This is a genomic window from Niabella beijingensis (genome assembly GCF_020034665.1).
Taxonomy (GTDB): Bacteria; Bacteroidota; Bacteroidia; order Chitinophagales; family Chitinophagaceae; genus Niabella; species Niabella beijingensis.
Genome location: NZ_JAIQDI010000002.1, coordinates 2,076,175 through 2,133,845, shown reverse-complemented (window position 1 = coordinate 2,133,845; position 57,671 = coordinate 2,076,175). Strand labels below are relative to the sequence as shown.

At 47.6% G+C, this 57,671-nt stretch carries 47 protein-coding genes (2 of these 47 only partly in view); 31 read left to right on the top strand and 16 right to left on the bottom strand.

What is annotated here, in order from left to right:
• On the top strand, positions 1 to 1,255 hold the 3' portion of the coding sequence (locus K7B07_RS25005) for a RagB/SusD family nutrient uptake outer membrane protein (RefSeq protein WP_223713277.1). The gene continues 728 nt to the left of window position 1, outside the view; only the last 1,255 of its 1,983 coding nucleotides appear in the window; the start codon falls outside the window, past its left edge; its stop codon occupies positions 1,253 to 1,255.
• Between the two features lie 93 nt (positions 1,256 to 1,348).
• On the opposite strand, the gene K7B07_RS25000 is transcribed toward K7B07_RS25005, so the two are convergent.
• Positions 1,349 to 3,508, bottom strand: coding sequence for a hypothetical protein (locus K7B07_RS25000; protein ID WP_223713276.1), 2,160 nt, complete (start codon positions 3,506 to 3,508; stop codon positions 1,349 to 1,351).
• Positions 3,509 to 3,645: 137 nt separating this feature from the next.
• On the opposite strand from K7B07_RS25000, the gene K7B07_RS24995 reads away from it, so the two are divergent.
• Positions 3,646 to 4,782 (top strand): glycoside hydrolase family 88/105 protein, encoded by a 1,137-nt coding sequence (locus K7B07_RS24995; RefSeq protein WP_223713275.1) that lies wholly within the window; start codon positions 3,646 to 3,648, stop codon positions 4,780 to 4,782.
• A gap of 150 nt (positions 4,783 to 4,932) precedes the next feature.
• Here the strand turns inward: K7B07_RS24995 and K7B07_RS24990 are convergent, their stop codons facing one another.
• From K7B07_RS24990 to K7B07_RS24975, 4 genes are all read right to left on the bottom strand, one after another.
• Positions 4,933 to 6,045, bottom strand: a complete 1,113-nt coding sequence (locus tag K7B07_RS24990) for a DUF1266 domain-containing protein (protein WP_223713274.1) — start codon at positions 6,043 to 6,045, stop codon at positions 4,933 to 4,935.
• Between the two features lie 6 nt (positions 6,046 to 6,051).
• Entirely contained in the window at positions 6,052 to 6,717 is a 666-nt protein-coding gene (locus tag K7B07_RS24985) for a suppressor of fused domain protein (RefSeq protein ID WP_223713273.1), read from the bottom strand.
• A gap of 124 nt (positions 6,718 to 6,841) precedes the next feature.
• A complete protein-coding gene (locus K7B07_RS24980) occupies positions 6,842 to 7,276 on the bottom strand; it encodes a hypothetical protein (protein WP_223713272.1) in 435 nt (144 codons plus the stop codon).
• 144 nt (positions 7,277 to 7,420) lie between these two features.
• Positions 7,421 to 7,828, bottom strand: a complete 408-nt coding sequence (locus K7B07_RS24975) for a hypothetical protein (protein ID WP_223713271.1) — start codon at positions 7,826 to 7,828, stop codon at positions 7,421 to 7,423.
• Between the two features lie 58 nt (positions 7,829 to 7,886).
• Between K7B07_RS24975 and K7B07_RS27835 the strand changes: the two genes are divergently transcribed.
• The 4 genes from K7B07_RS27835 (at position 7,887) to K7B07_RS24955 (ending at position 12,757) form a co-directional block, all read left to right on the top strand.
• Positions 7,887 to 9,737 (top strand): helix-turn-helix transcriptional regulator, encoded by a 1,851-nt coding sequence (locus K7B07_RS27835; RefSeq protein WP_223713270.1) that lies wholly within the window; start codon positions 7,887 to 7,889, stop codon positions 9,735 to 9,737.
• An 894-nt stretch (positions 9,738 to 10,631) separates the two neighbouring features.
• A complete protein-coding gene (rhaM, locus tag K7B07_RS24965) occupies positions 10,632 to 10,946 on the top strand; it encodes an L-rhamnose mutarotase (protein ID WP_223713269.1) in 315 nt (104 codons plus the stop codon).
• Between the two features lie 30 nt (positions 10,947 to 10,976).
• Complete coding sequence (locus tag K7B07_RS24960; RefSeq protein ID WP_223713268.1) at positions 10,977 to 12,056, top strand: glycoside hydrolase family protein; 1,080 nt, start codon at positions 10,977 to 10,979, stop codon at positions 12,054 to 12,056.
• Positions 12,057 to 12,430: 374 nt separating this feature from the next.
• On the top strand, positions 12,431 to 12,757 hold the full coding sequence (locus K7B07_RS24955; RefSeq protein WP_223713267.1) for a hypothetical protein: 327 nt from the start codon (positions 12,431 to 12,433) through the stop codon (positions 12,755 to 12,757).
• A 59-nt stretch (positions 12,758 to 12,816) separates the two neighbouring features.
• Here the strand turns inward: K7B07_RS24955 and K7B07_RS24950 are convergent, their stop codons facing one another.
• The 3 genes from K7B07_RS24950 to K7B07_RS24940 all read right to left on the bottom strand — a co-directional run bounded on the left by K7B07_RS24950 (position 12,817) and on the right by K7B07_RS24940 (position 16,899).
• On the bottom strand, positions 12,817 to 13,344 hold the full coding sequence (locus K7B07_RS24950) for a hypothetical protein (RefSeq protein ID WP_223713266.1): 528 nt from the start codon (positions 13,342 to 13,344) through the stop codon (positions 12,817 to 12,819).
• 369 nt (positions 13,345 to 13,713) lie between these two features.
• Complete coding sequence (locus K7B07_RS24945) at positions 13,714 to 16,092, bottom strand: ABC transporter permease (RefSeq protein WP_223713265.1); 2,379 nt, start codon at positions 16,090 to 16,092, stop codon at positions 13,714 to 13,716.
• 237 nt (positions 16,093 to 16,329) lie between these two features.
• Positions 16,330 to 16,899: a hypothetical protein gene (locus K7B07_RS24940; protein ID WP_223713264.1), complete on the bottom strand. Its 570-nt coding sequence runs from the start codon at positions 16,897 to 16,899 to the stop codon at positions 16,330 to 16,332.
• A 366-nt stretch (positions 16,900 to 17,265) separates the two neighbouring features.
• Here K7B07_RS24940 and K7B07_RS24935 point away from each other — a divergent pair, with 366 nt between their 5' ends.
• From K7B07_RS24935 to K7B07_RS24925, 3 genes are all read left to right on the top strand, one after another.
• A complete protein-coding gene (locus tag K7B07_RS24935) occupies positions 17,266 to 17,973 on the top strand; it encodes a porin family protein (RefSeq protein ID WP_223713263.1) in 708 nt (235 codons plus the stop codon).
• A 198-nt stretch (positions 17,974 to 18,171) separates the two neighbouring features.
• Positions 18,172 to 18,945, top strand: a complete 774-nt coding sequence (gene xth, locus K7B07_RS24930) for an exodeoxyribonuclease III (protein WP_223713939.1) — start codon at positions 18,172 to 18,174, stop codon at positions 18,943 to 18,945.
• 3 nt (positions 18,946 to 18,948) lie between these two features.
• A complete protein-coding gene (locus K7B07_RS24925) occupies positions 18,949 to 19,350 on the top strand; it encodes a hypothetical protein (RefSeq protein WP_223713262.1) in 402 nt (133 codons plus the stop codon).
• 20 nt (positions 19,351 to 19,370) lie between these two features.
• Here the strand turns inward: K7B07_RS24925 and K7B07_RS24920 are convergent, their stop codons facing one another.
• Positions 19,371 to 20,702, bottom strand: a complete 1,332-nt coding sequence (locus tag K7B07_RS24920) for a hypothetical protein (protein ID WP_223713261.1) — start codon at positions 20,700 to 20,702, stop codon at positions 19,371 to 19,373.
• Positions 20,703 to 20,869: 167 nt separating this feature from the next.
• Between K7B07_RS24920 and K7B07_RS24915 the strand changes: the two genes are divergently transcribed.
• The 4 genes from K7B07_RS24915 to K7B07_RS24900 all read left to right on the top strand — a co-directional run bounded on the left by K7B07_RS24915 (position 20,870) and on the right by K7B07_RS24900 (position 28,702).
• Complete coding sequence (locus K7B07_RS24915) at positions 20,870 to 23,899, top strand: SusC/RagA family TonB-linked outer membrane protein (RefSeq protein WP_223713260.1); 3,030 nt, start codon at positions 20,870 to 20,872, stop codon at positions 23,897 to 23,899.
• Between the two features lie 22 nt (positions 23,900 to 23,921).
• Positions 23,922 to 25,604: a RagB/SusD family nutrient uptake outer membrane protein gene (locus K7B07_RS24910; RefSeq protein WP_223713259.1), complete on the top strand. Its 1,683-nt coding sequence runs from the start codon at positions 23,922 to 23,924 to the stop codon at positions 25,602 to 25,604.
• Positions 25,605 to 25,665: 61 nt separating this feature from the next.
• A complete protein-coding gene (locus tag K7B07_RS24905; RefSeq protein WP_223713258.1) occupies positions 25,666 to 26,160 on the top strand; it encodes a hypothetical protein in 495 nt (164 codons plus the stop codon).
• A gap of 124 nt (positions 26,161 to 26,284) precedes the next feature.
• A complete protein-coding gene (locus K7B07_RS24900; RefSeq protein WP_223713257.1) occupies positions 26,285 to 28,702 on the top strand; it encodes a hypothetical protein in 2,418 nt (805 codons plus the stop codon).
• Between the two features lie 87 nt (positions 28,703 to 28,789).
• Here the strand turns inward: K7B07_RS24900 and K7B07_RS24895 are convergent, their stop codons facing one another.
• Positions 28,790 to 29,101, bottom strand: coding sequence for a DUF6122 family protein (locus tag K7B07_RS24895; RefSeq protein ID WP_223713256.1), 312 nt, complete (start codon positions 29,099 to 29,101; stop codon positions 28,790 to 28,792).
• A 320-nt stretch (positions 29,102 to 29,421) separates the two neighbouring features.
• Between K7B07_RS24895 and K7B07_RS24890 the strand changes: the two genes are divergently transcribed.
• Together K7B07_RS24890 and K7B07_RS24885 are read left to right on the top strand one after the other, a co-directional pair.
• Positions 29,422 to 30,315 (top strand): alkaline phosphatase family protein, encoded by an 894-nt coding sequence (locus K7B07_RS24890; RefSeq protein ID WP_223713255.1) that lies wholly within the window; start codon positions 29,422 to 29,424, stop codon positions 30,313 to 30,315.
• A gap of 6 nt (positions 30,316 to 30,321) precedes the next feature.
• Positions 30,322 to 31,209: an SMP-30/gluconolactonase/LRE family protein gene (locus K7B07_RS24885; RefSeq protein WP_223713254.1), complete on the top strand. Its 888-nt coding sequence runs from the start codon at positions 30,322 to 30,324 to the stop codon at positions 31,207 to 31,209.
• Between the two features lie 353 nt (positions 31,210 to 31,562).
• On the opposite strand, the gene K7B07_RS24880 is transcribed toward K7B07_RS24885, so the two are convergent.
• Positions 31,563 to 32,243: a hypothetical protein gene (locus K7B07_RS24880; protein ID WP_223713253.1), complete on the bottom strand. Its 681-nt coding sequence runs from the start codon at positions 32,241 to 32,243 to the stop codon at positions 31,563 to 31,565.
• Between the two features lie 26 nt (positions 32,244 to 32,269).
• Positions 32,270 to 34,078, bottom strand: a complete 1,809-nt coding sequence (locus tag K7B07_RS24875) for a hypothetical protein (protein WP_223713252.1) — start codon at positions 34,076 to 34,078, stop codon at positions 32,270 to 32,272.
• A gap of 295 nt (positions 34,079 to 34,373) precedes the next feature.
• Between K7B07_RS24875 and K7B07_RS24870 the strand changes: the two genes are divergently transcribed.
• From K7B07_RS24870 to K7B07_RS24840, 7 genes are all read left to right on the top strand, one after another.
• The gene (locus K7B07_RS24870) at positions 34,374 to 34,589 is read left to right on the top strand and encodes a hypothetical protein (RefSeq protein ID WP_223713251.1); all 216 of its coding nucleotides are present in this window, start codon (positions 34,374 to 34,376) and stop codon (positions 34,587 to 34,589) included.
• 21 nt (positions 34,590 to 34,610) lie between these two features.
• Positions 34,611 to 35,168: a helix-turn-helix transcriptional regulator gene (locus K7B07_RS24865; RefSeq protein WP_223713250.1), complete on the top strand. Its 558-nt coding sequence runs from the start codon at positions 34,611 to 34,613 to the stop codon at positions 35,166 to 35,168.
• 79 nt (positions 35,169 to 35,247) lie between these two features.
• Positions 35,248 to 35,664 (top strand): hypothetical protein, encoded by a 417-nt coding sequence (locus K7B07_RS24860; protein ID WP_223713249.1) that lies wholly within the window; start codon positions 35,248 to 35,250, stop codon positions 35,662 to 35,664.
• Between the two features lie 256 nt (positions 35,665 to 35,920).
• Positions 35,921 to 36,484 carry a hypothetical protein gene (locus K7B07_RS24855; protein ID WP_223713248.1) on the top strand — a complete coding sequence of 188 codons (564 nt, stop codon included), beginning with the start codon at positions 35,921 to 35,923 and terminating at the stop codon, positions 36,482 to 36,484.
• A gap of 227 nt (positions 36,485 to 36,711) precedes the next feature.
• Entirely contained in the window at positions 36,712 to 38,067 is a 1,356-nt protein-coding gene (locus K7B07_RS24850; RefSeq protein WP_223713247.1) for an ApeA N-terminal domain 1-containing protein, read from the top strand.
• A 454-nt stretch (positions 38,068 to 38,521) separates the two neighbouring features.
• Positions 38,522 to 39,691 carry a hypothetical protein gene (locus K7B07_RS24845; protein WP_223713246.1) on the top strand — a complete coding sequence of 390 codons (1,170 nt, stop codon included), beginning with the start codon at positions 38,522 to 38,524 and terminating at the stop codon, positions 39,689 to 39,691.
• Between the two features lie 526 nt (positions 39,692 to 40,217).
• Positions 40,218 to 41,987: a hypothetical protein gene (locus K7B07_RS24840; RefSeq protein ID WP_223713245.1), complete on the top strand. Its 1,770-nt coding sequence runs from the start codon at positions 40,218 to 40,220 to the stop codon at positions 41,985 to 41,987.
• 341 nt (positions 41,988 to 42,328) lie between these two features.
• Here K7B07_RS24840 and K7B07_RS24835 read toward each other — a convergent pair whose 3' ends face one another.
• On the bottom strand, positions 42,329 to 42,715 hold the full coding sequence (locus K7B07_RS24835; protein WP_223713244.1) for a helix-turn-helix domain-containing protein: 387 nt from the start codon (positions 42,713 to 42,715) through the stop codon (positions 42,329 to 42,331).
• Between the two features lie 189 nt (positions 42,716 to 42,904).
• Here K7B07_RS24835 and K7B07_RS24830 point away from each other — a divergent pair, with 189 nt between their 5' ends.
• From K7B07_RS24830 to K7B07_RS24790, 9 genes are all read left to right on the top strand, one after another.
• Positions 42,905 to 43,468, top strand: coding sequence for a hypothetical protein (locus tag K7B07_RS24830; RefSeq protein WP_223713243.1), 564 nt, complete (start codon positions 42,905 to 42,907; stop codon positions 43,466 to 43,468).
• A gap of 611 nt (positions 43,469 to 44,079) precedes the next feature.
• The gene (locus tag K7B07_RS24825) at positions 44,080 to 44,331 is read left to right on the top strand and encodes a hypothetical protein (RefSeq protein WP_223713955.1); all 252 of its coding nucleotides are present in this window, start codon (positions 44,080 to 44,082) and stop codon (positions 44,329 to 44,331) included.
• Positions 44,234 to 44,458, top strand: coding sequence for a SymE family type I addiction module toxin (locus K7B07_RS27935; protein WP_223713938.1), 225 nt, complete (start codon positions 44,234 to 44,236; stop codon positions 44,456 to 44,458). The genes K7B07_RS24825 and K7B07_RS27935 overlap by 98 nt, the downstream gene beginning before the upstream one ends.
• Positions 44,394 to 44,594 (top strand): hypothetical protein, encoded by a 201-nt coding sequence (locus K7B07_RS24815; protein ID WP_223713242.1) that lies wholly within the window; start codon positions 44,394 to 44,396, stop codon positions 44,592 to 44,594. The genes K7B07_RS27935 and K7B07_RS24815 overlap by 65 nt, the downstream gene beginning before the upstream one ends.
• A gap of 165 nt (positions 44,595 to 44,759) precedes the next feature.
• On the top strand, positions 44,760 to 45,332 hold the full coding sequence (locus tag K7B07_RS24810) for an RNA polymerase sigma factor (protein ID WP_223713241.1): 573 nt from the start codon (positions 44,760 to 44,762) through the stop codon (positions 45,330 to 45,332).
• Positions 45,333 to 45,406: 74 nt separating this feature from the next.
• Complete coding sequence (locus K7B07_RS24805) at positions 45,407 to 46,510, top strand: FecR family protein (protein ID WP_223713240.1); 1,104 nt, start codon at positions 45,407 to 45,409, stop codon at positions 46,508 to 46,510.
• Between the two features lie 185 nt (positions 46,511 to 46,695).
• Positions 46,696 to 50,115 (top strand): SusC/RagA family TonB-linked outer membrane protein, encoded by a 3,420-nt coding sequence (locus tag K7B07_RS24800; protein WP_223713239.1) that lies wholly within the window; start codon positions 46,696 to 46,698, stop codon positions 50,113 to 50,115.
• A 41-nt stretch (positions 50,116 to 50,156) separates the two neighbouring features.
• Positions 50,157 to 51,968 carry a RagB/SusD family nutrient uptake outer membrane protein gene (locus tag K7B07_RS24795; protein ID WP_223713238.1) on the top strand — a complete coding sequence of 604 codons (1,812 nt, stop codon included), beginning with the start codon at positions 50,157 to 50,159 and terminating at the stop codon, positions 51,966 to 51,968.
• Between the two features lie 105 nt (positions 51,969 to 52,073).
• Complete coding sequence (locus K7B07_RS24790) at positions 52,074 to 53,579, top strand: alpha-L-fucosidase (protein WP_223713237.1); 1,506 nt, start codon at positions 52,074 to 52,076, stop codon at positions 53,577 to 53,579.
• A gap of 139 nt (positions 53,580 to 53,718) precedes the next feature.
• Here K7B07_RS24790 and lepB read toward each other — a convergent pair whose 3' ends face one another.
• The 3 genes from lepB to amaB form a co-directional block, all read right to left on the bottom strand.
• Complete coding sequence (lepB, locus tag K7B07_RS24785; protein WP_223713236.1) at positions 53,719 to 55,260, bottom strand: signal peptidase I; 1,542 nt, start codon at positions 55,258 to 55,260, stop codon at positions 53,719 to 53,721.
• Positions 55,261 to 55,405: 145 nt separating this feature from the next.
• The gene (locus tag K7B07_RS24780; RefSeq protein WP_223713235.1) at positions 55,406 to 57,082 is read right to left on the bottom strand and encodes a S8 family peptidase; all 1,677 of its coding nucleotides are present in this window, start codon (positions 57,080 to 57,082) and stop codon (positions 55,406 to 55,408) included.
• Positions 57,083 to 57,249: 167 nt separating this feature from the next.
• On the bottom strand, positions 57,250 to 57,671 hold the end of the coding sequence (gene amaB / locus K7B07_RS24775; RefSeq protein ID WP_223713234.1) for an L-piperidine-6-carboxylate dehydrogenase. 1,102 nt of this gene lie beyond the right edge of the window; 422 of the gene's 1,524 nt are visible here — the last part of the coding sequence; its start codon lies off the right edge, out of view — the gene reads right to left on this strand; it ends in the stop codon at positions 57,250 to 57,252.

Sequence of the window (57,671 nt, the reverse complement as noted above, 5' to 3'; positions counted from 1 at the left end):
GGATATGGATAGCGCAATATATTATGCCAACGATGTTATTGTCAACAGCGGGCATGTGCTGGAAACAGATTTCGGGAATCTTTTCAATGCTGCCTATCCCGATGGAACGATCGCTCCCCTGGGGCAGAACGGAACGGCGCCAGCGGGCAGTAAGGCAAAGATTGATGCCAACAATGCCAGTAATGAAATTATCTTTGCGGCCCAGTTCAGTGCGAACCTCAATCTTGCGGGGCTTAATAATACGACACACCTGTACTATCCCACGCAATATGATGCGGGTATGCCGGGAATGGTAAGGGATTTTTTTAATGGAAGACCTTACAGAAGGTTGCGCCCGAGCGACTATACGATTGAAATATTTGATAAAATAAACGACTCACGTTTTTTTAAAACATTTCAGACCGTCTTTTACAGGAATGTACCGGTAAAACCAGACGAGACATTCCCCCGCTTTACGGCAGCTAATGCGCCGGCCCCGGATCTGATCGGTCTGCCGCGGGTGATGCTGGGTGATACGGCTGCATTGTTTATTGTGAATCCGCCGGACCGCCCGCTGCTTACTTCACAGATCGCGGCGATGCGGTACTATGCCGTATTTGCGTGGAATAAGCAAACGACCCCCGGAGGCACCATTACTACAGATTTTAATGGCAACAAATACCTTTCGATGATCAAATTCTCGGACCCCATCCGTCTTACAAATACCAACAATGAGCCAAGGGGCATCAGGAACGGAACCTATGCACGTCTGGCAGAAACCTACCTGATCATTGCAGAAGCCTATGGCCGTAAAGGCGACTACGCTACCGCGCTGAATTATGTAAATGTGCTGCGCAGAAGAGCGGCTTATAAGGCAAATGAAACCAGAAGTCCCCAGATATGGCAATACATGGGCGGGCCCCATACGCTGGACAATACAGAAACTGCGAACCTGGCCACGACAGAGCTGTTTGCAACTAACACGCCCGGTGAAGGATACCCGGCGTCTGCGGGCTCAACAGCCGACCGCTTTATTCACTTTATGCTTAATGAAAGAACCCGGGAGCTTTGCGGCGAGTTTTACAGGTGGGAAGACCTCGTGCGCACGGAAACGCTCTTTGAGCGAACAAAACTTTATAACCCGGATATCAGCCCGTCGTTTGCCATTTATCACAAACGGCGGCCCATTCCTTATTTACAGATGATTGCACAGCAGATCAACGGGAAACCGATGACGGCGGAACAGATGGCGGTCTATCAGAACCCGGGATACTAAAGGTATTGAAGATGAAAAGTAGGACAGCCGGGTCCTGATGCTGATAGGTGCGGCGGGCCTGACAATACAGCATGTAAAAAGGGTTAAAAAAAATCAGGGCATTTTTTTTAACCCCTCCCATTTTACGTTCCATTTTCCATTATGCGGAATACCGGGAAGGGTAACATTGCTTTGGTCATAACCAGCACACATCAGGGCAATGGCGGCAAGCAATCCTCCGTTTCCGGGCAGGTAGATCGTGAGCCGCCCATCCTGATAATTGTGGCCATTGGGCAGGTAGGTATTGGTTGGTATGTTCATCAACAGAGCGTCAACGGCTTTATCCGGCATTCCCAGCCGTGTAGCGGTCATTGCGGTCATGGGAAAGTCCCACCCCCAGGTATCTTTCCAGCTCCAGTTATTCCAGATCCAGTTAAACGTGTTGGTCATAATGGTTTCGTCCAGACCCGGTGTTTTGGGAAGCATACCCAGCGCGCCCAGTACAGAGGGGTGATCTGTTTTGTATTCCGGATTGGAGTAGGAATCGGCAGCACTTTCTGTAAACAGGTATTTGCCGTTTTGTACAGGAAACGCAGATAACCGGCTGAGCACTTCATCCCATTTTTTTTCGCGGGGAAGCTTTAGCCGTTCGCGCCACCGTTGTGCGGTCTGCAACCCCCAGCGCCAGTAAGCCAGTTCATAGGTGGGGTTGAATGTATCCTCGGCTTTGAACCGTTCTTGTGCAGCAATGACTCCTTTACCAAGTATAAAACGGGCTTGTTGATTATCATAAAACGGAAAGGACGCCATGAAGGCGGCGGTTGCAAAAACCAGTTCTTTGTATTTATTTAATGTGGCGTCGTCGGGATGTGCCCGGTAGCACAACTCCGCAAAATAAATAAAATGCGGTTGTTGCCATATCAGGAAAGCGCCTACAGAGGAAGGACTTTCTCTGCCCTCATTATCCGTCATTTTTTGCCAGCGAATACCTTTGTAGCCCTGTCTTTTTGCGATCTGACGGGCACCAGCTGCGGCTCTTGCATACCAGGAAAGACTTTTTTCCAAAAGGCCGGTGCGGCCCCACAATGCAAAATGTACGCCATGCCACCAGTGCATTTCCATATGAGGCTTGCCATACCAGCTGTTGTAGGTGAGCCCGGTTTCCTGCGGTGGATTATTTCCGGCGCACTGGATCCTGGTAAGGTATTGGGAAAGAACGATACGCCGTTCCAGCTCAAATGCCCGGCTGTCGGTGCTGCCGGAAAAATCGATAGCGCCACCGCTGTTCCAGAATGCCTGCCACTGATCCCGGCTATTTTGGAGGGTTTCCATATAGGAAGGGGTAGGCGCCGGTTTTCCCGCTGAACTGAAACTGCCGGTAAAACGGAATTGATCCGCTTTGCCGGGTGTTAATAGATAATAGTGGTCCGTCTTCTTCGACAGGACCGCTTGCCCTGTCCACATAGCAGCGATGGTGTAACTGGTCGTGTCGATAATGTGCGTAATGTATGCATGGTTCTTCGAGTGCCTTTTTATGAAAGAGGAATGCGCAGCGTTATTGTTCCAGTTGTTTCCCATATCAGCCCAGTTGCCGGTAGGGTAGGGCAGCCGGATACGAAGCTGCAGGCGGCCTTGCTTTAGTAACGGTGACTGTACCTGCACGGCAATAGCGTCCAGCTGCTGATGACAGTAGGTGGATACCGTAACCGGAGTGCCCTCAACGGTGAAGCGGGAATGAATGGCACCGGTCCACATATCCAGTTCCTGATGCACCTCCCGGATGTCTGTTATTGTTGCAGGAGCACCGTTTTTCAATTGTATCTCAAAGCCAATATTGGCAAGCTGCAGGCGGTGCAGGTTCTGACGGTAATAGTCGGCAGCTTTCCGGTTGGCCTCCGGACCGCCGCCCCATTGAACCGCATAGGAAATAGCCCTTCCGTTGAGGTAATAGGTTTTTAAGGCGTCGCTAAACGGATAATGCGCCGTATTTGGAAAACTGTGCCAGCCCCATTCGCTTTGCGTTCCCAGCGGAACTCCTTTTGCATAAGCATCAGGAAAGGATTGCAACCCCGTTATATCTGTTGTAAAAGCAAAACTGCCGTTACCTACTGAGAGCGCCGCTAATGTATCTGCCCGGTTCAGCCGGATGGTATGGCGCTCCACCAGCGCTTTGCGGTTGATGACCTGTCCCGAGCACTGTACGGATGCTATAGTAAGGGTAAATGTGACGAGGGATATAGACGGGAACCGGATCATTTGTAGTAGCTGTTTCATCTCCAAATTTACTGAACACAGCAGCGGAGCCATCCTGCACAGTCCTGCAAAAGTGCATTACAGGACACTACAGGATGCTTCTTACAATGAGAGCGGTTACTTTTGGATCATTTCCTGATTGAAAAAATCTTGCCGCCATGTTATCAAAAAAAATAATTGTATTTCTGACACTTTTAATGGCTGGAGAAACTGTTTCTTCGCAGCCGATGCCTTCAAAGAAGGAAGTGTTAACCGTGTTGCGACAAACAAACCAGTATTTTATGAATAAATGGCCGGATCCCGGGAAGTCCGTGATCACAAATAAAGAGCGGCCCAGTAATCTTTGGACGCGCGCCGTTTATTATGAAGGCCTGATGGCCTTATATGCTGCGAGTCCGGAAAAAAGCTATTATGATTATGCAGTAGCCTGGGGCGAAAAACACCAATGGGGTTTGTGGGGTGGCACTGCTACCAGGAATGCGGATAACCAATGTTGCGGACAAACCTATATCGACCTGTATCTGGTTGATAAAAAAACGCAACGTATAAAAGATATAAAGACCTGTATGGATGAAGTGGCAGCAGGTGATAGAAATGACGCCTGGAGCTGGATTGATGCGATCCAGATGGCAATGCCGGTATTCGTTAAACTGGGTGTGTTATACAACGATAAAAAGTATTTTGATAAAATGTATGCGCTGTATGCTTTTACAAAAAATGACCACGGTGGCAGCGGGTTGTACAATAAAGAGGAACACCTGTGGTGGCGGGATAAAGATTTTGTTCCTCCCTATAAAGCGCCCAATGGAAAGAACTGTTATTGGAGCAGGGGTAACGGATGGGTATTTGCCGCACTGGTGCGCGTGCTGGACCTGCTACCGGCGTCGGATGCGCATTATGCCGAATACCTGCAGGATTTTAAAGATATGGCAGCAGCGCTGTTGCCGATTCAGCAACCCACTGGTATGTGGACCGCCAGTCTGCATGATGCCGGTCATTATGGAGGCAGGGAAATTACCGGCAGCTCCCTGTTTACCTATGGATTTGCCTGGGGGATAAGAAAGGGCATTCTCGACCGGAAAACCTATCTGCCCGCGGTATTAAAAGCCTGGAATGGGATGACGAAAGATGCTGTACGCCCCAACGGATCTCTGGGATATGTACAGGGTACGGGTAAGGAACCAAAAGACGGGCAACCCGTTACTTATACGAGTACTCCCGATTTTGAAGATTATGGTTTAGGATGTTTTTTACTTGCGGGGTCCGAGGTGTATAAACTGGCGGGCCGGAAGTAATGCTGCCGGATGGGCAGCCGGTGACCGGTGTTGATGCCAATCTTATTGCAGTATTCCGGTCCCCAATACCGGATTTTTTCTTTATGAAACACCAAAGGAAGGGCTTCAAAACAGAGGGCCCCGGTGATAAAGCATTGCGGCGTCTGCTGATCAGGAGCCGGGGAGCGGGTTATAGAGATCTTCATGTGCAGCGCCTGCCTGGAATCCAATCGTATTCCGGGTATTCCTTTTTAATGCTGCTGTAACAAATTCCCGGCAACTGTTCCGGATGACTTCAGGCAGCGTACCCGGATCCTGTTTAACCCAGGCTATTTCTTTTATCGGCCAATGGCAGGTATTGTTGTACGCTTTTTGCATTTGCGCCACTTCGCTGGTTTTCCCGAAATCGTTGCTCCAGTAAGCGTGCCCGAGGCGGTAATTATTAAAAAAATCATCCGGACTGTCGAAGAGCGCATGCGCATAATGTGAAGCTTTTTGTATTTGATCCCAGGCCTGCTGTTCTGAGATCAGCCCCGCCATAAACGAGGTTCTTGAAAGCTCGATGACCCGCTGAAGGTCAAATGCCCAGAGCAGCAACGGAGGTTTGTTGCCTTGTGGTTCCCAGCAGGATGTAACATAAGCTTCCGGCAATTGGGTGAGGTCTCTCAGCCGGCACACCATCGTCTTCTTATCGGATGCTGCCATTACCAGTTTGTCGGAAGCAAACAGCTGGCTGTGCATGCCGGTAAAAAGGGAGTGAATGCGCTCTTCATAGGATTCTTCTGAAAGTACTCCCCAGGCCTGATCATTTGCAACCAACCGGTCTTCAGTGGTGGTCACCCGGAAGGTAGTGAACGTTGTTTTACGGGGAAGGCGTATATCACAGGGCCAGTATTCCAGCGTTTCCACCCACTGGCCGGCGTTATAGCAATACGGACCATCCAATTGCAGGGCTTCTCTTTTTTCCTGCGGCAGCCAGGAAAGGCCACCTGCCAGCCGGTAATATTTTTTTTGTTCCCGGACGCTTCTCAGGCTTAGCCGTCTTGCAATTACAACCATCAGTGCAGTGCAAAACAGAAACAGGCAGCATCCGGTCAGATACATTTCCCAGTGCGCTATTTTACCGATGGCATTCAGCCGTTTCAGTACAGCAATGCCGATACCTGTTGGAATACCTACCAGCAATACAGCCAGAAGCAGGATGATCCCTTTGGAATCACGGTCCGGATCGGGCCGTGGGCTCGGGTCCCGTTCGCCGGGATGGTTTTGAATAAAACGATTCATTCCATTCTATTTTCGCCCCAGATCGGTTATCAGCAGCGGGTTTTCCTGCCGCAGCTGGTCAATCAGCTCTGAAACAGCGCCGATCGTGGGACTTTTCTTTAAGAATTCAACTTCCGTATCCGTGATACCTACCAGCTGCAGAAAGGTGACCTCACCATGCGGTGTGTTTATTTTTCCCAGGCGGGGATCTGTTGCAAATACAAAACCTGTTATGGCGGTTTCTGTATCCAGTCTTACCGGACCGTTGGCCGGTATAAAATGATTTTCTTCGAACCAGTTTCCGCTGGAAAAAACATAGCGCGCCAGGTTGTTCATCACCTGTATGGCCCAAATGGGATCCTGCCCTTTGTCGCCTTCAAAAGGCGCCAGCCGGAGGGTGAATTCAAATCCCCATTTACTGAACGCGCCTCCTGCCTTTTCTTCATTGTAGTACAATTCGCTCATCCCATAACTGACGATATGATGGTGAAAGGACTGTTCGCTGCTGTCGTAGATGCTGGCACCGTCGATAGGGTCGGTGCCGCCTGCTATATAGTGAAGGCCGCACAGCGGGCCATAATGACGCGCCCTGGCAGCACCATATATTTTTTCGAGCTGCTGGTCAATTGCCAGCCAGCCAACGGCATCCTCTTCGGAGAATTGTTGTTTATAAGCTTCTGTTGTCATTTCCATATATCTACAAAATATTGCAGAAAAGTCAAAGCAGGCCTTGCTGTTTACTTTTGTTATCAGGAATATCGCTGTTAAAACAAAACCGGAGCAGTACACTCCGTGATCTGTTTTTCATTGAAATGCATTATTGCATCCGGTTAAAGATCATCTCACTGACATACCTTCTTTTAACCCCGGAATTGTTCACCCGGGTTTCATCGTCGGTAAGGCTCATCTGGTCATTGTTGTGCCAGCGCAACCCGAAGAAATATCCGGATGACCCCTCCCGGATGACCAGTTCATTGTTGCTGAGGCTAAACAGGTACCGTTCATCAGCAGGCTTACCGTCGGAAGAGACGAAAAGGCTGTCGCCCTTAAATTCAAACACCTGCTCACCAGGGTCATATGTAGTGGTATCCCGGTCGGTTTCCTTGTCGTTGGTATAGTCTACCTCAATTCTTTTTACAAGGTCCCAGCGGCCCTGGAGGCGATCGCCGGCCTTTTCTTCCGGACTGTCTTTTTTGCAGCCTGCAATAAGAACCAGGATCCACAGGGCGGATAGCAGCACTTTTATTTTCATAGATCTGTTTTATTTAAAAGCTGTTTTTATCAGACCGCAGAGGAGGATACCGCTTGTGCGGCCATCCCCCTGGTTGCGACCTATAGTATTTTTTATGTATGTTTTATTGTTTGTTTCGTAATGCAAAAATGCATAATTTGTTTGTCAGGATGTTCCGGCAGCCAAGAAAATCTGTTTCTCCATAGACTCGGAAACAATCCCGGTCGCTGCCGGTAAGGAGTGACCACCCATTATAAACCGGCTATTGAGATCATCACGGGCCCACGAGCCGGGATAACAAGACCCGGCAGATGACGCGGGTTTTAAGTCAAAAAAGGTCCCTTGTTGATATTTCATTTTTTTCATCAGATAAGCAACGGCCCAGCCTGCAATGGAGCAAGAGTAAACAATTGCAGGAATTTTATTGTTCCATAGTGTTTTTGGAGTGAGATCTATTCCGGTGCAAAAATGCAGCTTCAGGCAGGTATTTTCCAAGAAAAAAGCGTCTATAAAGTGTCTACAATACAGGAATAAGTCAATCACAAGCAGTCTACCTTTGAAATATGCTTTCAAAAACCACGGATTGTATGCCCTGCACGGTTATTTTTGTTAAACAAACCATATGCTCTTCGTGAAGAAAAACAGAACCGATCTACAGGCCGGCAGACGAAATCTGACGGGATTGTTCACCTGCCTCTTTCTATGGGCAGTCACCAGTGGAGGATATGCTCAGTCCTTTGTTGCAGATTCGTTAAGAAAAGAGTTGAACCGGCCGGATCTCAGCCGCGAGGCCCGGACGCTTTGCCTCGCCCACCTGGCCCGGAGCCTTTATGAAACAGATATGCCCGCCGCCATCCGTTACGGAACGGAGGCGCTGGAGCTGAGTAATGCGTTCCGCGACGGGCAGTACAAGGCTTTTGTCCTTACAACCCTGGGGTATTTAAGCGTGCAGCAGGACAGTCTGCTGCGGGCACAGCGGTACCTTGACAGCGCGCTGTTTTATGCGGAAAAGACCCGCAATAATGAGATCAGGGGATATGTTTGGTTCCGGAACGGCTGGCTGGAGTATATCGTAGACAATACGGATAAGGCAATGAGCAGCCTGCTGAAGGCGCTGGAACTGCTCCAGGGGCAACATTCGTACGAGTATGAAAGTCTTATCTATCATTACCTCGCCAGTATCTATTCAGATCTGAAAGATGTCGGCAAACTGGAAAAATACACAGAGCTCAGTCTTTCTGCGGCTTACAGATCCGGCAATCCGGATGTTATCTGTAATGCCTATCTTGCCCAGGGATCTTCCTTTATGGAAAAGTTCCGGCAGGATACGACCCAAAAGCCCTTGCTGGATTCCTCGCTTTCCTATAACCGCCGCCTGCTGGCACTGGCAGATGCGTATCCGGAACGGATCATCAATCACGCCAATGCAGGAGCAGCAGCATTGAATATTGCCAATGTTTACTGGGAATTTTATCCAAAGGCCTATAAGGACAGTGCGGAGAAATACATCAATATTGCGCTGAATATTGCGCGCCGGGCAAAGCATGAGGAGATCATTGCCAATTGTTACGGGATCCTGAGCGAATACGCAATGGCGGATGGGGATTATGCAGCTGCTGAAAAGATGTTCGTGATGGGCCTGGCAGAGATCGAAGGAAGTCCCAGCAGCAGCAAACAGGTAAAGGCCGCGATGATGAAGGGGCTGGCGTCTGTGGCTGAAAAAAGAGGGGATAAGGCCAGGGCCCTGGATTATTATAAACGGTATATGAATTATGCGCATGAAGCATACAATGCCGACAAACTGTCCATTGCGCAGAAACTGGAAGTGCAGTATGAGTCGGAGAAAAAGGATAAGGAACTTGAGGTGCTGCAGGAACGCGCTGCATGGAACCGCAGGTTGAATTATATATATATCGGCCTGGCAATCGCAAGCCTGCTGGCATTGATCTTCCTGTTCCGTTCCTATCATTTCCGGTTACGGGCCTCCATACAGCAGCAAAAGCTGCGGGACGAGGAAGCCGCCCGTTTAAAAGCAGAGCAGGAGCTGTTGCAGGAGCGCCAGGACCGGCTGCAGAAGGAACTGCTGGCCGGCACCTTACAGGTGGAAGAGAAAAATGAACTATTGCAAAACCTGAAGGACAAACTCGCTGAGCAGGCGGCTGACCCTTCCCTGAAAAAGCAGGTGGAACGCATGATCAAGGAGAACAACCGGCTGGATGCCGACTTTGAGCAGGCAAAGACCCATTTTGCAGAGATCCATCCTGATTTTTTTGCGCGGTTGCAGGAGAAAGCCGGTAACACCCTTACCCGCCTGGATCAAAAATACTGTTCGTATATCCTGATGGGCTTGTCCAATAAGGAGATCGCCACCCGCCTGGGCGTTGATCCCAAAAGCATCCGCATGGCGCGTTACCGCATCAAACAAAAACTGCAGCTGGGAAAAGAAGACAACCTGGACGAACTGATCCGGAAAATGAGTTGAGGGATTGGAGGAATCGCAGGATTACTACACACAATGTTAATGACGTTTCAGAACTTAAAATTTTGATTAACGATTTATTTTGATGATAAGCGTGAACCCCGCGCTTGTTTAAATCATGTAGTATTAAAAAGAGAGATCATTCCGATGAGTAAATTTTTTCTGATTGCGGCCTTTGTTTGTTTGTGCTCAAATGTTTTTTCTCAGGAAAAAGTAAGTGAAGGAGAACGGAATAGTGTGATACAACTTCTTTTTGAAAAGGGCGCGATCACAAACAGCGACACAATTCATTTTAAGAATTTTATTAAAAATATTAGCATCTTTTTATTCTCAACTATTGATACCTGTAAGAATGTACGATTACTCATGGCAAATCTGCCTACCTCACATTCGTACCGATATTATTTTATTTCGGATAAAAATGAATTTCTTTTGTTGGACTTTAATGATATTTCGGATTTGCTCAGATATATAGGGGAGCGGCTATCCAACGCTTGCAGTGTTAGTCAAAAGGAAAAGATACGCATTGTGGAATATTTATTGGATGATCAAAAACGACGTTGGATAAATTATCGGAATAGGTAGTTCAGCGGCGGGTTATTTGTTCGGTTGGATCACAATGAATGTAAAAAAATAACTGATCTGAAGCCGATTTCGTAGGTGAGATGAACCGGTTTTGGGTATTATCGGATCAGTTAATAGTGGTTGTATTCAAAACAAAAGATTTGCATTAGAAAGGATACACCATGCCAAATGAGCAACATGACTATCTATAATTTATGCCTTCGACTTCTACAAATCAATTACAGGACACCACAGGACGGCGCCCGGCCCATTATGCCTTAAATTTGAAAGCTCCGGTAAACCGCCCCGCCGCGGGGCATTAATTTTTATGCTATGCAACGGATCGCTTTTAAAATGAAATTGTTTGAAGGATGCCGGGAGGAATACAAACGGCGGCATGCCAACCTGTTTCCCGAGCTGAAAGAATTGCTGAAGCAGACCGGCGTCAGCGACTACAGCATTTTTTTAGATGAGACCTCGAACGACCTTTTTGCCATATTAAAACTGGAAGAAGGCAAAACAATGGAGGCATTACCTGCAAACCCCGTAATGCAGCGCTGGTGGGCACATATGGCCGATCTTATGGAAACCCACCCGGACCTGTCGCCCGTGGTGGTGCCGTTGCAGGAGCTGTTTCACCTGCCCTGATCATATCTATGAGTGTGATAAAAAATTAGTATGAACAAAAGGAAGAATGAAAGATGGGGATGGCTGCTGGGTGTGGTGTTGTTAATGACGCTGCTGCCGGCAGCAGCACAACGCAATGATGATCGCGTGCTTATATGTGTGGCAGAACACAAAGGACCGGTAATAGGCCCGGAACATAAAGATGTTCTTGCCAGCGCCAACCGTTCCGGCTTTGAGACGGGGCAGGTGATAAAGCTGGATGACGGATACCATATGTTCGTAAACGAAATGTTCGACCGCCCGCACCGCGATCTGCGCATTGCCTACTGGACCAGTCCGGATGCGGTGCACTGGAAACGGCAATCAACCATCGTACAAAGCATTCCCGGGCGTACGCCGGATAATCCACGGTCGGAAGTATGGGTGAATGCAGTAGTATACAACGAAGAAGAGGAAGCCTGGAATCTCTTTTATGTTGCTTACCGCGCTGGCGACAGCACCAAAGGGGAGATCGCCGGTAATGATTATGCCGGCCGCATCTGGCGTGCAAGGTCGGTGGTCAAAGGGCGCAAGGGCATTGCCGGTCCTTATGCGGACATGGAGATCGTGCTGCAGCCGGACAGCGCCACGCAATCCTGGGAGGGGCAACAGGCGGTGGCTTCTTTTTTCCCGTACAGGGCAGGTCATACCTGGTATGCCATGTACGACGGGCACAATCATCTTCCCAAAAGCGGCTGGCCCACCGGAATGGCTTTTGCTCCCCGGCTCGCCGGTCCGTGGGCACGTATGCCGGAAGGGTTTAATCCCATCGGTGTTGCCGGAGTGTTTATGGAAAATGAGATCGTTTCCAGACTCCGGGACGGACGCTATCTCATGATCTTTGATTCCTTCGGCGACCAGGAGATCGGGTACAGCATTTCCGGTGATGGTGTGCATTGGAGCAGGGAGCAACGGATAAAAGTGCAGGCTGCCGGCAATAAATGGGCCGAACCGGGCGATCATTATACCCGTACCCCGCTTTGCGCCATAGAAGAGAAGGATGGCCGGTTCACGGTGATCTATACTGCTATGATGAACGTGAAGCAGAAACATTTTTATGCTGTCGGCAGTTGCACGCTGGCCTGGAAATAGGAAATGGTGCAGGGCGTGTCCCCGCATGGCTTACATTATAATGCTGTCCGTTTCACAGGAATATTTTCGTTCGTCAGTTCGCTCCTTCCGGTAAAAGCTCCATGCGGGGCCGGGCTGTTACGGGGTGCGCTTCGCTTCCGTGCTGCGCACCGGCTCCTGCGTCGCCGCCCTCCGCATCCCTCACGCGGCGGGTTTAAATAATCCCAATGCGGTTCCAAATGATGCAATAAACTGAAGCAAGAAGGTGACCGGTTGCTGCCCGCTGGGGAACATGCAGAAAATAAATTACCTTATTTGTCCAGAAAAAGCTTCCCCGCTTGTTATAGACCATTATTACCCCCCAGGGGATAACGTTAAATTTAAAAAAGACAGATATGATCACTGTAAAGGTTACCTATACCGTAAAACCGGGGTTTGTGACAAAGAACAAAGAGAACATCCGGCGCTTTCTTGCCGATTTTCAGAAAATGGATACATCGGCATTCTGGTATCATGTGTCCGTTATGGAAGACGGGGTCAGTTTCCAGCACCTTTCTGCTTACAGGGACGAAAAGATCCAGCAGGAGGTATTGAACGTACCTTCATTTAAGGCATTCCAGCTGGAGCGGGATGCAAGCGGACTGAACGGCTCACATACCGTGCAGCTCCTGGAGTTTGTAGGCGCCTCTTCAGAAATATTGCACCCGGAACAGCCTGTTTGAAACGTTGCATAACGGGAGGGCAGCCGTTGCGTACTGTGTCGCCCGTTCGCTAACCCCGCTCAAAAGCTATAGGTAAAAGCTACTGTATTTGCGCCGGCCCGGATATTGATCTCCTCCCGCAGATCACGGATCTTTCGCCGGGTTATCTTTACCCGCCGGATCCCCATAACACAGGCTCCGGCACCTATAGCTGCCGGGATGATACCCAGCAGCCTGTTTTCAGAGGACATAAGCGTAAGTGTGGTAGCTGCTCCAAACCAGGCGCCACCCCATACAATATTAAAGACCCCGAAACCTTTCAGGGCTTTTTGAGTGGCCAGCTGGCGTTTCAGCTTTTTCAGACTGATTGTGTCCCCGGTAAATCGCTGGCGCTGGTTGTAGTAAAAAGAGGGGACAGGCATCGCCGGTTTCTGCAAAGCGCTCTCAGCAGCGAATGCTGAATTTACACGGATAGCAACGGCAGGGTCGGTAATCTTCAAAGGTGCAATGGTGTCTGCATGTGCAGCCGGGTATAATGTTGTTGCTGACTGCCCATAACCGGCTGTAACGGCCGTCAGAATAAAGAGGAGAAATAAACTTTTTTTCATTGATTGTAGATTAGTGTAATAAGTTTTCGGGAGTTCCTGTTGCAATAATAATGATAGCAGAACGCCGTTCGTATATTTCAGGGGTGGAAAGCAATTAAGCGTGACCGAAAACGGCCCGGGGGATGAAATGCAACAGAAAGGGGATGAAATACAGGGCCGGTGATCCGGCAGTCCGATGCCGGTAGTATATGCTTTACAATAGGGAATGGTTTTAAACTTCCGGATACGGGTCACTTCCCCGCAAATCGGTGCTATTTTTTTTGCACAGATCTCCGCAGCAAATCAATCTGCCGGAACCGGCGGGAAAGCCCGCCTCCGCAGATGCATTCGCACAGTTTAAGGCCGGTGGTCCCGGCTGCAGGGTTGTTTTTATTCAGACCGTAGCGCTTTTGAAGGATTGGATACCGCAGCTTTTAAGGTTTGGGAAATAATGGTAACGACCGCTATCAGGAAAACCAGGCCGCCTGCTATAGCAAAAGCTGTCCAGCCAATGGCGGTGCGGTAGTCATATCCCTGCAGCCACCGGGTCATGATCCACCAGGCTACCGGCGAGGCAATAAGTGCTGCAATAAAAACAGGTTTTACAAAATCCCTCGCCAGCAGCAGCAGGATGCCGGATACAGAAGCCCCCAGTACTTTGCGGATACCGATTTCCTTGTACCGGGTTTCGGCCATATAGGCAGCCAGGCCCAGCAGGCCAAGGCAGGCGATAAAAATGCTCAGGGCAGAGAACAGGCCGATCAGCGAACTGAGGTTTTGTTCACTGGCAAACTTCTTTGCATAGTCCTGGTCGGCAAAGGTATATTCGAAAGGATAGCCCGGATTGTATTTTTTGAATATGGACCCGATCTGGGCGATGGTGGACGGAACCGGTCGCGCGGGGTTCAGTTTGTAATGCAAGGTACTGATCCCGAAATCAGGATTGGGTCCCAGGATCATCACCGGCTCAATCCTGCTGTAGGGAGATCCGCTGATATAGTTTTTTACCACCCCTACGATGTGCAGATGCAGATCATCCGTTCTTCCTATTTTTTTCCCGACAGGATCCTTTAAGTGCAGCAGCTTAACTGCTTCCTCATTTAAAAGCACGGCGGTACTGTCGGTTGGAAACCGTTGCACGTCGATGTCGCGTCCCGCAATGATCCGGGTGCCAAATGTTTGGGTAAAAGAACCATCCGCATTAAAGAGATGGAAACTGGTGCTTTCGTCATTTTCCGTACTGCCTTCCCAGTGAAAACCAAAATACCGGGGTGAAAAACCGGTAACAGGATTTTGAGAGCCGGTGACTGAAACAACGGCCCCGCTCTGCAACAGCTCCTGCCGGATCATCTGGTAATTCTTTATGGCCATACCTTCCACAGGCGAGAATAACAACTGATCCTTGTTGTACCCCATTTCCCGCTGCTGCGCATAGTTCATTTGTTTTTTTATGATCAGCGTGCAAATGATCAGTGCGATGGCAAAGGAGAACTGGGTAACCACCAGTACTTTCCGAAGACTGATCTTGCCCCTGGCAATGGTCAACCGGCCTTTCAGCACCCTGGCAGGCGCAAAAGAAGAGAGATAGAACGCCGGGTACAATCCCGCACCAACACCGCTTAACAGGATGATGGCAGTGAAGAATATCCAGATACCCCCGGAGCTCACATCCAGCTCCAGTGCGGTATCAAACAGGCGGTTGAATGATGGTAGCAGCAACAGGAGCAGCAATATTGCAATAATGCCCGAAAGCAGTGAAAGCAGGAGGCTCTCACTGATAAATTGCAGGATCAATCCATACCTTCTTGCACCGGCAACCTTACGTACACCTACTTCCCGGGCCTTGCGTTCCGTTCTTGCAGTGGTTAAGTTCACAAAATTGATGCAGGCAATAACGACCATCAAAATACCTACTGCCATAAAAATACGCACCTTGCTGATAGCGCCATCGGTCAGCTGTCCGTTCTCACTCTTGCTGTACAAATGCCATAACCGGGCCGGATGCAGGAACTGGGTCAGGTTCCTGGTGCTGTTGTCCTGCGCGGTATGCGCAGCCGTAATGTGTTTTATTTTATCAGCCACCACATCCGGGTCGGCTTGCTTCTTTAAAAGGATATAGGTTTTTACATTATTGCCGGTCCAGCTGGTATAGGGTCCGAATAACTTATCGTAGGCCGCCCAGGGCAGCAGAAATTCAAACTGAAACCGTGTCGTTGGTAATGGGTCTTTTAATACCGCGGCTACTTTTAAAACATTGGTATCATTCAGCGTAAGCATGCGGCCCATTGCGTCTTCGCTGCCATATAATTTCCGGGCAAAGGATTCGGTGATAAAGATGTCCCCCGGTGTTTTTAAGTTGCCGCTTTTATCGCCCGCAATTACCGGGAACCCGAACATGGAAATAAAGCCCTCATCCACAAACATGCCATCTGTTTTGAACCGTCGTTCCCCGTTGGCGATAAAAAAACTGTTCTCGGAGGTTCTTGTAACGTCTTCGATCTCCGGGTAATCCGTTTTCAATACCGGCCCCATCGGATTGGGGGTGGAAGAGAAAGTGTAGGGTGCTCCCTGGTTAAGATCCCTGTTGTATACCTGGTAAAGCCGGTCTGCATATGTGTATTCCCGGTCGATCGAAAGTTCTTTTTGCACCCATAAAAAAAGAAGCCCTGTGGCAGCGATACCTACAGACAATCCCAGGATGTTCAGCAGCGAGAAGGATTTATTTTTCCATAAACTTCTCCAGGCGGTTTTAAGATAGTTTTTTATCATAGTATTCCGGTATTCATCAATAACCGGGAGCGGCTGCCCCGGTTTCCTTCCGTATCCGGCTCAATGCTTGTGCCAGTTTTGTATTTAATTGATCATTAATTAATTGTGATACGTATAATGTGCTTCCTGTCCGTAAACGGACAAAATATTGTGCGATGCCGCACAGTAAATCTTGTACCTCATAAATCCATGCGTCCGGTATTGTCGTGTTTTCATGTTTGAGGCTGTAGGCGTATTTTATGCCAGTTCCATATCGATGATCCTGATGCAGGTGCCACCGGAACTTTTTAAAAGAATGCCGGTATAGTCGTACGCATTGCGTTTCAGGTAATCCAGGCTTTTACGGGAGCCATCCAATAGCGCTGTTTTTCCATCTGCTCCTACTTCGAATTCGTCTTCAAAATCAATGCTTGTATTGGTCCACAGGTATACTTCAAAGACATCGCCCGGATCATTGATGGTATATTTTTGGGATAGAGGATCACTGAATGTTCTTTTTTCCACCAGCAACGCTGAAAACCCATGGATCCGTTCATCAAACAGGACGATCCTGCCGGTGCTGTTCACCGGCTGCGCCCATACGATCAGCGGTGCAGAGGCAACGGTTGTAATAAAGCCATCCGCTTCTTTTTGTCCTGAATAGTAGATCCGGAACTTTGTATTGTTCCCATAGCCCAGCTGGGCCTTCCACATCAAAGCACCGGCCCATGCTGCATGTTGCCGGAAATAACCGATCGTATCGATATTAGCGACCGGTATAATATATTCCTTTAAATGATCGGGGGCATTATTAATTGTTGTTTGCATGTTGTAGCTGCCGGTATTTTAGCCTGTGGTCCATACTGCCGAGTATTTTTATGCGCAAAGGCATTTTTTTATCGCCGTTGTCCCTATACGCACGATATCGTACAGGGAACCATCAAATTTAGTCATTTGATGTGTATTATAATGCAGATGAAATGCTGCTGACACCCGGTAAACAAACGGTATTTATTGTTGCATTTTTTGCAGGCGCGCTGCTTTTTAATTTCTATGTCCGGATTACTGCTGTTTTTTAAGATACTGAAAACCATTTGGGTTTGTTAAAAGGATTGTTTTGTTTGCGTGTTTGGCACGCTTTTTTTAAGAATTAGAAGATCATCGTAAAAATTAACCCTTATAAAAATTAAATCTATGAGACAAAAACGTTTATTGACTTTGTTAGCAGCTTTTATTATTGCAGGAACTGTAAATGCGCAGGATTTTGCAAAAACAAAACTGGGAATAAAAGCAGGATGGAATTCTGCCAATATTACCAACTCACGCGAAGGCAACCTGGATGCGAGTAAACGCTTCAATACCTTTAATGCGGGGTTTGTCGCCGCCGTTCCGCTGGGTTCCACATTTGAGTTAAGATCGGGACTCGATTTTCAGTCAAAAGGGATTAAAATAACAGACGATGACGGCGGAGTAAAGTCCTCCTTTAAAGTGAATCCGCTTTACCTGGAATTACCTGTTAATATCGATGTGATGTTACCCATCAACGAAAAGATAAAAGCCTATATCGGTGCCGGACCATATGCTGCTGTAGGACTAGGTGGAAAAATAAAATCAGAAGTGGTGAGCGGTGGTGTTACCACATCCACTTCCGAAAACATCCATTGGGGCAACGATAATCCTACAGACGGGGACGACAGGAACGGAACGGTAGGCTCCGGCGATATGAAGCGGTTCGATTTTGGTATAAACGCTATCGGCGGTGTTGACTTTGGCAGCTTCGGTATCCATGCGCAATATGGTATCGGCCTTACCAATACGATACCGGGAGGAAGCAATAATAACAACGCCAATAAAAACAATCAGAACCGGGTAATAGGAGTAAGCGGCGTATTTTATTTTTAAACCGGCCTGTTATTCCCGGCAGAAAAACAGCATGGTTTGTCCCGGCAGCATCAGGCCTGCCGGGACTTTTTTTCAGGACAGGGTGTTATGAAGGTATCAGGCCACGAAGTTTCCCTGCACAGGCATATTATTTGTTCATTTAATTGGTGCTCCGGAACAGGAACAAAGAACGTCTTAAAACCTTTGCGGTTGGTGGTTATGAAAATAGCAACCTTCAATATCAATGGCATTAACGGGCGGCTGCCGGTGCTGAAGAAATGGCTTCAGATGGCAGGGCCGGATATTGTATGCCTGCAGGAGCTGAAGGCGGTTCAGGAAAAATTCCCGGAGAAAGAGCTCGAACGCCTGGGCTACGGGGCTGTGTGGAGCGGGCAGAAAAGCTGGAACGGAGTGGCCATCCTTTCAAAAGGAATACCGATGCAGGTGCTGCGTACAAAGCTGCCCGGTGGCAGGGGAGATACGCACAGCCGCTACCTGGAGGTCATCGCCGGGCAAATGGTTATCGGTTGTATTTATCTGCCCAATGGAAATCCGGCACCTGGTGAAAAATTTGATTATAAAATGAAATGGTTTGGGCGCTTAAAAAAGCATGCAAAATACCTGATGTCCGAAAACATACCGGTAGTGTTAGCCGGCGATTATAATGTGATACCTGAGGAGCCGGATGTATACAAACCGGAGCACTGGCGGAAGAATGCCCTTTTTATGCCGGAACCCAGACGGGCCTATAAAAGCCTGATCAGCCAGGGATGGACGGATGCACTCCGCTATCTGTATCCGGATCGGCGCATCTACACCTTCTGGGATTATCTTTATAAGGCGTACGAGCGCGATGCCGGATTGCGGCTGGATCATTTTTTACTGAGCCCGCAACTGGTAAAACGTCTTTCGGCCGGCGGCGTGGATAAACGGGTAAGGGGCTGGGACAAGGCAAGTGATCATGCGCCCGCGTGGATCAAATTAAACGATTAGGAAATGGCAATAAAAAAGCAGGTGATAGCTGCAAAGGAAATCTACCAGGAAGGAAGGCGCCACGAAGCAGCGGGCGATACCGGAGCGGCGGTAAAGGCATACGGGCAGGTGCTGCAAAAACAGCCGCTGTTTGCAGCGCCGTATAACCGGCTGATGATCATCTTCCGGAAACAAAAAGAATATAAAAAGGAAAAGGCCATTATCAGCCAGGCCATAGCGGCTTATGAAAACAAAGTAAAAGAAGAAGTGCAAACCTGGTCCGGGAACAATAAAAAATCGGCTGGGCTGAACCGCTCATTGGCAAAGGCATTGGGGCTCTTAGGGAATAAGGGCCTGCCACTGTATGAAGATGCACAGGTAGCCGGCTGGCGAAAACGCCTGGCAGTGGTGCAAAAGAAAATATAACAGCAATACCGGCCTGTGCCTTATTCCTGTTTTCTCCCCGTAAAAAGCGGCAGCGTCGTATCTTTCAGCAGATCTTTCAATGTGGCTTCATAAACAGCACCAATACCTGCGAATGAAAAGCGAAGCCCATAGATATTGCCGACGGGGATTTTGTAGGAAGTTGTAAACAGTGCTTTATCATTGATAAAAAAAGTAATGTTTTTATGCGCTACCCGTAACGTAAATTTTCCGCCGTTGCTGAGGTCGGCTGTAAATGCTTTGATGTCTTCAGAGGTGCTGTGGGCTGCCCACTCGGAAAAGCCTGCTTCTATCCAGGCCTCGCAACCGGAACGATGAATATTAAAATAGTGGGAGGTCCGTTCTCCATACACATTTACATAGAGAGGAGAACAACGCACTCCCGGCCGGTCATCCGAGGTTTTTAACCGGACACTCAGCTCAAAATTATCCGCATCCACCGGGAACGCTGTGGTATTTACAAAATCGATAAAAAACGTATGACTGGTGTCGATGCCTGCGCGGTACAGCTGCGGAGTGGTTACAAATAAAGCATTGGCGGCGCGCAGGATACCGGTGTCAATAGGGTATACCCAGATAGTGTCCCGGGGGGTGCGGGCAGTGGCGGTCCAGCCGTTGGTCTGCAAATAAACCACACTGGTATCAAGCGCCCGGTCTCCGGATTTTAAAACGGCATAATACCGGCCGGGTATTTTATAATAATGCGATAGCTGTGCACCCGGGGTTATGGGTTTGGGGCGTTCCCCGTCGCCGAAATCGATCAGCAGCGGCATATTGGTAGTGACACCTTCCGGCAGGGCAATGGAAAACACAGCGGAATGCGGCGTTTTCCCATTGGGATTACTGCACACCAGTTTTGCCTTTACCGGGCTTTTTCCGGGAGAGGTATAGAACAGCGTGCCCGCCAGGGCGATCAGCAGCAGGCCCCAGCCCCAGAGCCGTGGTTTGGAGGTCCGCTGCTTTATTGCTGAAGGAGCTGCTTGTGAAACGAGGAGAGGCGCAGCTGCCGGCACTGGTTGTGCTATACTGGTTTCTTCATTTTCCTGAAAGGTTTCCTCCAGCTGCTCCCAGTTCTTAAAGCCTGCGTAAAGTGCCAGGGCATCGCGGGTGGCCCTCTGGGGGTAATAGCGTTCCGGCGTTTTCAGTTTTCCAAAAATACGTTTGAGGGTATTGGCGCTGATGGAAACGTTGGTGGTGCGGTAGAGGTCGGCACAGAGGCGGATATAATCACTGTTGGTCCACTCGTTGATGGCTTTATCACCTTGCCGGGCTGCAATGGCCTGACAGCAGTTATCCAGGTAATTAAATAATCGTTCTGATGTGGCCTTGTCCATACTTAAATTACTCCAATTTCAATTTATTGAAAAACAATCGTTTATCTTGTCCAAAGTTTTGTAAACCGCTTTGTCCAACCAATCGTTTGGCAGTTGCCTTCCGGCAAAGTTAAGTTTGCTGCGCTGTTTTAGTACACCCTCCCCGACGATTTAAAAATTGTTTGTTTATGAAAATAAAGCTGCTTTTATTGTGTCTGTTCGGATTTAGTGTTGCTGCCGTTGCGCAGACAAAAAAAATAACCGGAACCATATCCGACAGCGCTTCCCAAAGCCCGGTGACCGGGGCCAGCATTACGGTGCCGGGTACCACAACGGGTACCACAAGTGCCGCCGACGGCACCTTTGCCCTGGAGCTGCCGGAAGCTGCTGCACAGCTGGAGGTTACCGGAGTGAACTATACACCAAAAACAATACAGCTCACAACGGATCATGTCATCGTCCTGCTCACTCCGCTGGCCAGGCAAATTGAAGAGGTGGTAGTGGTGGGCTATGGTACCCAAAAGAAAAAAGACCTGACAGGTGCTGTGGCCACTGTCAGCGGCCGCGATGTGGCCGGCCGGCAAACCATACAGATCTCGGATGCCTTGCAGGGCAGCATGGCGGGTGTTACGGTTACCCGCAGCAGCGGGGCGCCGGGTGCAGGGGCTGCTATACGCATCCGCGGCATTACCACCAGTGGCAATAATGATCCGTTGTACCTGGTAGATGGTGTGCCGGTATCCAATATCGATAATGTGAACCCGCTGGATGTGGAAACTATTTCGGTGCTCAAGGACGCTTCTTCTGCTGCCATCTATGGTTCAAGAGGAGCGGCGGGCGTAGTGCTGATCACCACAAAGCGGGCAAAGAACGGACAATCGGAGCTGGAATATAATTATGAGTATGGTGTGCAGCGGCCTACGGCATTGCCGGAATTTGTAGGTGTGATCGATTATCTAAAATACTTTAATGAGCGCGCGGTTAACGACGGCGGCACGGCACAATATACAGATGCTTATATTAACGGTTACCTGGACAGTGTGGCGGCCAACCCCAATTACTGGTTCAATACCGATTGGCAGGATCTTACCCTGCAGCGGAAAGCCGCCCCGCGCCAGCGGCACGACCTGGTTTTAACGATTGGCACGGGAAAATTAAAAACAAAAGCCTCTATCGGTTATCAGAATGCAAAAGCGTTTTATGACAATTACGATTATGAACGCTACCAGGTAAGGATCAACAATGACCTCCAGATCTCGGAGAAGCTGTCGGCCAACCTGGATATTGCTTATAAAAGGACCGGTACGGATAATGTGATCAACTCCGCCGGCTTTGGCAATCCCATTTACGAAGGGCGGATACTGCCACCCATTTATGGCGCCTTTTATACGGATGGCCGCTTTGCGGATGGCAAAGGCGGACGCAACCCGATGGCCCAGATCGCCGCAGGCGGATCTAATAAAACCATGGGTAACCAGGTTGTGGGACGCCTGGCCATAAATTTTAAACCCATAAAAGACCTGACCCTTACAGCATTGGTGGCACCCAGCTTTGATTTTGACAAGACCAAAGTATATGCACAGCAGATCAGGTTTTATGATTTTTTGCAGCCAGCCCGGCAATTGTCTGTGAACCGGCCGACCACCGACCTGAATGAATCCCGGTCGGAGACGCGGGTGATCAACGGGCAGTTCCTGGCCAATTATACAAAAACGATTGCATCCGTGCATGATATTGCAGTACTGGCTGGGTATGAAGAAAACTACCAGTCCTTTGAATCAATAGGTGCATCGCGGCAGGGGTTCCCGCTGTCAGGCTATCCTTACCTGGATGTAGGCTCCCAGTTGCTGCGCGATAATTCAGGCAATGCATATGAAACAGCGCTGCGTTCCTTTTTTGGAAGAGTGAGCTATGATTATAAAAACAAATACCTGCTTCAGGCCAACCTCCGGTATGATAAATCCTCCCGCTTTGGAGCCGCCTACCGGGATGCATTGTTCCCTTCTTTTTCCGCCGGTTGGGTGGTAACGGAAGAACGTTTTATGAAAGATATCGGCTGGCTGTCGTTCCTGAAAATAAGAGGCGCCCTGGGAGAGGTAGGTAATGAACGGATCGGTAACTATCCCTACCAGGCCAACCTGTCGCCCAGCACGGCGCTGTTCTACCAGGGTGCAACCGTGGTTCCTTTAAGCGGCTATGCCCAGGTGGTGTTCAATATACCGGATATTACCTGGGAAACCACCCGTACGGCAGGTATTGGAGTGGATATGGCTTTTTTGCAGAACCGGCTGAATGTAACCGCCGACTATTTCAGTAAAAAGACAAGGAATATTTTGCTGACCCGTGATATCCCTAATTATGTGGGTTATGCAGACCCTACCGACAACCTGGGCGTGATCGGTGCCAAAGGCTGGGAGCTGGAACTGGGCTGGCGCGATCATATCGGGCAACTGAACTACACGGTATCGGCCAACGTATCCGATGCCAAAACAAAAGTGATCGGGATCAGCAATACCGGTGCATTGGGGAGTACGGTAAATATTGTGGGCGAAGAATTCAATGCCTGGTATGGATACCGGTCGCTGGGCATTTTTCAGACGGCCGACGAAGTGGCTGCCAGCGCTAAGTTTATCAACAGTAAGCCGGGCGATATAAAATACCAGGATATGAATGGCGACAACCTGATCGCATCAAATGCCGACCGCGTGATACTGGGTGGCTCCCTGCCCCGGTACCAGTACGGCGGTAATATCCGGATGGATTATAAGGGCATCGATTTTAGCCTGGTGGTTCAGGGCGTGGGAAAAAAATTAAGCCTGATGCCCTTTGAGCAGGTGCAGCCCTTCGCGGAGGATTTCGGGAATATGCCGGCGGCACTTCCCGGCCGCTTCTGGAGTACGGGCAACACTGCGGAACAAAATAACGCAGCCCGCTTTCCGCGGCTTTCCCGGGCTTCCAATGCCAACAACTATGCGGTATCGGATTTCTGGCTCGTCAGCGGGGCTTATTTCCGGATGAAGAATATTACAATCGGCTATACGCTGCAGCCTTCTTTCTTAAAAAAGGCAGGGATCAAATCATTGCGGTTTTATGCTGCGGCCAACGATCTGTTTACGATCGATCAGTTTCCGGCCTATATCGATGCCGATCCCGAAGCGGGCAATTTCGGATATCCTATAGTGCGCACCTTTATGGGCGGAGCGGTGATCCGGTTTTAATCAACACAATAATTCAATAGCAATGAAAAAGTCTGTTCTATATCTTTCAATGATCGTAATGATCAGTACCGGTTGCGCAAAGCTGGATCTGAATCCGCTGGACGGCCCTTCCTCCGCCAATTTTTATTCCAACCAGAATGAGCTGGAGCTGGCGGTGAACGACCTGTACCGGCTGGATTTCTGGTCGAACGACAATGATCTTTTTACGGATGATTTCTGGCACCGGGCCCAGCTGGGCAATGCGGTAACCTTTGGAACCATGAATGCCGACGATGCTACAGCCGACCTCCTGTGGACAAATGCCTACCGGGCCATTTCAAGAGTGAATACGTTTATTGCCAATAAGGATCGCGCTGCTGCCAATACACCGGAGTCGGTTATCAGAACGCTGGAAGCTGAAATGCGGCTCATCCGGGCGTATCAGTATTCGAGACTGATCCTGCATTTTGGAGATGTGCCGTTGCTGAAGGAGCCGCTGGCGCTTTCTGAGGCGTATAATGTTATCCGTACCGGCAAAGACGAAGTACTGGATTTTATCTTCGAAGATTTTGATTTTGCAGCGGCCAACCTGCCGGTAAGCTTTACCGGCACACAAACCAAACGGCTGACAAAAGGTGCGGCACTGGCCTTAAAGGCCCGTACAGCGCTGTATACGGGGAAATGGGAACTGGCAAAAGATGCGGCCGGTGCTGTAATGCAGCTGGGTACGGCAGTATATGACCTGCATCCGGATTACCGCGACCTGTTTTTAAAAGCAGGAGAGACCAGCAGGGAGCTGATCATCAGCATACCCCGCGACCAGGCCCAGCAGCTCTTTAACGGTTCTGCTTATGTGCAGGATTTTATGAGCCGCAATGCCGGTGGCTTTGGCGCGCAGATACCGACCTGGGAGATCTTCGACAGCTATGAGTGTACGGACGGGAAACCCATCGATGAATCGCCCCGGTATGATCCCCGTAATCCTTTTGCCAACAGGGACCCGCGGCTTGCGGCCAACATTGTTACATTCAATACGCAATGGCTGGGATATGCTTATCAGCCCCATCCGGATAGTACCACTGTCTTCAGTTCAAAAACCGGCACCAGGGTGCGAAACAACGATAGCCGCTCCGTGGCCCAGTTTGCCAGTTTTACAGGACTCTTATGGAAAAAAGGGATCGATCAGTCCTGGGCCGACCGCCTGGCGGAGGATAATGACCGCATCATTTGCCGGCTGGCCGAAGTATTGCTGACCTATGCCGAAGCAAAGATCGAACTGGGAGAGATCGATGCATCTGTATTAAATGCGATCAACCGTGTGCGGGCAAGGGCATACGGGGTAGACATTACTGCCACGGCAGCTTATCCTGCCATTACAACAACGGATCCGGCACAGCTGCGCCGGATCGTAAGAAGGGAACGCAGGGTGGAGTTTCCGCTGGAAGGCCTGCGCTATATGGACCTGATCCGCTGGCGGCTGGCCGAAAAAGCATTGACCCGGCCGGTGACCGGCCTGCCGGATCCTGCGGCGCAAAACCGCTCCAAATGGCCGTTTCCGGGAGTGCCGCCGATTGATGAGGACGGTATTCCTGATTATTCCGGTTTTGGAACCGATGTAAAAAAACTGGCAGACCGCTCTTTTGATAAAAGCCGGCAGTACCTGTGGCCCATTCCGAATGTGGATCGGATACAGAATCCCGGGCTGACACAGAATCCGAACTACTGACCGGAGGAGTCCATTGCTTCATAAGATACATTCTTAAATTTTTACCTTTAAATAATCAGACATGAAAACAAAAATGATCATCCTGGCTTTTGCCTTCGGAATGGTATGCACCGTTTCCGGTGCGGCCGCAACCGGCTTTAATTACAGCAGCGGCAACAGGCCCGGCCACCCCGTTCCACAGTTGAAGCACCTGTTGAGCCTTCGCAATTTTTTAAGACCGGCAACCACCGTAACCATTGGTGTGGATGTGATCAATACCGTAGCTACACCTGTTGATTATGTGCTTTATGTGGAAGGTACGGACATCAGCGGGTTTAAGACCGCCACTCAGGGGCAACCCAGTTATTCTGAAGGCAGCATTACCGCCACCGGTACAGGAACCGTGGTATTTGAGATCGGTACCGGCTATACACCTACCTGTGCCAGCCTGGGCAACGGGATTGGGAATGTTTACGGCGCAATCGACGGTAACGTGATCACGTTTCATAACGTGGATCTTTCCTGGTCCAGGAGCATGCAGCTCTGGTTGTATAACGACCGTACCTGCACGCCCTGACTCATTGCAGGCGGTAATAGTGGATCCATCTGTTTCTTAGTATAGTTTTACTTATCCATGCTTCCGGGCATCATCGTGCCCGGAAGCCTTCTTTAAATCGTTTTAAAATACCGACGGGATACGAATGAAAAAAACAGGATTTCTTTTTTTAGTGATGCTGGCAGGCCGGGTTGCGGCAGTGGCACAAACCATGCCGGAGAAGCTCCGCATCAGCGGTGTTTACCCGCACCTGGCCGTGTTTAATGATCATAGCAAAACACCAAAAGCCGATGATGGCACCATCGCTTATAAAAATGCTTACGGTGATGGCGGTGAGTGTGGCATTGGCGCAATCGTTCCCTGGGCCGGTAAGTTATGGATGGTTACTTACTCCCCGCACAAGCCGCAGGGCAGTTCTGATAAGCTGTACAGCATCACACCGGATCTGGTGCAGACCATTCATCCGGAAAGCATTGGCGGCACACCTGCCAACCGGATGATCCATAAAGAATCGGACCAGCTGATCATCAGCAATTATTTCATCGATAAAAAAGGAGGTATCAGAACCATTCCCTTCAGTACCATGCCCGGCCGCATGACGGCCACTGCCCGCCATCTCACCGATCCGGCTGATAAAGTTTATTTCTATGATATGGAAGGCATGCTGTACGAGGTGAACGTACATGATCTTGCTGTAAATAAGTTATTTCACAAGCCGGTGCCCGGCTGGCATGGCAAAGGGGCCTATACTTCGCAAGGCCTGCTGGTAATAGCAAACAACGGGGAAGAGGCCGTTTTTAAACTGGATCCGGCGGCTTTAAAAGCGGGGACACTTCCAAAAAATAAAGAGGAGATGGGGGCACTGGCCAGCTGGGATGGTACGGGCTGGAAGATCGTGGAGCGGAAGCAGTTCACCGATGTTACCGGGCCTGGTGGCATTTACGGAGCACCGGATGATAAGAGCCCGTTATGGAGCATAGGCTGGGACCGGCGCTCGGTGATCCTGAAACTGCTGGACGGGGGGCAATGGTATACCTATCGTTTACCCAAAGCCACCCACACCTACGATCACCGGGGGGGCTGGTATACCGAGTGGCCGCGGATACGCGAGGTGGGCAACGGAAAAATGCTGATGGATATGCATGGCATGTTCTATGATTTTCCCAAAACCTTCAGTTGTGCCAACAGCGCCGGCATCCGCCCCGTAAGTACGCACCTCCGGTATATTCCCGATTTCTGCAGCTGGAACGGGAAGCTGGTGCTGTCAACCGATGAAACCACGATCCTGGAAAACCCTATGGCCGGCCGTGCCGTTTCCAATCTCTGGTTTGGTTCGTTTGATGAGCTGAAGGAATGGGGTACCCCCAACGCCTGGGGCGGCCCCTGGGTAAATGATACGGTGAAGGCCGGTATGCCTTCTGATGCTTTTCTTGTAAACGGCCGGGAAGGGAAGGTGCTGCACCTGGTGCACAAGGCCCCAACACCGGTAACATTTACCATTGAGGTGGATAAGGCGGGGAATAACCACTGGCAGATTTATAAAACCATTACCGTAGGGGCCGGCGGCTATGGTTATTTTATTTTCCCGGAAAGTTTTTCGGCCAATTGGGTGCGCTTTAAAACCGATAAAAATTGTGTGGCTTCGGCCTACCTGTATTTTAACGGCAGGCCCAATCATACGGCTATAGCAGACCCTGTATTTGCGGCATTGGCCGGTGCCGCGGATAAAGCCCCTTTTAATGCCAGCTATATCCGCCCGGCGGGCCACAATACCAACCTGCAGGTGCTGCCGTTTATTCATGCAAAAGCAACCTACCGGGAAGTGAATGAAAAGCTGGAATACCTGAAGCCTGCGGCCGATAGTACGGTGCAGATGAACCGGCTGATGCCGGTAAAAAAAGACTTTGATACAGATGCCGCTTCGGTGATCGTAACCGATAAAACCGGCACCTTCCGGCTTCCCAAAGGGGATGCGGCATATGATCAACCCTTTGCAGGGCAGTGGCCCCGCGGCAGAAGGGAGCTGGAATCGGAGCGGCTGATGCTGAACGCACACGGCAGCTTTTACGAGATCGGTCGTGAAGCAGGCTACAAGGCCATGCGGCCTGTAACTACCCACAATAAAAAGATCATGGACTTCTGCACCTGGCGCGGCCTGCTGGTGCTGAGCGGTACCAAAGCCAATGCGGCGCCCGACGGGCATTATTTTTCAGACGGGGCTAACGGCCTTTGGTTTGGCGCTATTGATGATCTCTGGAAACTGGGTAAGCCCCGCGGCGAAGGCGGCGTATGGAAGAACAGTGATGTTAAGGCCGGCAAACCCTCCCTGCCGTATTTAATGACAGGGTATGATAAAAAGACGGTAACACTTAGCGCCGATAAAACGGTAACCATTACACTTGAAGTGGACGTGGACCTGAATGGCTGGCAAACCTATCAGCAAATAAAAGTACCGGCCGGCAAAACCATTATGCACCGGTTCCCTTCCGGCTACAGTGCGCACTGGATAAGAGCTGTGGCCGACAGGGACTGTAAGGCTACCGTGTGGCTGAAGTATGAGTAAAAGAAACTGCCCAGTACTTCCGTACAATCAAGATGCTGCGCAATGTGTTTAATGAGGCCCACCGTTGTTTTGTTATCGGGGCTTGTGTTAGTACTGATTAAAAAGGCAATCCAGCGCATCCGTGCCCATATGCATCAGCAACCCCAGGGCAATGATCCTTGTTTGTGGAAAGAACAGTAAAATAAAATAGCCGCCAATGGCCCAGTAGCTGTGCAGCGGATGAAAATTAATGCTGCAACGGCAGGCATCAAAAACAGGGGTGGCCAGCAGGTGGTCCAGGTCCACCAGCATGGTGGCCAGGAGGATGAGGTAGGTGCGCACCCAGTGCTTCCGGTAGCAGCCATACGCAAGGATGCCCGGGAATACAAGGTGTAAAAAATAATGTATAAACGACTGCATTGAGGCAGCAATTTGCAGTAAATGTTTTAACTGGCAAATTTTAAAATCTGTTGAAATAGCCCGGTGTTGCATGCGCGCGCAGGGGAGGTGCTTTAAAAAAGGCACCTTCTTTTATTGATCAAAAAGAAATAGCTCTAATAAAAAATACAATGTCCTCCTGTTCCGGTAAATGCTGTGCTGCGGCCAGGTTTTTTTAAAGCGGATAAGAATATACATCGGTGCCAGGGCGGTGTTATGCCTGGTAAGGCAGGTTATTTAATAATTGTGGAATATATTTATATAAAAATCCGCTCAATTGCAGGCATAAAAATAACAACAGCATGAAAAAACAATGGATCCTGGTAATGGTTGCGTTAATGACCGGTTCTGTTCTTACGGCACAGCGTGTGGTGATCATCGGACTGGATGGTTTTGGTACGGAAGGGTATAAGGCGTCCCGGCACCCGAATATTGATAAGCTTGTAGGCGAAGGCGTATTGTCCCTCGCCACCAGGCCCGTAATGCCTTCGGTAACCCTTCCCAACTGGACGAGTCATCTTACAGGATCCGGGCCGGAAGAACATGGCGTTACCAGCAACGGATGGACGGTACAGCAACATGAACTGACGGCCATTGATACAGATAAGGAGGGCTATTATCCCTCAATTTTTAAACTGCTGAAGGAGGAGGTACCCGGCGTAAAAACAGCCTTTTATTATAACTGGGCGGCGCTGATCAATTCCACCAATCAAAAATACCTGGATGAAAAAGCCTTCCAGTATAATGATGGGTATGATAGTAATTATAACAGGGCCTGTGCATTTATAGAAAAAAATAAAAAGCAGCCCCAGCTGGTTTTCTTATACAGTGTGCATACCGATCATGCCGGTCATACCTATGGGTGGATGACCCCGCAGTATATTACAGCCATCGAATCGGCAGATAGTGCCATTGGTGTTTTTATCGACCGGCTGAAAAAAGCCGACCTGTATAAGGATACACACTTTATGCTGATCACCGACCATGGCGGAAAGGATAAGGGGCACGGCGGGGTAAGCATGCGCGAAATGCAGGTGCCCTGGGCCGTTACGGGGCCCATGATCAAAAAAAAGGGAAGCATCGACAAGTTATATAACAGCAATAAGAATACAGCCCTGGTGATAGCAAAGATATTTGGGATAACGAAAGTTCCTGAATGCTGGACAGGCAGGGTGCCCGGCGCCATTTTTAAATAGATAACGATGCAGGAATTAAAGGCCACACTCTTGCACCGGGACCGGTTGTTGCTGGGCGAAGGCGCGGCATGGCATGCCGGGTGGCAGCAATTTATTTATGTGGATGTTGAAGGCGGGGTGGTGGGTCGCATTGACCCTGCAACCGGGAACACTACAACAATAAATGTGGGCAGGCGCATCGGCGCCGTACTGCCTGCTTCAGGCAACCGGTTGCTGCTGGCGTTGCAGGGAGCGCTGGTGCTGCTGAATGCGGATACCGGCACCCTTACCCCGCTGGCGGCAATAGAGGCCCACAAGCCGGAGAACCGGTGCAATGATGGTAAATGCGATGCCGCCGGCCGTTTATGGATCGGTACAATGGAAGTGGATGCCCGCAGCGGGCAGGGCGCGCTCTACCGTTTTGATGGGCGCACACTTGTAAAAATGATCAGCAAACGATCGATCTCCAACGGGCTTTGCTGGTCGGCCGATAACCGTACGATGTATTATATCGACTCACCGGAACAAAATATAAAGGCCTATGATTTTGACCTTTCATCGGGCACTATCAGTAATGAACGCGTGGTAGTAACCATTGACGTACCAGGTAGCCTGCCCGACGGTATGTGCATGGATGCCGAAGGCATGCTGTGGGTGGCTATCTGGGGCGGCAGTGCCGTGCACCGCTATAACCCGCGTAGTGGGGCCCTCATCGGACGGGTGCTGGTAGCGGCGCCACATGTAAGCAACTGCGCTTTTGGAGGCAAAAACGGGCAGCAGCTTTTTATTACCACTGCACGTAAGGACCTGGACGCGGCCCAGCTGGAACGTTACCCGCTCAGCGGCAGTCTGTTTATTGCCGATACCGGGATAAAAGGATTACGGACTTATTGTTTTAACGATAGTTTGGATTGAAAACCCAGCTATATAACTTAACGCTTCGTGTAAAGGTATTTTGGCTGGGACAGGGTGGGACTTGCACGACACTGGCTTTTCTTGCGTCATGCGGAGCACGGAGTGCTGCTACACCCACCTGCATCCCTTTTTTATAAAGGCCATCGGCCTGCCTGGTTTTTAACAACTCCGGAATTTATTCCGGACGCGGGGATATGCTGTGGGGCACAGAGTGCCATAGGCACGGCCCATAAAGGCAGCCGCCCGGGGGAAATAGTAAAACGCAGCAGTGCAGGTTAAAGTACAATATCATCGCATGAGCTAGTTAGACGAGATCATTAACGCTTCAATTTTGGATGATCAGCTTCTATTTATTATAAACCATATTTAACAACCACATCAGGTATCTCTAATGATTCAGTGATGGCTATTTTAGAAGATGGAGCAGAAATTACACTAACCGTAAATTTAATTTTATATTCTCCTTTGGGGGGCTTGAACCGAGGGGAATTGGGGTCGGGATAGTGTCCAATCATTTTGGGGTCAAATTTTATTACTTCAGCAATTCTGAGGTTTGCTGTATAAGTGCAATGGCCCGGAATTGTAATTGTTTCTAAAGTGGTGACATCGGTATCTTGTTTCACATTATTGATAAATATATCATCAATTTTAAAACACGGTTCTTTCATCTTCCATGGGCCGCGGACATTGATTAAGGCTGTAGAAGCGGGAATTGGAATATACGAGTCGTTGGTCAAAAAAAACAAGCCAACTCCATCAATTAAATTAAACAAAGTGACTGCTTTGTCAGAGTGATTAATCCATTGAATGGAAAATTTAATACCAGTTGCAGCAACTGTTTGCCGTTCATCTATTTTGAGCTGCACCTCAACAGGTACTGAGCTGGCTTTGTTAAAAGAAGAGCCAGGCATTTTCCCGGATGTTTTGTTTCTTTGGAATTTTTGTTCTTTGGCGGACTGTGCAAATGCCGAAGTAATAGTTCCTGCTATTATAGCGACATATAGCACTAGAAAACGGAATAAATACTTTTTCATTTTATTTTTTATAATCGCCTTAAAAATTAATTACAGTAACTGCAGACAGGCCAACCAGCCTGCTGTCCTTTGGAGCAAATTGCTTTCCAGGTGGGATCTAAAATAGTGAACTCAGCCTGATCACAGGCTGCACCAAAGGCATGATCTTGTGTACCTGACTCCACATATTTGCTTCTGAAATCCTGCATTGCCTGAAGATTCAATAGTGCCCAGCCTGATAATGCCTTAAGTTGACCAATTGCTACTTCCTTTGTTTGGCCTGTATTGGCGATTTGTAAAAGCCCTACCTTGGCAATTACGTTTGGCAGCAGCTCATTCAGAATTGGGACAAGCCGACTTCTATGAACGTTCTCATGGGCTTGAACAGCATTTAACATGAACCATTCCGGATATTCTATAATCTGCCTTGTACCTAGTTGTAGGTTTGTAACTTGTTTGCAGAAATTCTGCGATGTTGAACTGTTTTCACTCGCTTCCTTTACATTGGGCAAAAGCCGAATGATCATTGAATACTTTCCGATTAAAGCGGTAAGTTTTCCGCTCCATACAGAGCCATCGGTATAGGCACTCATTACAACGTCAAGACCTTCTAGTTCGGTTCTGCCCCATTCATTGCTGGCAAGTGGCGTACTGAAAGGCCCGGGAGATACTTCAATAATAAAAACCGATGGAGATCCATTCGTATCTCCATTATTGCCGGGGGCACCGCCGCCACCGCTGCCACTTCCCGGAAGATCACCTGGGGTTGGTGGTCCACCGGATCCGGTAACGGGAGGTTGTCCGCCTGGATTGCTCCAGCGACAGGGCCCAGGTTCAGAATATAACAGCGTCCATTGCTCGGGCCCGTTGGGAGGTTTTGTGCAAATATCTCCTTCTTCAATCCTAGTTGCTACGCCAACTTCACCTAACTCTGTTGTATTGGTTGGTAAATTACCACCAAAGCCCCATCGGCATATTCTTGAGCAAATTAGCACGCCTTCTACTGGTTGAGTCGTTTCATCAGGCCCTACAATTAAAGCTATTCTAAACAAACTCAGCAAATTTGAGAAACGAACCAATTCGCCAGGAGGAATATTCTGTCTGAATTCCTCGGGGAAACCCACCAGACCAAAGCCGCTTTGGGAGCTCATCAGCTCTTGTATTGTTAACGGAATATTCCAATAAGCCATCATTTCGTCTGCTAAAAGCATTGAATCTCGCAATGGTCCTTCTATTGTGGTGGTAACTGACAGTGACAGCGGAGCCCCCACTTTTAGAGACGCCGTTTGCATAAGTAGGTTGCTTTTACTTTTTGGAGACAACGCATATCGATAGGTGGCAACCTGGTTCTGCTGGTCGGTGTAGGCTGCTAACCCTGCAAAAACCTCTTCAGTATCCACATTCGTTGCGTTTCTGTTTTTTGGATTGTTTGAAGGTTTTTTTTTCATGATGTATTCTCCCCTTACAAAAGTAAGATTCTCATTTTCATTATCTGTATTAAAAGCGACAAGGTAGGTACGCTGGTACTGCATTTTTAGTTTCTGTCTTTTGCCATTAACAATGGCATAGGCGTCGTCTTTCAACGGAATATAATAATAACTTTTACCTGAGGTGTTTTTTCTGGTTGTTGCTTTATCCCATAGTGGAGTGGTGGTATAAGACAGCTTATTACCATGATTCACTATGAGCAGACGGCCAGCGTTTGATCGTGAAAACTCATTTTTAAGCCATTGTATATCTACAATGCCGTCCCTTAAAACACCGGAAGAAAGATAATCCCTACGGTTACAACTTAGAAATACAACGAAAAACATTGTTGTCAATGTGATGACGATTAGCAGCTTTACTTTGGTCATTAATAATAGGGTTATAGTAATAAGCGTTTCAATACAGTTATACTAAAGATATAGAATTTATTATATGTAAAAAAATATTTTTTATGGTATGTTGTGTCCGGCAAGTTCTGCCGGTGGCAGGGCTGCAAACAATACGTTAAACTAAAAATTTTAATAACAATAGTGATAAAATGTACAAAAGATAGCCGCGCTTAAACGCTTCTGTTATAATAAATTAGCGGGGCAATGCGGTGGCGTACTTAGCCGCCGCCGCAGGGCGCCTGGCATTCAATTTATTCATTAAAAACAAACTGGTATGAAGGAAACACTGTACGTGGCGGCGCGGCCGCCTGCCACCGGCATCAATAACACCGCTGAACAGCAGAACGAAAAAAAGTTGTGTCAAAAAAAACAGTGTCAACATTACAATGACACAAAACGGGTTGACACAAATTTGTGTCAGCTAAAACAGTGTCAGCAGAAAAATGACACGCCCCGGGCTGACACTTATTTATTTTTTTACACCAGCTAACCGCGTTAAAAAGAAAAACCGATGAAGTTATTGAGAACCCAATTACAGCTGAGCCAGCAGGAGCTGGCAGATCTTATAGACGTATCGCGCAGCACGATTACCATGTATGAAAAAGGATGGCGCAACCTGCCCTCGGCGGCCATGGTAAAGCTGGTGCAGCTGGAGCTGCTGCACCAACAGCTGCAATTAAAAAAAACAGTACCGAACAAGCAATTGCAAACCTTTTTGCAACTGCGGATGCTGAAGGTGGAAAAAGTGCTGAACGCGCATGCACGCAGGGCTGCGGCGGATGCACTAACCATTAGCTTTACCCTAAGCCATATGCAGGAGCGGTATGCCCAGCTGCAACAAAAGCTGGCCTTTGTACACCACCTTATGGAAGATGCCGCGCCGGATACCCGGCAGATGATCCGCCTGCGGAATATGGAGCTGAATGTGCTGGAAGCGATGGATAGTTGCAGCCCCGACAGGCAGCTGGTGGCGCAGTATAAACTGTCCACCTTAAAGGCCCGGCAGCAGGCCGCCCTGCGTATAAAGGATGCGGCCCGGCGGGGCGGGCCGGATGTTAAACTATCTTAAATACAACATGCTGCTATTGCACCGGCCTGCGGGGTGGGGTAGGTTTGGGGTATTCATTCATCTTTAAAATCTTGAGAAAATGGCTAATTATTCATTTGATCAGCTCATCACCATTGCCGACTTTGATGCGGTACTAAGCATTGCCCGTAAGGAGCAGAAGGACCTTGACTGGAGAAAACTGTCCCTGGAGCGCCAAAAACAGCAGTATGCGGAAAACGCGGTGGAGATCAGCACCGAGCTAACGGCCAAGCAGGCGGAGCTGGCCGCGCTGGACGGTATTATTGCCAGCCTGCCGGAGGGCGACCTGAAGAAGGAGCACGAAAAAAGAAGGCGGCGCACGGAGTACAGCATTTCCCTGCTTACAGACCGCAAAACCAACTACGGCGCTGTGGCCCTGCTGGAAAAGGAGTACGACCTGGAGCGGGTGCTGCGCGAGCTGGAGGAAACGGCTGCGTTTATTACAGAGCTGGAAAACCGCCGGCCTCCGGAACCTTAATGGAGAAGGGCCGCCCGCAGGGCGGCTTTTTTTATGCTTTCTTAAAAGTTACAGCGGGCATCGGCTGCTCCGGACGTTCGTTGTCCGTCTCAGGGAGGCTGTAGGGCTGCCCCGTCTAGCAGCCCTACAGTCATGGGAATGGCAGATCTGGCATAGATAACCCTACTAAAATTTGAACACTTTCCTTATATTTAAGGGGCGAAATAACCATTAATAAACAAGCGGCGTGCATTTTACCGGCTAATTGCAATTAAAAATGAGCACTCAAAAATCATTTAACGTAGCTGTTCGGCAAAAAGTACCTTATCTTACCAACCTTTTTTTGCTTATAGGCATCGTTTGTTTTTTGGTGTTGCTTGTCTTCGATGTTTTATTTGCACCGTTTAAAAGCGCCGGGCAGGAGGTGCAGGCAGCTGTATTCTATTGGCTGGTTCCTGAGTTTTGGAAATATGTTTTGCTTATTGCAGCCATCGGTTTTTGCAGCACCGCGTTGATTTATGGGGTATTGCGCTATTACAAAGCAGCTATCTTATCCTTCACTCATAATGAAATACTTATTAAAGGCAAGGCCATCAATATGAGGATACCCATAAAATCCATCCGGGCAATATACTGTAACGATGCCATGACGCAGGATGGGCAGCTAAAACAAAAGCTAAGCATTACCATTGAGCAAAAACGAAAAAGAAAGGCAACCGCAATAAAACTGAGAGATTACCATCAGTCTGAATATTTTATGGAGCAGCTGATGAAGTATGAGCCGCTGGATCTTAAACCGTATAATTTCGGGTTTAATCCTACACATATGGAAGAAAGTTAACTGCTGCTAATGGGCGGCTTTTTTATGCTTAAAAAGGCTTCAGCGAAATGTCCGGCAGCTGGGAGGGGATCCATGAGTTGTGAGAGTACAAATAAGAGCATACATATAGAAAAGGGATTGAAGATTTTTGACAATTCTTAGGGCGCGTAGATTCGGTAAATAGAATGAGTTATTGTTTGACATGTAAGAAGGCGCTGATAATAACTAATTATACAACACGATATTATATGAAAGATCTTAAATATTATGTGCGTTGGCAAATTGAAGGAGATGAGGAAAAATATTATGGCATTCTTGAGTACAAAGAGGAATGCTTTTTCGTTATTCTATTTGATTGCTATTCGGTACCATCGAAAGTTAATAATATATATGGGGATTCCACAGATGGAAAAAAAATTACCTTACACAATTGTTTATTTACTAATAAGAAAATGTCATTGCAAGGTATTCCAACCATTACTGTAATGGCACATCTTTGTTTTATTGGAGGGCATTTTAAAGTTGAAGAAGCTAGATTTCAAAGTGTTAATCTAGTTTACTCTTCATTAAATGAATGGTTTGATATTAGGGGATTAAAATATGCGGATATTCAAAGCAAATCTGTTTCAATTAGCTATGAAGTTCCACAAACTAGGGTTTTTTATGAACGGGAAGATTTAACAATGGGTGTTACATTTCAAGGGACATGGCCACTTTTTTCCGTTGATCATGAATTTGTTTTAAAGCAGCAAACGAGCATACTTGTGAAATATGCTCCAGGGTTTACCTTAGATGACTTTTGGAATTATGATACTATTTTAACTGGCTTTTTTGCATTAGCTTATTTTTCAGAAGCTCACCTGACTGCTATATCTTTTATTCGTGACAGTGAGAATATTACTTGTTTTTATTCAGGTCAAGACGTGGATTTTAAAAATAAAACTCGTAACAAACGTTTTCTTTTTACTTATAAAGATATCCAGAAGGATTTTTCAGCGATATTCAAAAAATGGATTGATATATTGTCCATTACAGAGCCCGCGGTTTTGATACTGACCGAATCCTTCAATAGTCAAAATAAAGTGGGTGAGAACTTGTTTTTGAATATCATTCAGGCTATTGAAACATTTCATCGTACAACTCGAAATAACGAAGTAGAACCTAAACATATTCACAAACATAAAATTAATGGTATTTTAAGTGGTTGTCCAGAAGAATATCGACAATGGCTAAAAGATAAACTTAACTTTTCAAATGAACCAACACTTCAAGAACGGCTCGTAGAGTTATTTGATGAACTCAGTAATGAGATTACGGATCACTTATACCCTGATAAAGCTGAACTGATTAAAAATGCCAAAAACACACGAAATTACTTAACTCATTATGATAGATCGTTGAAGAAAAAAGCACTTAGTGGTATTAAGCTTTATTACCTTACTGAACGATTGCAGATTTTTCTGCTAATCCTTGTTTTGAAGGAGCTAGGGATAGAACAGGATAAGATCAATAAAATGATCACTAAAGAATCTCATGGGCTTTTTAATCATGTGATAGTTAAAAAGAGCGTTCATGAAAATATAAATTTCCTCAATAAAAAATGAAATTCAATTTGGGATAACTGAGAATGAATATTTGTGAAAACTCAAATCGTTTAGTATCTGAAGGCATAAATTAGAATGTCTTTTGTGTGAAGGTATGATGTGGATGCCTTATGCTATTTCTTGGCAATATTCCAACTCGTTTCTCCCAATATGCTAAGCAAGGTTATCAGAGGTTTTGTCCACGGGGTATCTTTGTTCATGGTGTAATGTTTGATTTTCAAAGTGCGAATAGACATCCATGAGAAGCCGATGTTAAGTCCCAATAATTTTTTCTACTCGATTGTGAGTATTGATTTGCTATACTTCAGAATCGCATTGTCATATTTTAATTTGAACTTTTGCAATCACTTCACAGGGCCGCAGATTCAAATATGCCAAGTTAAGGTATGAAGTCCGTGTACTTCAACGTAAGCGAATAAATTTTTAGTAAGCCGAATTTTAAATAAATTGCAAGATGGCCATGAAAAAAATGAAGGATAGCAGCGTTCCAGACATGGAAATAGTGCACAGCCCTGAATTGCAGACAATACTGGATAAAGTTGTTGCGGATGCAAAAATTGCTAATCCCAACTTTCCATATCCCGGATCGTTTGAGTTCGTTGATCCAGAAGATGCAGGTATTGACCAATTCTTGATGCTTGAGGATGTAAATTTTAAGAGTAAGGGATTAGGATCCTACTATCACGAATTGAAAGAGGCAAACCTTTTCTCTCTACTAGACAAAATTGGTGGGACTAAACATTTCTTCGAGGTATTGCACACCCTTTGTGAGGCTGTAAAGCAAAATACGGCAAGGCCCATCTTTGTTCGAAATACAATTCTTGAATTACTTCAAAACCTAGATAGTAATCCGGGGCCAGGAACAGTGTTACAATTATCACTTTTAATAGGCATAGAGAAATGGATGTTAGGGATTGATCTGAACGAAGGAGATACAGGCTATGACGAGATGCAAAGACTTTTTAATTGGATTTTCAAGAGGCAGCTAGATGTAATGGTTGCCTATGATATCTCAATAATTAAAAATGACAATTCCAAGGTGTTTGATGAATATCTTCTAACGACTCGGGTAGGAGCTATTTACGGGGATTATAAAGATGGTAAGTTTGATGAACAGGATGAGGATGAGTTAAACGCAGGAGCTGATGTAGCAGATGTAGACACCGTGGCAGATCAATGTGATAATATAACTCACGACTTTCCAAGTTTTAGGTTAGAATCTATACCTGAGATTCTGGAGATGCTGAAAGACTTTTTTAATGAGGAAGATCAGGCGAGACTTGAAACTTTGATTCGAACAGGCAAAATCGAAGGAGAGAAATTATTGTTCCAATCTGCAGGAAAGAGGCTCTCAGATTTCTTTAAACAATTAATTATTCATGATTTTATTACGGGGTGCCAGAAGAAGACCCTAGTCCAATGGATCGCCGCGAATTTTCGTTATCTGAAAAGAGGGGTCATACAAGATTACAAGATTGGTACTGTACTTAAAACGATTTCAAGAAATGACTATGACAGCATGAACCCTATTATGGAAATAGTCAAAGGAAAAATCGAAAGGGCGGAGGCCCCTAATAAAAGAATTAAAAAAAGTACGATTCGAAGGCCATTGAGAGGTCATTGAGTGCTATGGCATTGTAAACGACCCTAACACCTTACTAACATTGCAGCATAAAATTTATTTGCAATGAACAGACGTAGTAAAGAAGATTTTAAGTTCAGTTTTGGACCACTGAAGTTTGAATGTAATAACGTTGGAAATAGGACGATCATCATAGTGTTACTAGTTTTGGTTTTTTGTTTACTATTAATCCGCTTTGCACCTACAGCATTTATTGTCGGATTAGTAAGGAACACTGTGGATATCATATCTGCTTTGCGTAATCCGGTTAGTAGATGAGCGAATGATTAACTACCTGAATAGCAATACCTGCTTTTTAAAAGTAGGTCCGTCAAGTAGGAAGAGAGCTCCGTTTATGGTTATTCAAGAAAATAGATTCGGTGTTGGCTGGTTTCATTCCTTGTCAGGGCTCTAGATGGGATTGAATGATCTCGCCGTTCCAATCGATAGTAGCGTATCAATTTTTGGGTATCTTGGATTTGGTTTCTGATGATAATTTAATTTAAAAAGTTTTATTCAAAATTATACAATGACTATCAATAGAATAACGAACAAAGATGAGTTGGTTGCGCAGAAGGTTAATTACTTTCTAGATAGAATGACGCATACTGCAAAATATATCGGATGGGAAGAACAGTTTGAGCTGGAAAGTCCGACTTCCTTAGTTGAAAAAGTAATTCTTCGTTTGACTGGAGATAGCCAGTACCGTCTTATTTATTTGGATAGCTATTTCAAAAATAATTTTTTTATCACCGATACCTTATGGGATCGCTATGCCACTTACATCTCAGTGAAGAAGGTAGTTAGCAAATATAATCTCCTTGGGAAAAGCGACAAAATACTAAAAGAAAAATTAGTAGATAGCGCTTCATTTCATAATGATTTAAAACTTTTGCATCGGGACTTGCTACATAAAATGCCTGAAGATTTAATTAATGAGGTACTAAATGCGGTAAAATGTAAGCACAAACTCGGGGAGCAAGTGCCTTGTTACCAGTATGACCACTATAGGGTATTGGATTCATTAGCCCAGGGACTGGTGTCAGAATACTTTTATAGAGGATATAATGAATCTGAAATTTTAAGAATTATTGCTAACGTTTTCAGCAAGGATGGTGAGCAGTTTCCTTTTCCGACGCATGTGAATACAAAACTTAAAAGAAAAAAGTTTCTCTCAGAAGGAAAGCTGGATAATCAACTTCATGGATTTACTAATGTATTCAAAAAGGCCGCTAGAAAGCAAATAGTAATGGTTAAGATTTACGGAGGCCAATTCCCCGAGGATTTCTCTTTTACGTATGACTCGGTTCGATTTTGGGGTAAACGCCATCCGGTTGTTTTAAAGATAATGGCTTTAATGAAGGATTTTGAAATTGAATCATTTTTTGAAGAAGGCGAGTATATATTAGGAACTAGCGAAATAGAATATCATTCAACAGCATCTTTAGTAAAAAAGTTAGGTGCTAAAATGAGGAATGAACTTGCTTTTGTTTCTGCTGTTCTTCATCGCGATTTTAATATTGATATTACAAAAAACTATATCGTTCTTGATCGGCATTTTCGGTATAAAGGTGCAGGTTGGAGTAGTCAGAGGCACCAAGATCCATTTACGAAGGACGCTCTTACCGATTTAAAGGATAATGTCTTTCATATTCTTAAAAAAGTACAGGGAGATGCGGTGGGCTGGTTTTTAAAATGCGAGCCCCTATTTGTAAAAGCACATAGACATAATTCAATCAGTGATTATTGGCTATATCTGGAAACACTGTTATCCTACAATCGGAAACGTAAAATTGTAATGGACGCTGTCTCTGAGATCATACTTTCTAATGAAAAAGCAAATAGAAATAGGCGGATTCTGTCAACTTTATATGATGCACTTAATTTTTTAGGAAGAGCTGCACCACTGCTCGAAGTGTCATATGAGAAACAACGGCAAATTATTATTGCAATTAGAAAAGGCAGGATCCCCAGAGAAGTTAGAAGTTTAAAATATCCTTTTATTGAAAAGTTAGTGGAAGAATTCGATTCAACTTTAAGTAGTGCTGAGTATAAACAGGCCAAGGACTACTACTATAGAATACTTACAGAGGCATATGAATACAGAAATTTTGATGTTCATAAAGGAATATTGAATGAGGCTGCTCGAATAAAGTTGACCTCAAGCTTGCCGCTAATAGTTGTTCGTTTCCGCTGGGAGCTCCTAGATGCATTTAGGCAAATGGATCATTCAATACCGTTTGATTTGATTATTGATGAGCTTATCCAAAGAAGAAAAAAGTTGATTAAATCCAAGTAATCTTATTTTACACATAGATGACTTTTTTACCTAAAAGTCTGTGCTTGGCTAATGTTAGTAGAGATCGGGAGTATCCCGTAAAGTGTGTAAGTTAAAATCGAGGTAAAATAATATGTTCCTCAATTTTATTGTTATACTGTCGATAATCTTCAAAAGGAAAATTGTCCAGCTCGACCTGTAGTTTTTTCTTCATAGTGGTTGCAAAACTGGATATAAACATAATAAACAAATTCAATTTTATTAGCTTCAAATGGTTAGGTAGGACACTTTGGTATCCGCAGTCCTTTGTCTTGCATTCTTTTTTTTCTTTTATTTTGTTTCTGGTAAATAGTCTTATAACGCTATTTTTCCTCAATTAATTTTTCAAGCTTCTCAATCATTTCCTTTTGCTGTTGCAGCATACGCTCATACAATTCCACCATTTTTTCAAGGGGATTGAAATTGAATGTTGGATAGTAGTTATACCCATTTGCTTGGTCATTGAATGTATTGGAAATAATATTCACCGCTTGTTCTTCATCAAAATTCTGAAACGCCTCCACCGGTATTTTTAGTACAGTGGATATCTGTTGCAGCAGGGGCACATCAATGGTTTCTTTGGTTTCCAGTATAGATATTTTCTTTTGGTTCCAGTCATCGCCCAGCTCCAGGGCCAGTGTTTCCTGTTTAATGCCCAGCATTTCGCGGAAACGCTTTACATTACGGCCTTCATGTATCTTTTTGTCCATAATAGCTAAAAATTGTATTTATCAAAGGTTCAAATTTAGGCTTTTACGCTTAATAAGCCGCCTGTATAAAGATAGCTAAAATATACGGCAACCGGTATAAAATATACGGATGGGGACTTGAATATCCCCCCTGGGGATGGCTTACTTTGTGGTATTGTAACACGCCAAAGCAAACCTGAAACAGTAACCATGAAACGTAAAATACCCAAAGACCCTTTTAATACGGCGTGCTGGACCAGGGGCCGCCCGGGCGACCCCGTAACAGTGTTTGCCGAAGTATTTTCCTATGCGGATATGGCCTACTGGCGCCGGGAAATAAAACGGGTAGTGGCCCATGCTGCGGCAGATAAGGAGTACCGGCGGCGCGCGGCGGGTGCCCTGCTGCTGGATATGAAGGTAGTACGCTCTGCACTGCGGGCGGCACATGCGCTACGGAAGGCCCGGGGGGCGGAGGCTGCCACCGCGGAGGGGGAAATGCCGCGCCCGCAGGATTATTGCTGCCGCGTGGGCCGGCAGGATGGCTGGGGCGACCTGCCGCGCTGCCTTACGCTTAAAGAATATTGCCGCCCGTACCAGGTGTTTAAAAAACTGTTTGGCAGGCGGGGCCTGGCCCGGCGGGTGCAGGATTGGGAGGCGGTGGTGGAGGCGGCGCTAAGCCCCTGTAGTACGGCGCTGCGGCCTGGCGCCCTGCGTATGTATACGGAGCTGATAAAGCTGCTGGAGGCGGCACATTTGGTGTGGGTGCGGGGGTAATGTGATTTGTGATGCTGTGCAGCAGGTTATCGCCGCGCCGCGGCTGGGAGGGGCGCCAGGTAGCCGGGCTTACAAAGAGAAGCGGCGCGCTGCGCCTGTTTATATTTAATAAGTTGTAAGGGAGATACCGATCTGCCGGAGGTTTCAGCCGGATGAAGGCTTTATTGTCTTACAGGATATGCGATCGTTGGCTCAGGGCGACGACGATAATTATACTTCCGTCATGCTGAGCACAGCGCAGCGGCGCCGAAGCATCCCCAGTAGGACCGGGGGTGTTTGACGGCTGGGGGGCCGTTCGGCTGCACAGCGTTTCTCCGGATATTTCGCATATACGAAAGGCTAATGTTTGCCATTAGAACGCTGCAGCGCAGCGCTAATATTAAAAGTAATGGCAAGAACAGGCGATGAAGGTGCAGCGCACCGGGAATAGCGCAAGACGGCACAGGGGCCGTGCAGCAGATTATCGCCGCGCTGCGGCTGGGAGGGGCGCCAGGTAGCCGGGCTTACAAAGAGAAGCGGCGCACTGCGCCTGTTTATATTTATAAGTTGTAAGGGAGATACCGATCTGCCGGAGGTTTCAGCCGGATGAAGGCTTTATTGTCTTACAGGATATGCGATCGTTGGCTGAGGTTAACGATCTTATTCTTAATCTTACACCAATCACCCAGGAAAATTACAGCAACTATGAAAAACAACCCTGCCAGGGTGCGCCTGCTAAAGGTGTACCCCAAAATAATACTGCGCCGCACGGCTTATGGCCGGGAGGTGATAACCTGCCTGCCGGAGATACGGCTGCTGGGCCAATGGCTGGCGGCCTGCGGCTTTGCACCGGGCAATACCATACAGGTGACCACGGGGCGTAATAAACTAATCATTACTACTAACCGCGCGGCCCAAAAGCCCGCGCACCAAAAAACAACCCACCATGAAAAAGAAAAAAACACAAAAGCTAAAACACTGGCTGCGCCAATATCCCGGAAGCGAGGTTAACAGTAACCTGCGTACACTGCTTACGCACTACATCGGATTTTTTCCGGACGGGACCATTACAGGCTTCTCGAATATAGTGGTAACGCTTACCGAACTGATGGAGCTGCTGGATGCAGCGGGGAAGAAGAAGCAATAATAATGGCAGTTAAAATAATTTAAGTATTTGATAATCCTGTTTACTCCGCCGGATCCTGTAAAATCGTATAAGCCTTTGTGCCGCTGGGTGATAGGATGCAAAATCCGGTTAGTACCTGTGTTTGCGATTTTATCGCTACTTTTATCCGCTACAGCTGGCAGGGTTATGGAAGTAGCAACTGAGGTTTTACTGGAGCGGATTATTAGGGGCGAAGAAAGCGCCTTCCGGGAATTATATGACCGCTATCATCAGCAGATCTATTCCATCGGGTATTACCTGACCCGGTCCCAAACCATTGCGGAAGACATTGTTCAGGATGTGTTTTTAAAGATCTGGAACAAGAAGGAAGTGTTGCAGGAGGTGCAGCATTTTGAAGCCTGGCTGAAGATCATCGTGAAAAACCACACCCTGAATGTGCTTACAAGAGTAGCCAGGGAGCGGCTTATTTATAAAGCACAATCGCACCAGCCGGCTGAAACCCTTATCACACCAGGGCTGGAACAAAAAGAGATCAATCACCTGATACAGAAAGCCATCGACCGCTTGCCGGAACAACAGAAAAAAGCCTATGTGCTTAATAAACAGGAGGGCTTTAAGGTTGCAGAGATCGCTTCTATTATGAACCTGAGCATCCACACCGTAAAAAATCATTTAAAAGCAGCCACCGCTTCAGTTATCGCCTTTTGTAAAAACCATATAGAAGTGATCATTACGGTAGTTTTTCTTTCAAAAAAATAATTTTAATAGCACTAGCCCTTTTTTAATTGCCGCTTGTCTTATAGATACCTGATGGTTAAAAAAGGGATGCCGTAATGCTTAAATCCAGGATCGAAGAATTACTTCAGTTGCTTGCAGATGGAACAGCTACTACAGCTGAAACCGATGAGTTGTATGGATATTATCTGAGTGCGGAGCATGCCGCAGCAATTGAAGCCCTGATCGATACCTGCTGGGACCGGTTGGCGTTTGAAAAATTTCTTACCGTTAAGGAATCGGAACGGCTGTACCGGCACATTCAGCGCCGGTTGCCGCAGCATCAGGTTAAAAAGATAGCGCCCGGCTGGTGGATCGCAGCGGCTGCTGTGTTACTGGTGTTGGCAGTGGGCGGGTTGCTGCCATCATCCCGCTCCGGAAAAAAGCAGCAGGCCCTGGTGCCTGTTATTACAGATGTGGCGCCACCCGCCGCTGCCAACGCCGTACTTTTTTTAGAAAACGGCGATAAGCAATTGCTGAAGGCTAGCAGGGCGGTACGGTCGTCAACCATCAGCCGCCCGGCAAACGCAAAAGGGTATAACACCATTTTTAACCCGCGCGGCAGCCAGCCGATAGAGATTGTACTGGCAGACAGTACCCGGCTTTGGCTGAATGCCGAAAGCTCAGTAAAATATCCGTTGCAGTTTGCCGCGGCCGAACGCCGGGTACAGGTAAGCGGAGAGGCCTATTTTGAAGTAGCTCATCAGGAAAATAAACCTTTTGTGGTGGAGAACGGAAAAACAGAGGTAAAAGTGCTGGGGACACATTTTAACATCAACACATTTGATAATAAAATAAAAGTGACCCTGCTGCAGGGGCTGGTACAGGTAAGTAATCAAAAGGATTCAAACCTTATCAATCCCGGACAGGCAGCGGTAATTACGGAAGCTGTAGATATTATGAAGTCGGATACAGTGAGCGCCGTGGCCTGGAAGAGCCAGCTTTTTGATTTTAAGGAGACGGCGCTGGATGAGATCCTGCAGGAAATAGGCCGCTGGTATGATGTGGAAGTGTTTTATGAAGGACCGGTTCCGAAAATCACTTTATCCGGCAGTGTAAACCGTAACATCAATGCCTCGAAGGTGCTGGAAATGCTGGCGCTTACCAGCGGACTGCAATTCGAGATCAAAGGGCGCCGCATCATCGTAAGCAAAAACAAATAAATAAAAAGCGGAAAGTGTTGAAGCCACTTCCCGCCGGAGTGTTTAGCAAATAAATTTTTATACCAATCATCTATTCACCAAACCCACCTGCCGGTCAGGCAGGGTATCGCAAAAGTATGAATTTCTATCCGGACGATTGCACTTTTCGCCAGCGGCGAAAAGGGATCCACAAATTGCTATTGTGTATGAAGCTTTCCGTTATTTTTTTACTTGCAACCGCTATCCACGCATCGGCTGCGGTAAGTGGTCAGAATGTAACACTTTCTAAAAAGAAAGGAGGTCTTACCGCTATTTTTGGAGAAATAAAAAGGCAGACAGGGTATAATTTCCTGTACAAGGATGCGCTGCTCCGTAACAGCAGGCCGGTGAGCATATCGGTAAAGAATATGCCGCTGCGCAAGGCACTGGATCTGTTGCTGACTGATCAGCTGCTGACTTACAGTATCGTGGAAAAGACCATTATCATCCGCGAAGGAGGTGCCCGGACCATTAAGGCAGATCAGCTGACGGTTACCGGTACGGTAACAGATACGGAGGGAAAGCCCCTTTCTGGCGCAAGCATTACCGTGAAGGGGCAGAGCACGGGGGTAATGACCAATGAAGCCGGGAAGTATTCCATACAGGTGGATGAAGACGCGGTGCTGGAAGTGTCGTCGGTCGGGTACCTTACGCAGACCATTAATGTAAACAAACGGACTACCATAAACATTTCACTGGAAAAGGCCGACAGCAAGCTGGATGAAGTAGTGGTGGTGGGATATGGTACTCAAAAGAAAGGCGATGTATCTGCTGCCATTACCCAGGTGTCGGGCAAGGTGCTGGAAAATCGCCCAATTACCAATATCGGTGCAGGTCTTCAGGGTGTGGTACCCAATCTGCAGATCACCATGCAGGGGGGAGCACCGGGGAAGGGGGCCAATTTCAATATCAGGGGGATCACCTCTATAAACGGAGGAGGGCCGCTGATACTGGTAGACGGAGTGGTACAGGATCCAAATCTTGTAAACCCGAATGATGTAGCCAGTGTTACAATTTTAAAAGATGGTGCGTCTGCCGCTATTTACGGAGCCCGTGCCGCCTATGGTGTTATATTGATCACGACAAAGAGCGGTAAAAAAGACCAGTCGCCGGTAGTATCGGTTTCCGGGTCCTATGCGCTCAACGATCTTACATTGCGTCCGCGCTACGTCAACTCTCTTACCTATATTAATTATATGGATTCGGCCAATATCAATGCCGGTAACGGAGCGTATTTCTCGCAGCGTATCCGGGACGGTGTTACGGCTTATTTCAATGACCCGGTAAATAACCCTTATGTGCTTTATGATCCCTCGATCGATAAAACGGGTTATTACACTTATGTAGGCAATACCGACTGGACATCTGAATTATACAAACGCGGAAGCCTTATCCAGAGCAATGTTTCCGTAAGCGGTGGTTCAAAAAATACTTCTTATTACATGTCGTACGGGAACATGCGGCAGAACGGTTTCCTGAAATCATATAAGGACTATTACCAGCGGCACAATATCAACCTGTCCATCAGTTCTGATGTGACGAAGTGGCTGAAGGTTACGGGTAAAGTGCGCTATACTTATTCCTTTGAGGATCATCCTTCCGGCGGAACCGGTGGTAACTCCGGTATCACGGAAAGCAGCGGCCAGCTAAAGAATGATCTGCGGCCGCTGATGCCCATCCGGCATCCGGACGGGAACTTTGCTGGTCAGGGTAGCTTCACCAATCTCTTTGCTGTAGGGGCCCTGGGCGGACATAGTCAAAAAAAGGTGAACGACCTGTGGGCTACTGCTGCGGCTACCATCACCCCGGTAAAGGAGCTGAACCTGAATATCGACTATACCTTTAATCCTTATTCGGATAATACCGAATTCACCTCACAGCTCTTCCGGGAATACCATGCCGATGGTACTTATAATATTTATCCCTGGACCAATCCTAACCTGGTGAACCTGGGCAATAACAACGATTATTATCATGCGCTGAATATTTACGGCAACTATACCAAAAAGATCGGGCTCCACAACCTCAGTCTGATGGCGGGTTATAACGAAGAAGTGAAACAGATCAAGTTTTATTCAGCGCAGCGCAAAAACCTTATCGACAACAACCTGCCGGTGCTCAACAGGGCTACAGGAGACATGGCCGTGGATGAATCGATCCCCAGCTGGGCGGTGCAGGGTTATTTTGCACGCCTTAACTACGATTACGACAACCGCTATTACTTGGGTCTGGTAGGGCGTTATGATGGTTCCAGCGTATTTGCACCGGACAGCCGTTATGTATTTAACCCCTCGGTATCTGCCGCCTGGAGGATCAGCAATGAGCAGTTCTGGAAGAACAATACCGGACTTTCCGAAGTGTTCAATGAATTTAAAATAAAAGGCTCCTATGGAAGGTTGGGAAACCAGACACTGGACCCTGATAAATTCGGATACTTTCCATACCTGTCCTTTTATAACATCAATGCAGCCTATCCCTATATCTTAGGAAACACCACCACACTTCCTGTAGGCATTGCGCCCGGGGGATTGGTGAGTCCCACTTTTAGCTGGGAAAAAGTAAGCCAGTGGAATGTGGGAACGGAGATGGAGTTTCTCCAACACCGGCTGAGCCTGGCGTATGACTATTACACCCGGTATACCAGTGGTATGTTTGCTCCCAGATCACCATTACCTGCGGTGCTGGGAACGGAAGTGCCCCGGTCCAACTCCGGTAACCTGAAAACAAAGGGATGGGAACTGTCATTGGCATGGCGTGATAATGTGGGTGCGGAACTTTCTTACCGGGCTTCGGTTGTGTTGTCGAACTCGGATGCCTATATCACCGAATATAATAATCCCACAAAGCTGTTGAGCAATGATAACAGCAGTTTCTATGTGGGGCAGCGGCTGGGGGAAATATGGGGACTGAAGTCGGCAGGGTTGTTCGCTTCGGATGCAGAAGCCGCCGGATATAGTATCGACCAGTCGCAGTTATACAATAACCAGTGGCATGCCGGGGATGTAAAATACATCGACCTGAACGGCGATAATAAAATAACCAACGGAAACGGTACCGCAGATAACAGTGGCGACCTGACCATTATCGGTAACCGAAATCCGCATTACATGTATGGCGTTACCGGCGGTATTACCTGGAAGCAATTTGATTTCGATCTTTTCCTTCAGGGGGTTGCAAAACAGGATTTTGTTCCCGATGGCCGTTTCTTTGGTATCGGCAGCGAGTGGGATGTACCAATGGAAGCGGCGATGGATTACTGGTCCTATCAAAATCCCGGCGGCTATCTGCCCCGTGTATACATTGACGGCGCACGTGGTAACCGTGGTGGTTTTGGATATTCGAATGCTGTTGACCGTTATTTGCAGAACGCCGCCTATCTGCGTGTAAAACAGGTAACACTGGGCTATACCTTTACCCAGCCCTGGTTGCAGCGGGCGAGGATCAGCAACCTGAAGCTTTATATTACCGGGCAGAATGTGCTCACCTTTACAAAGCTGTCAAAATTATATGATCCTGAAAACCTGAGCCTGATGGGATATCCCATTACCAAATCCTGGTCCTTCGGCATCAACATCAATTTAAAATAAGGCCCGGTTGGATTACAACAGGAACCATAAAAAAATTACACATGAAAACAAAACAAATTTTATATATAGCCGCACTGCTGCTGCTGGGCAGCTCCTGTAAAAAAGTGCTGGACCGCATGCCCCAGGATGCCATTACGGATCTGAATTTCTGGAGCAGCATCGATAACCTGAAACTATATTGCAATAATTTTTATTCCGCTCTTTATGTGCCAAATATCGATGCGGACGAACGAAGCGATAACTGTGTGAAGAATACACCGAACACCTGGTTGTATGGCGATGTGGTAGTGCCCGCAAGCGGCGGTGGCTGGGATAATTCTGATTGGTCGAATATCCGCAACGCCAATTATTTTTTACTCCGTTACCGGGAAGTAGTGGATGACCCGGTTAAGATCAATCAGTATGTAGGTGAGATCCGTTTCTTCAGAGCCTATGAATATTTTAATAAGGTAAAAACATTTGGTGATGTGCCCTGGATCAACCAGGACCTGAATGTTAATGATACCACTTTCCTCTATAAACAACGGACCCCGCGGCAAACGGTGATCGACAGTGTGATTGAAGATCTGAATTTTGCAGTGAATAACCTGCCGGAGCCGAATAACGCAGAATTGGGTCGGCTGCACAAATATGCGGCCCTGCAACTGCTGGCACGGGTGAACCTGTACCAGGGCACCTGGATGAAATACCGCAGCATTGCCGGATGGGAGGCTTATCTGAATAAAGCCGTTAACGCGGCGCGGCAGATGATGCAAAGTAACCGCTACGAGATTGTGCGGCCGGCAGCATTGTATTATTTTAAAACCGGAGACCTGGTAGATGCCAAGACCAATACCCATGCAGCGAAGGATTATCCGTTGTATTACCGCGAGCAATTCATTACTGAAGACCTTACCGGAAATAAAGAATGCGTACTGCCCAAGATCTACCTGGTAAATGTGCTGACCAGCGGCTTGTCGAGGACCTCCGGTGAATCAGGAACGGGGATAAGCAAGGACCTGATCGAGGATTTTCTCTGTGATGATGGTTTGCCGGTACGGCTAAGTCCGAGATACAAGGGCGATGATTCCACCACGCTTGAATTTCAGAATCGTGATCCGCGTTTACGGAACATGATCGATAACCGGTTCCTTCCCACTTTTCTAAACAACACCAGTCCTACATCAAATTATTTTACAACCGTGAACAGCGGTTCGCCTACCGGTTACCTGTCTATGAAATTCCGGAGTCCCATCCCTCAGCAGAATGAAGCGAATCAGACGACCTATGATATGTTCGTATTCCGGTATGCGGAAGTGCTGCTGATCTATGCCGAGGCGCTGGCCGAGCTGGGCACTATTACACAGGCTGACCTGGACAAGTCGGTGAATCTGCTGCGGGCGCGGCTGGACGAGCCTTCCCTGCCCAACGGCAAAATGGCCCGGCTGCTGATAAATCCTCCTGCGGATCCTGCTGCCACCACCATTGCGGGAAGAGCGCGGTACGGCTATGCGGTATCTCCGCTGATCTATGAGATCCGCAGAGAACGGCGGATCGAACTGGCATTTGAAGGATTCCGTTGGGATGATATTGTACGCTGGAACGCCGGGAAACTGATTGAGAATCCCAAGACCGTGTATGGTATTGTTGCAAGTACCGCCGTACAAAATATGTATAACAGTTATTTTAATTCGAATGTCTTCCTGGGAGTTAATACCACTACGTTTGCAGATTGGGATGGTAAACAGAAAAAAGTGGTGGCACCCTATACCCGAGCCATGCGTACCTGGAATGATAAACTTTACCTGAGCCCGATTCCCACCGATCAGATCACATTAGGCCAGGGATCGCTTACGCAAAATCCCGGCTGGTAGAAAATGCCTTAATAATGCTGTGCAACCGCGGTTGCACAGGTAGTAAAATGGGCGGCGATCTCCGTATCTTAGGCCCTGTTTTTTAAGCTCAATAAAATAGCAATAATGAGAAAATATATTTTACCGGTTGTAGCAATGGTTTCATTATCCGCACCGGCAAGGGCGCAGAAGGAAAATTTTGTAAGCCTGGCGCCGGGTACTTCCGAACAGCAGATCATCCAAAAAGCCGCCAATATTGTGCCCACGGCACGGCAGCTGCGCTGGCAGCAGCTGGAACTGACGGCCTTTTTTCATTTTGGCATCAATACCTTTACAGGAAAAGAATGGGGCGACGGCAAAGAGGACCCGGCGCTGTTTAACCCAACAGCTCTGGATGCGGTGCAGTGGGTAAAGACCATGAAGGATGCGGGTTTTAAGCAGGTGATCATTACGGCCAAGCACCATGACGGGTTTTGCCTGTGGCCGACCAAAACCACGGACCATTCCATAAAAAGCAGTCCCTGGAAAAGCGGCAAAGGTGATGTGGTAAAGGAAGTGGCGGCGGCCTGCAAAAAACTGGGGATGGGCTTTGGCGTATATCTCTCCCCCTGGGACCGCAACGCTTCCGTTTATGGTACGGATGCGTATAATGAGTTTTTTGTAAAGCAGCTTACAGAGCTGCTGACCTGGTATGGGAAGGTGGATGAAGTATGGTTTGACGGTGCGAACGGGGAAGGGCCGAACGGTAAAAAGCAGGTGTATGATTTTAACCGCTGGTACAAGCTGATCCGCAAACTGCAACCGCAGGCGGTGATCGCGATCATGGGGCCGGATGTGCGGTGGGTAGGCACTGAAAGCGGAAAGGGACGCAGAACGGAATGGAGCGTGGTGCCCACCAATAACCTCGACCAGGATCAGATTGCGGCAGGATCTCAGCAGGGAATGTTGTTTAAACCCCAGAGTGATATGACCGGCAGCGATCTGGGCGGCCGTGACCGGATAGCAACTGCAAAGGGCCTGGTATGGTACCCGGCAGAAACGGATGTTTCCATACGGCCGGGCTGGTTCTATCATGCAGACCAGGATGAAAAGGTGAAAACACCGAAGGAGCTGATGCAGATCTATTTTACTTCTGTTGGGATGAACAGCGTGTTGCTGTTGAATGTGCCGCCGGATAAAAGAGGGCTTATTAATGAAAGCGATGTAAGAACCCTGCAGCAGTGGAGCCGGATGCGCAAAGAACTGTTTAAAACCAATTTGCTTGCAGGAGCAGCAATAACCTGTAACAACGGTGTGAACACGGCAGCCTTGCTGGACGGAAAGGATGCCACATATTTTACCACGCGGGGCGGTGATACGGCCACTACCCTTGTATTTAAGCTGAAACAGCCCCGGACCTTTAATGCCTTTTCTATACAGGAAGATATACGGATAGGACAGCGCGTGGAACAATTCAGTGTGTATTACAAACAGGATGGCGCATGGAAACCCTTTGTACAGGAAACAACGATCGGCTATAAACGCCTGCTGCATTTTGACCCGGTAACGGCCAATGAAATAAAAATTGAGATTGAATCGTCCCGGTTAAATCCCACGATCGCTTCGGCAGGATTGTATTTCTACGAATGGTGATGCGTTGCTGCCAGGATCGGTGTGAATACCCTCCCGCAGATTGCCGCTGATTTTTTTACAGACCGATGGATAAAAAAGAACCGTCTTCAAAAGCGGCATCCTGAGATGACCCCTGAAGACGGTTCTTTATGGGTTCTGATTATTTAATGATCTTAAAGAAGCGCTTCCAGCGCGGGCCATTTTCGTAGCTGAACCAGATCATGGCCGCACGGCCCACCACATGGTCTTCCGGTACAAAACCCCAGTAGCGGCTGTCCTGCGATTTGTGGCGGTTGTCCCCCATCATCCAGTAGTAGTCCATTTTAAAAGTGTATTTGTTGGTGGAGGTACCGTTGATAACAAAACTTCCATCCGGGTTTTCCACCAGTGTATTTTTTTCATACACCTGTATAGCGCGGCGGTACAGCGCAATGTTTTCTTTGGTAAGGGTAAGGGTGGCTCCTTTTTTGGGGATCCAGATCGCACCGAAATTATCCCGGTTCCACTTGTAATGCACCGTATCAAAAGGGAATGTAAAGGGCTCGGTATAGCCGGCAGGCGATACGTCCTTTGCAATGCTGTTGGGATCGATCACTGTAAGCTTTTTCAGTATATCGAGCTCGGGAAGTGTCAGGTTAATGCTGTAATAGCCGCCCTGCATCGCCGTAAAATCCGGGCTGTTGCTTTCCATATTCAGCCGTATGCCGGATTCGCGGAGAAAATCCGGATCCACCGGTGTATTGTTCTTGGTGCGGAAGGTATAATAGGTGGCAGAAGTGGGAGGGATATTACCCGGCTGGTTGTTGATGTATACAATACCATCCACGATCTTCAGCGAGTCGCCCGCCACACCTACACAGCGTTTGATATAGTTATCCGTTTTATCTACCGGGTGCACCGCCAGCGGCTGAAACTCGGGGTTCTTCTGCACTTCTTCGCGGCCATACATCCGCACCAGTGAATAATAGGGCTGGAAGGACTGGTAGCCATCTTTGTTGACGACCGTATCACCTTCGGGAAAGTTGAATACCACACAGTCGTTCCGTTTTACCGGTGAAGCAAACCAGCGGATATAAGGCAGCTCGATAAGCGTGGTATACGATTTAAGACTGCTGCCGGGTAAATAATTATGTACAAAAGGTACGGAAAGGGGCGTATTGGGTATCCGCGGGCCATAGCTGAACTTGCTTACAAAAAGATAATCGTTAATAAGCAGGGTCTTCTCCATAGAGCTGGAAGGGATCACATAGGCCTCAAATATAAAGATGCGGATAAGAGTGGCAGCCACTACCGCAAAAATTGCGGCGTCCACCCACTCACGCCAGGCGGGCTTCTGGTGGTGCTTTACGCCTTCGGCTTTAATAAAACGGGCATCCTTGTTCTGCGCCAGCCAGGGAAAATAAAAGGGGGCAAACAGGGCGGCAAAAAAATGATCGCCAAATGAGAACCGGCAAAACACTTTTGCAAACTCGATAAAAATGCCGGGGGTGATGAACCAGCCCACGATGGGGATGAACTGCCAGAATACCCAATGCTTGGGGCGCTGCGCAATATCCTGCATTACCCAGGTATTGTAAAAAGGCACATAGGCCTTCCAGGATGCAACACCGGCTTTTTTAAATAATTTGGCAAGACCAAAGGAGGGGAGAAAGACCAACAGGATACTGATCAGATAAACTACAAATAAATGGTGCAGTGGCATCGATTGAAACTATTTTAATCAACAAATTTATTGTAAAGGGTTGACAATGTACCTTTTTGTATACAGAATTAACACTTTAACCGCTTAAAACCAAAGAGGCTGCCCCCAAATATATGGAAACAGCCTCTTGCTATAGCAAAAATCTTTATTTACGCTTTCTGGACGAAGGTTTCTTTGTGGCCGGCTTACCGGTGGCCGCACCGCCCTTTTTTGCGTAGGTATCTGCCAGTTTTACTGCCTCATAAGCGTTTACGATACCTCCGGTTGTGGACAGGTCCGACAGCCATACTTCCTCCCCGTTTTCCGGATTGGTGACTTTTGAAGCCGGTTTTACCACGGATTTCTCTATGATCTCTTTTACCTGTACGGCTGTAAGATCGGGGTAGTAGCTCATGATCAGCGCTGCCAGTCCGCTTACCACGGGTGCTGCCATGCTGGTGCCCTGCTGGTTACCATATACATCGCCACCCGGCAGGGTAGAGTAGATCAGCACTCCGGGAGCAAACACATCCACTTCCTTTTTACCATAGTTGGAAAAATTAGCTACCAGGCCACTGGTGCTGTCAGGTCCGCTGGCACCCACGGTGATCCAGGTGGCGGGTCTGCTTTTGTCCAGGTAATAAGCAGAAGGGAAGTTATACGTGGTATCGTTATTCTGCTTGTCGTTGCCCGCTGCATGTACCAGCAGCACGCCTTTTTCCACTGCATATTTTACGGCCTCATCCACCCATTTTTTTTCGGGAGAATAGCCTTTTCCAAAGCTCATATTAATGACACGCGCACCATTGTCCACCGCATAGCGGATACCCAGTGCCACATCCTTATCGTGCTCGTCGCCATTGGGCACGGCCCGTACCGCCATGATCTGCACATTGTCGGCCACGCCGTCCATACCTTTACCGTTCTTACGTGCAGCGCCTACAATGCCCGCCACATGGGTGCCGTGCATGGCCGATTGATCATCTACTGTAAGATTGTTATTGCCGTAAAAACGGTCGTTGATATCCTTATAATTATCCTTTACCACTTCATTGCGGTAATCTTCCGGCGGGCGTTTTTTGTTGTTCATTTTTTCCACATCGCGCTCCACTTCTTCGATCAGGTCCTTGTTGGTGATATCCTCGCTGTTGTTGTCTTTGTTAATGGAAGTAAGAAAAAATTTAAACTGACTGGCATTCATATTGCTGGCATTATAGCTGGCAAGGTCTTTCAGGCCGTATTTTTCTTTTTTAAGATCCTGACGGATCACTTCATCACCCACCTTCATCATCTTAAGCGCTTTTTCCAGAAAGGCATCATCCGAGCCACCACCTTCTTCCGGCTTGAAGATGTCTTCTTTGGCGCGCAGCCACATTTTGTACTCTTCCTTGTCGGCCTCAGGCACCTGGCTTTCTGTTTTTACTTCGTATTTGCTTTTCAGGCCCCAATATACGCGTGCCGCTTCGTAGGAGTCCTTGGTTACATTGGACTTGCCTTCGCGGGCGCCGATAAAGTTCCAGCCATGTACATCATCCACATAGCCGTTCTTATCATCATCGATGCCGTTGCCGGGTATTTCGCCCTTGTTAGTCCACAATACCGGCCGCAGATCCTCATGCGTGGTATCGATGCCGGAGTCGACAATGCCGACAATAACAGGGGTACTCTTTTTGTTGTTTGCTTTAAGATAGTCATAGGCTTTGTCGAGACTGATGCCATAGTAGCCATTGGCTTTCAGATCCTGGAGGTGCCATCCTTTGGGAGTGGCAGACTGACCATAACCGCTCATCAGGAATGCTCCTGTCAGTAGTGTCAATCCGGTCTTTTTCAACAATTTCATCATGTGTTATGTGATTGTATTTTCGATATGCAAAAGCTGCAAAAATAAAGGATCCCCCTTAAAGATAATCTTAAAAGATCCTGTAAAGGTGCGGGTCCGGTATCGTTTATACGATGCCGCCGTATTTTTAAACGTTGCACCATCAATTTCTTTTAAAAAAACTTTACCATTTATACATTGAACTGGATGCCCTGTGCCAGCGGCAATGCAGTGCTGTAGTTGAGGGTATTGGTCTGCCGTCTCATATAGTTCTTCCAGGCGTCGCTGCCGCTTTCCCGGCCGCCGCCGGTCTCTTTTTCACCGCCAAAGGCCCCGCCGATCTCTGCACCGGAAGTACCGATATTCACATTGGCAATGCCGCAGTCACTGCCGGCATGGGAGAGGAACTGCTCCGCTTCCCGCAGGTTGAGCGTCATAATGGCCGAGGAGAGGCCCTGGGGTACATCATTCTGGATGGCAATGGCTTCATCCAGCTCCTGGTAGCGCAGCAGGTAAAGGATAGGGGCAAAGGTCTCCTGTTTAACTATAGGAAGCGTTGATTTTGCCTCTGCAATACAGGGCTTTACGTAGCAGTTGCTTTCGTATCCGGGGC

What these genes read in the sequence shown, in the direction of transcription:
- K7B07_RS24875 (WP_223713252.1), bottom strand. Translation starts at nt 34,078, where the DNA reads ATGACCAAAGTAAAGCTGCTAATCGTCATCACATTGACAACAATGTTT.
- K7B07_RS24960 (WP_223713268.1), top strand. Translation starts at nt 10,977, where the DNA reads ATGAACAAAAGGAAGAATGAAAGATGGGGATGGCTGCTGGGTGTGGTG.
- rhaM (WP_223713269.1), top strand. Translation starts at nt 10,632, where the DNA reads ATGCAACGGATCGCTTTTAAAATGAAATTGTTTGAAGGATGCCGGGAG.
- K7B07_RS24985 (WP_223713273.1), bottom strand. Translation starts at nt 6,717, where the DNA reads ATGGAAATGACAACAGAAGCTTATAAACAACAATTCTCCGAAGAGGAT.
- K7B07_RS24845 (WP_223713246.1), top strand. Translation starts at nt 38,522, where the DNA reads ATGGCCATGAAAAAAATGAAGGATAGCAGCGTTCCAGACATGGAAATA.
- K7B07_RS24950 (WP_223713266.1), bottom strand. Translation starts at nt 13,344, where the DNA reads ATGAAAAAAAGTTTATTTCTCCTCTTTATTCTGACGGCCGTTACAGCC.
- K7B07_RS24860 (WP_223713249.1), top strand. Translation starts at nt 35,248, where the DNA reads ATGGCTAATTATTCATTTGATCAGCTCATCACCATTGCCGACTTTGAT.
- K7B07_RS24980 (WP_223713272.1), bottom strand. Translation starts at nt 7,276, where the DNA reads ATGAAAATAAAAGTGCTGCTATCCGCCCTGTGGATCCTGGTTCTTATT.
- K7B07_RS24940 (WP_223713264.1), bottom strand. Translation starts at nt 16,899, where the DNA reads ATGCAAACAACAATTAATAATGCCCCCGATCATTTAAAGGAATATATT.
- K7B07_RS24870 (WP_223713251.1), top strand. Translation starts at nt 34,374, where the DNA reads ATGAAGGAAACACTGTACGTGGCGGCGCGGCCGCCTGCCACCGGCATC.
- K7B07_RS24945 (WP_223713265.1), bottom strand. Translation starts at nt 16,092, where the DNA reads ATGATAAAAAACTATCTTAAAACCGCCTGGAGAAGTTTATGGAAAAAT.
- xth (WP_223713939.1), top strand. Translation starts at nt 18,172, where the DNA reads ATGAAAATAGCAACCTTCAATATCAATGGCATTAACGGGCGGCTGCCG.
- K7B07_RS24955 (WP_223713267.1), top strand. Translation starts at nt 12,431, where the DNA reads ATGATCACTGTAAAGGTTACCTATACCGTAAAACCGGGGTTTGTGACA.
- K7B07_RS24915 (WP_223713260.1), top strand. Translation starts at nt 20,870, where the DNA reads ATGAAAATAAAGCTGCTTTTATTGTGTCTGTTCGGATTTAGTGTTGCT.
- K7B07_RS24910 (WP_223713259.1), top strand. Translation starts at nt 23,922, where the DNA reads ATGAAAAAGTCTGTTCTATATCTTTCAATGATCGTAATGATCAGTACC.
- K7B07_RS24900 (WP_223713257.1), top strand. Translation starts at nt 26,285, where the DNA reads ATGAAAAAAACAGGATTTCTTTTTTTAGTGATGCTGGCAGGCCGGGTT.
- K7B07_RS24865 (WP_223713250.1), top strand. Translation starts at nt 34,611, where the DNA reads ATGAAGTTATTGAGAACCCAATTACAGCTGAGCCAGCAGGAGCTGGCA.
- K7B07_RS24890 (WP_223713255.1), top strand. Translation starts at nt 29,422, where the DNA reads ATGAAAAAACAATGGATCCTGGTAATGGTTGCGTTAATGACCGGTTCT.
- K7B07_RS24880 (WP_223713253.1), bottom strand. Translation starts at nt 32,243, where the DNA reads ATGAAAAAGTATTTATTCCGTTTTCTAGTGCTATATGTCGCTATAATA.
- K7B07_RS24825 (WP_223713955.1), top strand. Translation starts at nt 44,080, where the DNA reads ATGCGATCGTTGGCTGAGGTTAACGATCTTATTCTTAATCTTACACCA.
- K7B07_RS24815 (WP_223713242.1), top strand. Translation starts at nt 44,394, where the DNA reads ATGAAAAAGAAAAAAACACAAAAGCTAAAACACTGGCTGCGCCAATAT.
- K7B07_RS24920 (WP_223713261.1), bottom strand. Translation starts at nt 20,702, where the DNA reads ATGGACAAGGCCACATCAGAACGATTATTTAATTACCTGGATAACTGC.
- K7B07_RS24925 (WP_223713262.1), top strand. Translation starts at nt 18,949, where the DNA reads ATGGCAATAAAAAAGCAGGTGATAGCTGCAAAGGAAATCTACCAGGAA.
- K7B07_RS24795 (WP_223713238.1), top strand. Translation starts at nt 50,157, where the DNA reads ATGAAAACAAAACAAATTTTATATATAGCCGCACTGCTGCTGCTGGGC.
- K7B07_RS24790 (WP_223713237.1), top strand. Translation starts at nt 52,074, where the DNA reads ATGAGAAAATATATTTTACCGGTTGTAGCAATGGTTTCATTATCCGCA.
- K7B07_RS24850 (WP_223713247.1), top strand. Translation starts at nt 36,712, where the DNA reads ATGAAAGATCTTAAATATTATGTGCGTTGGCAAATTGAAGGAGATGAG.
- K7B07_RS24895 (WP_223713256.1), bottom strand. Translation starts at nt 29,101, where the DNA reads ATGCAGTCGTTTATACATTATTTTTTACACCTTGTATTCCCGGGCATC.
- lepB (WP_223713236.1), bottom strand. Translation starts at nt 55,260, where the DNA reads ATGCCACTGCACCATTTATTTGTAGTTTATCTGATCAGTATCCTGTTG.
- K7B07_RS24990 (WP_223713274.1), bottom strand. Translation starts at nt 6,045, where the DNA reads ATGAATCGTTTTATTCAAAACCATCCCGGCGAACGGGACCCGAGCCCA.
- K7B07_RS24935 (WP_223713263.1), top strand. Translation starts at nt 17,266, where the DNA reads ATGAGACAAAAACGTTTATTGACTTTGTTAGCAGCTTTTATTATTGCA.
- K7B07_RS24830 (WP_223713243.1), top strand. Translation starts at nt 42,905, where the DNA reads ATGAAACGTAAAATACCCAAAGACCCTTTTAATACGGCGTGCTGGACC.
- K7B07_RS24805 (WP_223713240.1), top strand. Translation starts at nt 45,407, where the DNA reads ATGCTTAAATCCAGGATCGAAGAATTACTTCAGTTGCTTGCAGATGGA.
- K7B07_RS24780 (WP_223713235.1), bottom strand. Translation starts at nt 57,082, where the DNA reads ATGATGAAATTGTTGAAAAAGACCGGATTGACACTACTGACAGGAGCA.
- K7B07_RS24905 (WP_223713258.1), top strand. Translation starts at nt 25,666, where the DNA reads ATGAAAACAAAAATGATCATCCTGGCTTTTGCCTTCGGAATGGTATGC.
- K7B07_RS24800 (WP_223713239.1), top strand. Translation starts at nt 46,696, where the DNA reads ATGAAGCTTTCCGTTATTTTTTTACTTGCAACCGCTATCCACGCATCG.
- K7B07_RS24810 (WP_223713241.1), top strand. Translation starts at nt 44,760, where the DNA reads ATGGAAGTAGCAACTGAGGTTTTACTGGAGCGGATTATTAGGGGCGAA.
- K7B07_RS25000 (WP_223713276.1), bottom strand. Translation starts at nt 3,508, where the DNA reads ATGAAACAGCTACTACAAATGATCCGGTTCCCGTCTATATCCCTCGTC.
- K7B07_RS24885 (WP_223713254.1), top strand. Translation starts at nt 30,322, where the DNA reads ATGCAGGAATTAAAGGCCACACTCTTGCACCGGGACCGGTTGTTGCTG.
- K7B07_RS24855 (WP_223713248.1), top strand. Translation starts at nt 35,921, where the DNA reads ATGAGCACTCAAAAATCATTTAACGTAGCTGTTCGGCAAAAAGTACCT.
- K7B07_RS24840 (WP_223713245.1), top strand. Translation starts at nt 40,218, where the DNA reads ATGACTATCAATAGAATAACGAACAAAGATGAGTTGGTTGCGCAGAAG.
- K7B07_RS24995 (WP_223713275.1), top strand. Translation starts at nt 3,646, where the DNA reads ATGTTATCAAAAAAAATAATTGTATTTCTGACACTTTTAATGGCTGGA.
- K7B07_RS24835 (WP_223713244.1), bottom strand. Translation starts at nt 42,715, where the DNA reads ATGGACAAAAAGATACATGAAGGCCGTAATGTAAAGCGTTTCCGCGAA.